We start from the raw sequence: 55,619 nt of genomic DNA on the forward strand, positions 1-55,619 counted from the left end.
ACAAGCCCCGCCCAGGTCGCGGTATAGCCCAGCTGGGTCTGGAGCCAGAGCGGCAGCAGCAGCGTGTTGGCGAAGAACACCGCATAGCCGAGGCAGAAGGCGAGCGTGCCGATGCTGAAATTGCGCCCCTTGAACAGCGACAGGTCGACCGCCGGATTGGCGTCGGTTAGCTCCCAGATCAGCCAGGCGACGAAGCCGACGATCGCCACCACGGTCATCACCACGATTCGGGGCGAATGGAACCAGTCGTCGTTCTTGCCCAGGTCCAGCATCATCTGGAGCGCGCCGACCCAGACGACCAGCATGATCAGGCCGACCTTGTCGATCGGCAGGTTGCGGGTCGGCGTCTCGCGGCTGGAAAGCCCGCGCCAGCACACGCCCGCGCAGAACAGCCCTACGGGGACGTTGATGAGGAAGATCCAGCTCCAGTGATAATTGTCGGAGATGTATCCGCCCAGGATCGGTCCCATGATCGGCGCGACGAGGGTGGTCATCGACCAGATGCCGAGTGCGGTCGACCGTTTCTGCGGCGGGAAGATCGAGATCAGCAGCGCCTGGCTGCCCGGGATCATCGGCCCCGACACCGCGCCCTGCAGGATGCGGAAACCGATCAGCGAGGACAGGTTCCACGCGATCCCGCACAGGAACGACGCGACGGTGAACAGGAAGACCGAGACGCAGAAGGTCCGCACCACCCCGAACTTGCCCATCAGCCACCCGGTCAGCGGCACCGCCACGCCGTTGGCGACGGCGAAGGCGGTGACGACCCAGGTCGAGTTGTCCGAACTGACGCCCAGATTCCCCGCGATGGTGGGCAGCGAAACATTGGCGATGGTCGAATCGAGCACCTGCATGAAGGTGCCCAGCGCCAGCGCAAAGGCGATCAGCGCGAGCGATGCGCCTTTCAGCGGCGCGGGGCCATCCCCCGCGCCGCCCCGTGCAGGGGCCCCGGCCATCAGCGGTTGGCCGCGATGATCTGAGCGATCCGGGCCTCGACCGCCGGGTCGTTGGCGTCGGTCGTGCTGGTCTTGTACGTCTGGTTCGCGGCGGTGCCGATGCGTGGGCCGTTCTGGTCGGTGGTGTCGACCGTCACGGTCGCGGACAGGCCGACGCGCAAGGGATTCCGGCGCAGTTCGTTGGCATCCAGCCCAATGCGCACGGGCACGCGCTGCACGATCTTGATCCAGTTACCGCTGGCATTTTGCGGCGGCAGCAGCGCAAAGGCATTGCCGCTGCCCGCACCCAGGCCGACGACCTTGCCGTGATAGACGATCTTGCCGCCATACATGTCGGCGGTGATCGTCGCGGGCTGGCCGATGCGTAGGTCGCGCAGCTGGGTTTCGCGGAAATTGGCGTCGATCCACAGCCGGTCGAGCGGGACGACCGCCATCAGCGGCGTTCCTGCGGCCACCTGCTGACCCACCTGCACCGTGCGCTGCGCGACGACGCCGTTGATCGGCGCGATGATGTGCATGTGGTTGCGGGTGATCGCGGCGCGACGATAGGCGGCGATCGCGGCCATGACGGCCGGATTGGTGTTCACGTCGGTGCCCTGCACGGCACTGCGGGTCTGGGCCGCCTGGGCGCGGGCGAGCGTCAGGCTGGCGGTCGCGACCTTTACCGCATCGGCGGCGTGCGACAGTTCCTCACCCGACACCGCGCCCTCGGCGGCGGCGCCCTGGCGGCGGGCGTAATCGGTCCGCGCGCGGGCCAGTTCGGCCTCGGCCTGGACGATCGCGGCACCGCTCTGGTTGACCTTGGTGAAGTCGGCGCGGGTCGAACGCACCGCGCGCGCCAGATCGGCGGCGGCGGCGGCCAGGCCGACATCGGCGGTCGCTGGGTCGAGGTCGAGCAGGGGCGCACCGGCCTTTACCGTCTGGGTATTGTCGGCATGGATGGCCAGCACCTGCCCAGGATCGCGGGCGGTGATCGCCACCACGTCCCCCGCGACATAGGCGTCGTCGGTCTCCTCCTCGGGCGTGGCGAGCAGGAAGTGGAACACTGCCCACACGATGGCGGCGATCACGACGACCGCCGCCAGGATGATCAGGCCGGTCTTGCGCGCCTTGGGCTTGCCGCCGGTCGGAGCCTGGGTGGTCGGTGCGGAGGGAGCCGGGGAGGGGGCGGCTTCGGTGTCGCTCATTGCGGGATACCTTGCGAAGAAGAAGAGAAACCGCCGCCCAGGGCGACGGCCAGCGCGATGCGCGCCTGGACCGCATCGGCGGCGAGGTTGGCGTCGGCCTGATCGGCCTCCAACTGGCGGATGTCGGGGTCGATCAGCCCGAGCTGCGATTGCAGGCCGCTCGATACGCGAATGGCGTTCAGGCGGCGGGTTTCGGCCAGGCCGCGGGTGACCTCGGCCTGGCGGGCGCGCTCGTTGGCGATGGTGCGGCTGCGCGTGACGGCATCGGCGGCCTCGCGCACAGCGCCGACGACGCGGTCGTTATAGTCGGCGGTGGCCAGGTCGAGCGCGGCGGTCGCGCCCGCCAGACCCGCGCGCAGCCGTCCGCTGTCGAAGATCGGCAGATGGATGGCGGGGCCCGCGCCCACCGTGCCCGCATCGGCGGTAAACAGATTGCCCAGCCCGACCGCCTGGAAACCGGCCAGCGCCGTCAGATTGACGTTGGGCAGGAACGCCTTGCGCGCGACCTCCTGTCCCTTGGCGGCGGCGTCGATCCGGGCAAGGGATGCGGCGATATCGGGACGCCGCGACAACAGGTCGGCGGGCACCGTGGCGGGGATGGGCAGGGCGCGGTCGAACGCGATCCGGGTCGGTGCGATCGTGGCGGGATAATCCAGTCCCCGCCCGGCCAGTGCGGCCAGCGCATTGCGTGACAATGCGGCCTGCGCTTCGGCGCGTGCCAGCGCGACCTGCGCCTGGGCGAGCAGCGTCCGTGCCCCCGTCGCGTCGATCTGGCTGGCCAGCTGGTGCCGGATCCGCGCCTGCACCAGGGTCAGCGAGCGGCCGCGCGTCGTGATCGTCTGGCGCGCGATCGCCGCTTGCCGCTCGGCGCGGGCCAGCTCGACATAGGTCTGTGCGACCGACCCGGCCAGCGCCAGTCGGGCGGCCGTGACGTCCAACACGGCCGCGCGGGTGGAAGCGCGCGCCGCGTCGATCGCCGCAGCCTGTCGCCCGAACAGGTCGATCGTCCAGTTCAGATTGGCCTGCGCTTGGCCCAGCCATTGCAACGTGCCCGCATAGGGCGGCGGGATGATGTAGCGGCCAGAGATGCGGTTATACTGTTCCTGCGCGTCGAGCGTCACCGACGGGCCATCCTCGGCACGACGCACGGCGAGCACCGACTGCGCCTGCCGAAGCCGCGCCATCGCGACATCGAGCGAGGGATTGCCGGTCAGCGCGTCGCCGATGATCCGGTCGAGCTGCGGATCGCCCAGCCCGCGCCACCATTCGGCGGCGACCAGCGGTGCCTGTGCATTGCCGAGCCCCAGCCTGTCGGGCGTGGTGGGGGTGACGACGGGGTGCGCCTGCGGCACCGAACAGCCTGCCAGCAACAGGCCGGTCAGCAGGGCAAAACGCTTCATGCGAAGGTCTCCAGAGTGTTGCGCAGGCGAAGCAGGTAGCCGACGAAGCGTGCGACATCCTCGCCCGGCCAGTCGGCCAGCCAGCCGTCCCAGCGGTCCATGACCTTTTCCTTGCACCGATCGGTCACGATCCGCCCCGCATCGGTCAGCGACAGGCGGACGACCCGGCGATCGGTGGTGCTGCGCGCTCGCTCGACCAGGCCGCGTTCCTCCAGCGTATCGAGAATACGGGTGGTCGCGCCGGTATCGTGGCAGAGGTGGCGCGCCAGTTCGGCCGCCGTACCGCCAAGCCCGTGATGGAGCGCCATCAGCGCGCTCCACTGGATATGCGTGACTTCCTCATCGGCAAACACCGGCTCCAGGCCGATCCGCGCCAGTTGGAAGACGCGTTTCGTCAGATAGCCGACCGAGCGTTCCGGATCGAAGCTGTCGTAAGTTGTGGATGACATATTGCTGCCTTGGCAATCATTGCCTGGGCAGTCAATTTGCTTTGCAAATATGACATGTTTTTCATGATCGGATCGGTGGGCCGCCGATCCGATCATGGGCAAACGCCGTCTTAAATGACGCCGATAAGCTGTTTGATCATGGAGATATTCGGAACCTCATCGGCCCGTCACCCACGATGCGCACAAAAAAGGCGCGGACCGCTCTCGCCGTCCGCGCCTCTCCGTCGCCTGATAGGATGAGTTATTGCTGAGCCTTGTATCGCGGCTGGGCGCGGCCCGCCTCGTCGGCGGCCTGACGGATCAACTGGACGTTGCGCTTGATCGAGGCGGCCAGCGCCGACCGAATGGCTTCATCCGCGTCGGACCCGGCAGGCACTTCGCGAAGAAGCTGGAGCCACTCGCCAATGGCCTGGTCATGCTGGCCCTTTAGGTCCTTTTCCATCGCGAAATAGAAGCGGGCACGCGGATCGCGCGGATCGAGTGCCACCGCCTTGCGGAAGGCCTCCGCCGCACCGGCGGGCAGGCCGACGCCCTCGCTATTGCTGGTCTGCATCAGCGCTTCGCCCAGCGCCGACCACGCCAGCGGCTGGTTGGGGTCGATGGCCAACGACGCGCGATAGGCGGTGGCGGCCTCGTCGAAACGACGCTTTGCCAGCATCGCATCGCCCAGTTTCTTCTGCGCGGCGGCATCGCCCGGCGCCTTGGCTGCGGCGGCCTGGGCCACGGCTGGATCGACGGCGGCGGTGGGGCGCTCGACGAAGACCGGCGGTGGCGTCGGACGATCGGCGGGGCGGCGCAGCAAGCCGCGCACGGTGACGGCGAGAATCAGAAGGACGAGCACGACGCCCAGAATGACGAGGAGCTTCTTGCGGCGTGTCATGGATCATCCCTGTTGATGGCTCGGGGCGTTCCTATCACCCCGCTGTCCTTGATATAAGGTAAATGCCCGGCGGCATGGCAATCACTATGTCTTGTCCTGAAACAGATTTTGGGAAGTCTTTGATCGGTAAAGGAATTGTCTCGCGCCGCCACGAATGCGATAGGACCGGGCAAATTGCATTGGCCCAGAGAAAGAACGACCCATGATCCGCTTCGATCGCCGCATGGCATCATGTCTCGCATCCGGACTTGCGGCGATCGCCATCATGGCGGCGGGCGCGACGACGGTGCAGGCCGCGCCGGGGACGTTCACGACCGAGGCCAATGACAGCTACACCAGGCAGCTGACGCCGCCCGCGGGATCGACGACGGTCGACTTCAACGCGGGCTTGCCCAATGGTTTCTCGCTGAACGGCGGGCTGGTCGCATCGTCATCGCAATGGGGGCTCTTCAACTGGAATTATCTCGCGCCCGCAGGTGATAACAGCAAGTTTCTGGTCACGATGCCCAACACCACGACGACCCTGAATGCCGATCCGAAGTTCGGCTATGGCGGCATCGCACTGAACTGGGGTTCGATCGACAGCGCCAACGTGCTGGATATCCTGGACATGGCAGGTCAGGTGATCGACCGGCTGACCGGGGCGGACGTATCGGGCGGGCTGCTGGCCAGCAACAACCGCTATGTCACCTATCGAATCGATCCCGCCAACGGGCAACTGATCGGCGGCCTGCGCTTTTCGTCGCCCAATATCCTTGGGCACGCCTTCGAGGTGGATGATGTCTCATTCTTCGGGGCGACGCCGGTTTCGGTGCCGGAACCCGCGTCGATCGCGCTGTTCGGCGCAGGGCTTGCCGGGCTGGCCAGCGTGGTCCGGCGGCGTCGCCGCGCCGCCTAAGCCGATGGCATCGCTGGAAATGCGCCGTATCGGGACGGTTGATCCGTATCGGGACGCTGATGGTGGGGATCGGGTGTGGCGATGACGCGTCTTATCGGCCATCACACTGTACATATTGATATTCGGTACAAAACAGGGAGGCTGGAGATGGCTCGTATTGCAAGGATGATCGCCGTGGCAGGTATCGCCACCGGCGTCGTGGTTTCGACCCCGGCGAGCGCCACCACCACCACCACCGCGCCGACCAAGGGCACGGTCACCTCGGCGACCGGCGATCAGACGGCGGTGCGCTACGGCACGGCGACCGTCGACTTCAACGGTGCGGGCACCGGCGCAAGCTACACGCAGAACGGCTTCTCGCTGAGCGGCGGTGGCGTTCTGCAGACGGGCAATGTCAACGGCACCAGCGCACCGCTGGGCGATACGACCCAGTATCTGTCGGTGAACGGTGGCAAGACCGCGACGCTGAAGGCAACCGACTCGACCAAGTCGGGCTTCGAGAGCGTCAGCCTGTATTGGGGGTCGATCGACTCCTACAATCTGCTGTCGATCCTCGATACTGCGGGCAACGTCATCGACAGCTTCTCGGGCAATTTCGTGGCGTCGCCGGGTTCGAACGTCGACGGCGGCAACGCCTATTCCGACCCCAAGTATAATCAGTATGTCACGTACACGCTGAACAGCCTGACCGGCCAGAAGATCGGTGGCCTGAAGTTCGCCAGCTCTTCCGATGCGTTCGAGCTGGACAACGTGACCTTCTTCAACAGCGCGCCGACCTCGGTGCCGGAACCCGCCACGCTGACCCTGTTCGGCGCCGGCATCGGTGGTCTGGTCGCTGCGTCGCGTCGTCGTCGCAAGAAGACCGCTTGATTTCAGGCATGGCCGAAAGGGCCAGTCGGCAACGACCGGTCCGTCGGACGAGAAGGGGTGGCCTCGGCCGCCCTTTTTTTGTGCGCGATCCCGAGGTTTCATGACCTGCCCCAGGCTGTCGACCCGCCGGGCCTGCATCTTGGCGCTTGCGAGCCAAACCGTAGCACCGTTCCGGTCGCCGCCCGGGTGGCAGGACCATATTTCAGATCAGGCGGATCAAACTATCGGGGGGCAGGGGCAACATCGATTGTTTGGGTTCGGACGGACGATTTTATAAGTCGACGGGGCTTCCACCGCTCCCCACAAACCCCGCTCTCGCCAAGGCGGGAGCAGGGTCTGCGGCAGATGGGCGGTTCACGCGGTCGCGCTGTTCTGGGTCTCCATCTCGCCCATCACCCGCGCCCTGCGGCCATAGACGAATTCGAACAGCGGGCTGGCCATCATGGTCGTCACGATCGCCATCAGCACGAGCATCGAGAACAGGGTGGGGCCGATAATGCCCTTTTGCAGCCCGATATTGATGATGATCAGCTCCATCAGGCCGCGCGAGTTCATCAGCGCGCCGATCCCCATGGCGGTGCGATTGTCCTCGCCACAAGCGCGTGCCGCGAAGTAGCAGGCCCCGAACTTGGCGGCGATCGAGGCGGCCAGGATGCCGAGCGCGATCAGCAGCAGCGGCAGCGAGTTGACCATGTCCATGCGCGTGTTCAGCCCCGAATAGGTGAAGAACATCGGCAGCAGCAGGACGACGGCCAGCGGCTCGACCTTCTTCTTGAGCTCCGCGACGAACAGGCCGCGCGGCATGAAGACGCCCAGGATGAAGCCGCCGAAGATGCCGTGCACCCCGATCGCATCCATGATGAAGGCCGACAGGCAAAAGGCCATGAGCGTGACCGCCAGCACATTGGTCGACATCTCCCCCCTGGCCTCGACCGCGCGGCCGAGCGGTGCGAGCAGGCGGTGGCCGAACAGGATCAGGAAGCCCACATAGATCACCGCCCCGCCGATCGCGAGGATGGCGACGCCGCTGCCGCCGCCAAAGGTCGCCAGCACGATGGCGAGCACGCACCAGGATGCGGCATCGTCGAACGCGCCCGCCGCCAGCGACAAGGTGCCGAGCGGGCTGTTGGCCAGCCCGCGCTCGTTGATGATCCGCGCCAGCATCGGAAAGGCGGTGAGCGCAATGCACGCACCCAGGAACAATGTCGCATTGGCCTGGCTGATCCCCGCCGCGAACAGCCCCGGCACGGTCAACAGCAACGGCGTGATCGCCACCGCGATCAGAAAGGGGGCGATGACACCCGAAGCGGATACGGCGATCGCGCTGCGCGCCTTGGACTGGAAATGATCGAGCCGCAGGGTCAGGCCGACCAGGAACATGTAGAGCGCCACACCGAGTTGTGCCCCCGCATACAGGACGTTGCGCGTCTCTTTCGGAAAGATCGCCCCCTGCAAATCGGGGAAGAACAGGCCGAGCAGCGAGGGGCCCAGCACGACGCCCGCGATCATCTCGCCCACCACCGGCGGCTGGGCCAGGAAACGCTGTCCCGCCCAGCCCACCACGCGACAGGCCAGCAGGATTACCGCCAGCTGAAGGAAGAAATGGATGCTGTAGTCGCCGGGAACATAGCTGGCCGCCGCCCCCGCGGTCGCGGGGCCGTGTGGCGACAACATGCCACCGGCCGTCTTCCAGAAACTGTCGATCGCGTCATTCATCGATGGCGTCCCCCCTCCGTGCCCGTCGTCTGAGCGAACGGTCGCTGGATAGCGAGGGCAAGCGGCATCGTCTTGCAATGGGAATTCTCCCGCGTTCGACCGATTTTCCCGGCCCCCTCGCTTAGTGTGTTTCGGATGCTACAAGGTAGGCACGTGCCTACATATCGGATGTGGGCCGCATCCGGTTTTGGGCGATATGAAGACGCTGACCAGTCGGGAATTCAACCAGGATGTCAGCCGAGCCAAGCGGCTGGCGCGAATCGAGCCGGTATTCATCACCGATCGCGGGCGGCCCACCCATGTGCTGCTGGGCATCGGGGCCTTTCGGCAACTGGCCGGGCAGACCGACAATATCGTCGACCTGCTTGCCATGCCCGAGGATGCGGCTCCGGCACCCGTCGGGCGGCGCGACTGGGACCGGACCCGCTAATGTATCTGCTGGATGCGGGAGTGGTGGCCGAATTGCGCGGGGCGCGGGGCGGCGGTGCCGATCCGGGGCTGGTCGATTGGGCGATGGGCGTGCCGCGTCACGAACTGTTCCTGTCCGCCGTTTCGCTGCTCGATCTACAGGAGGATTTACCCCCACCGCGCAAAGGCGGTGAGGCGGGGGACTGGATCGCTGATCGGGTGCTGCCTGCCTTTGAGGGGCGGATCCTGCCGGTCGATATGGCGGTCGTACGGCGCTCGGCGGGGCTGGGCTATGCGCAGACCCGCGATGCGCTGCTGGTGGCGACCGCACTCGTCCATGGCTTGACCCTCGTCACGCGGCACGTCGCGGCGTACAAGATCGGGCGGCCCAAGCTGTTCTGCCCCTGGGGTTTCGTGCCCGAGACCGTGGGTGAGGACTGGCGACAGGCCGCGCGCGGGGGATCGCCCTGGTTCCGCAACCTGTTCGTGAGGATGTAAGCGTGACGGAGGGAAAGGGAAAATCCATCCTGATCGTCGGCGGCGGCACCGCAGGATGGCTGACCGCCGCCTATCTGGCGCGCTTCCTGGGCGATCGGCCTGGCGTCATGATCACGCTGCTGGAAGCACCCGAGATCGGACCGATCGGGGTGGGCGAGGGCGCCTTTCCGACCATTCGCAATACGCTACGCTTCCTGGGGATCGACGAGGGGCGGTTCATTCGCGCGGCGGGGGCGACCTTCAAACAGGGTATCCGCTTCGATGACTGGGGTCACGCCCCGGCGGCGGAGTGGCGTCATCGGTATTGGCATCCGTTCGACCCGCCCTTTCAGGCTGATGGCGTCGACTTGGTCGCGCACTGGCTGGCGCAGGACCCCGCCACGCGCCGCCCCTTCGCCGAGGCGGTGACGATCCAGCACCGCGTGGCCACGGCCGGACGCGGACCCAAATCGGCGGGGGAGGGGGCGTTCGACGGGCCGCTCAGCTATGCCTATCATTTCGACGCGCACCGGCTGGTCGCGTTACTGGCCGATCATGCGGTCGCGCTGGGCGTTCGCCACCTGCATGGCCGGATGACCGGGGCGACGGTGGGCGAGGACGGCCGGATCGACCATGTCATGACCGATCGGCAGGGAGTGCTGACCGCCGATCTCTATGTCGATTGCACCGGCCAGCGGGCCGAACTGATCGAGGGCGTGCTGGGCGAGCGATTGGTGTCGGTGCGTGACCAGCTGTTCACCAATCGCGCGCTGGCGTGCCGGGTGCCGCATGACGAGGAGGGCGTTCCTGCGCTCCAGACCATGACGATCGCGACCGCTCACCCGGGGGGCTGGACCTGGGACATCGGCCTGGCCGAAGGGCGGGGGATCGGCACCGTCTATTCGGATGCGCATATGGGTGACGACGCGGCGCTGGCCACGTTGGCGTCATATCTGGGTCGTGATCCGGAGACGCTCGAGCCACGGCTTCTGAGCTTCGAACCCGGATACCGGCGGCGACCCTGGATCGGGAACTGCGTCGCGATCGGGCTGGCTGGCGGCTTTCTCGAGCCGCTGGAGTCGACCGGGATCGTGCTGATCGAGGCGGCGGTGGCGATGCTGGCTGAATTGTTTCCGCATCACGGCCCCGTCGCGGCCCCCGCCGCGCGGTTCAACATGCTGATGACCGCGCGGTATCAGACGATCGTGGATTTCTTGAAGCTGCATTACTGCCTCAGCCGCCGCGACGAGCCCTTCTGGCGGGACAATAGCGAGCCCGGCTCGATCTCGAAGCGGCTGCGCGACCTATTGGAGCAGTGGCGCTATCGTCCGCCGGGGCGGTTCGACTTCACGTTGGATGTCGAGAGCTTCGCCTATTTCAACTATCAGTATATTCTTTACGGCATGGGATTTGCCGATGGAGATCGCACGCCCGCCGGTTCGTCGGGCGAGGCGGAGCGGCTGTTCCGCAAGCTTCGGCTATTTGGGGACCGGGCGGTGGCGGACTTGCCCAGTCATGGCGATCTGGTGGCCGCGATGCGGGGTTAAACGCGGTTCGTTTTCCCTCTCAAACAGGGCCGCAGATCGGATGAGGGGTGTTCCGGCCGGCGGAACACCCCTTCACCATTCTCTCACGCACTCCCCGCCAAGTCAGGCGATCGCGGGCAACTTGTCCAGATGCTTCTCCAGCGTCAGCGGATAGTCGCGGATCCGCACGCCGGTGGCGTTATAGACCGCATTCGCCACCGCCGCGCCGACGCCGCACAGGCCCAGTTCGCCCACGCCTTTGGCCTTCATTGGATTGGCCTTGTCGTCGGCTTCTTCCAGGAAGACCACCTCCTGATGCGGAATGTCGGCATGGACCGGCACTTCGTAACCCGCCAGGTCGTGGTTCACGAAGAAGCCGAAGCGCTTGTCGACCGCCAACTCTTCCATCAGGGCCGAGCCGACGCCCATCGTCATCGCCCCGATCACCTGGCTACGCGCCGCCATCGGGTTCAGGATACGTCCCGCCGCACACACCGCGAGCATCCGCCGCAGTCGGGTGACGCCGGTATAGGCGTCGACCCCGACCTCGACGAAATGCGCGCCGAAGGTCGACAACTGCCAGGTCTTGTCGAGCGTGCCGAACTCGATCCGGTCCTCGGCGGTCAGTGCCCCGGCGGAGGCGGCATCGCGCAAGGCGACCGACCGGTTGCCGCCCGACACCTTGCCATCGGCAAAGGTCAGATCCGCCGAGTTGAAGCCCAGGCGCTGCGCCACCGCCTCGCGCAGCTTGACACAGGCGGCATAGACGCCCGCCGTCGCATTGGCCGCGCCGAACTGCCCGCCCGAGCCCGCCGACACCGGATAGTCGCTGTCGCCCAGCCGAACGTCGACCGCGTTCATCGGCACGCCCATCATCTCGGCGGCGGTCTGCGCGATGATCGTATAGCTGCCGGTGCCGATATCAGTCATGTCGGTCTCGACCAACACGCGCCCGTCCTTGCCCAGCGTGACGCGCGCGCCCGACTTCATGTTCATGTGATTGCGAAAGGCGGAGGCGACGCCCATGCCGACCAGCCAGCGTCCGTCACGGACCTGGGCGGGTTTGGCATTCCGCCGCGACCAGCCGAAACGCTGTGCGCCCTCTTCCAGGCAGCGGACGAGCTGACGCTGCGAAAAGCGACGTTCGGGCTTTTCCGGATCGACCTGGGTGTCGTTCTTCACGCGGAAGGCGACCGGGTCCATGCCGAGCTTTTCGGCCATTTCGTCCATCGCGATTTCGAGCGCCATCATGCCTGGTGCCTCGCCGGGCGCACGCATCGCATTGCCCTCCGGCAGGTTGAGCACCGCCAATCGCATCGAGGTCAGTCGATTGGGCCCGGCATAGAGCAGCTTGGTCTGGTTGACCGCCGTCTCGGGACCGCCGCCGGGCAGGTCGCCCGACCCGCTTTCGTGCGCGATCGCCTGGATCGCGCCGTCCTTGGTCGCGCCGATGCGGATACGCTGCGTCGTCGCGGGGCGGTGGGTGGAGTTGTTCGCCATCAGCGGTCGCTGCATCGCGACCTTGACCGGCCGCCCGACCGCCTTAGCGCCCAGCGCCGCCATCACGGCATCGGCACGTAGGAACAGCTTGCCGCCGAATCCGCCACCGACATAGGGCGAGATCAGCCGTACCTTTTCCTTGGGCAGGCCCAGCGTCTTGGCCAAGTCGCCACGCCCCCAGGCGATCATCTGGTTCGAGGTCCAGACGGTCAGCTCATCGCCCTGCCACGACGCGATGGAGGCGAAGGGCTCCATCATCGCATGGCTGTGGTCGGGGGTGGTATAGGTCGCATCGATCTGCACCGGCGCGGCCGAAAACGCCGACTCGAACGTGCCCGTCCGGTCTTCCTTGCCCGGCTTGCCTTCCTCGGCACCGGCCAGGGGAGCGGACTTCAGCGCGTCGTCCAGATCATATTGGCCCTTGGCCCGCTCATAGTCGATGCGGACCAGTCCGGCGGCGGCGCGGGCCTGTTCGAACGTCTCGGCGACGACGATGGCGACCGCCTGGTGATAATGGTCGACATCGGGTCCCGCGAGCAGCTTGACCGTGTTGAAATTGCCCTTACCCAGCGGCCCCGCCTCGTTGGCGGTAACGATGTTCAGCACGCCCGGCGCACCGCGCGCATCGTCCAGGTTCATCGACCGGATACGACCCTTGGCAATGGCCGCGCCGATGATCCAGCCATAGGCGGCATTGGGTGCCTCGGCATGATGTTCATAGGCATAGGGCGCCATGCCGGTCGTCTTGCGCGGGCCGTCGATGCGGTCATGCGCGCGCCCGACCACGGTCATGCGGTCGATGGGATTGGTGCCCGCGGGCTCGGTGAACTTCATGCGGTCCTCGCCTGGCTGATTGCGGCCGCCAGCGTCCGTTCGACGAGCGGCACCTTATATACATTGTCCGACGTGGGTCGGGCATCGGCCAACAGCCGGGCCGTCACCGCCTTTGCCCCCTGCGGCATGGCGGCTTCCGCCGCCTCCACCCGCCAGGGTTTGTGTGCGACGCCGCCGACCGCGACGCGGCCAGTGCCATCCTTCTGGATCACCACCGCCACCGATACGAGCGCGAAGGCGTATGAGGCACGGTCGCGTACCTTCTCATAGATATGCGTGCCGCCGATCGGGCGCGGCAGGGTGACCGCGGTGATCAGTTCGCCCGGTTGCAGCGCAGTTTCGATATGCGGCGTGTTGCCCGGCAGGCGGTGGAAGTCGGCGATCGGAATGGCGCGGGTCTGGCCTTCCGGGTTCACCGTCTCGACCACCGCGTCCAGCACCCGCAGGGCGACGTTCATGTCGCTGGGGTTGGTGGCGATGCAATCGCTGCTGGTGCCGACGACCGCCAGCTGGCGCGAATAGCCGCCGATCGCGCTGCATCCCGAACCCGGCTTGCGCTTGTTGCAGGCCATGTTGGTGTCGTAGAAATAGGGGCAGCGGGTCCGCTGGAGCAGATTGCCCGCCGTCGTCGCCTTGTTGCGCAGCTGCCCGCTCGCCCCGGCCACGATCGCGCGCGATAATACGCCGTAATCGCGGCGCACGCGCTCGTCTGCGGCCAGCGTCGTGTTGCTAACGAAGGCGCCGATGCGAAGGCCACCTTCCCTGGTCTTTTCGATCCGGTTCAGGCCGACATCCTGCACATCGATCAGATGGGTCGGCGTCTCGACCTCGATCTTCATCAGGTCGAGCAGGTTGGTGCCGCCCGCCAGGAACTTCGCGCCGGGCTTGGTCGCGGCGCGTGCCGCCGCCATCGCGTCGCGCGCCCGCTCATAGGTAAAGGGCTTCATGCCTTAGCTCCCGCGACATCCGCCATGGCGTCGGCGATGTTCGAATAGGCGCCGCATCGGCAGATATTGCCGCTCATCCGCTCGCGCATTTCCATGCCGGAGGCCTGGGGCCTCGCGGTCAGGTCGGCCTGGACATGGCTGGGCACGCCGCGCTTGATCTCGTCGAGCACCGCCACCGCCGAGCAGATCTGGCCCGGCGTGCAATAGCCGCACTGATAACCGTCGTGCCGGACGAAGGCGGCTTGCATCGGGTGCAGCTTCTCGGGCGTGCCGAGTCCCTCGATCGTGGTGATGCTGTCGCCTTCGTGCTGGAGCGCCAGGCTGAGGCAGCTGTTGATCCGCTCGCCGTTCACCAGCACCGTGCACGCGCCGCATTGGCCGTGGTCACAGCCCTTCTTGGTGCCGGTCAGGTGCAGATGTTCGCGCAGCGTATCGAGCAGGGTGGTGCGCGGGTCGATCGACAGGGTTCGGGACTGGCCGTTCACCTTCATCGTGACGGGCATGGCGGCGGGATCGGGCGGCATGGTGGTCTTTCGGCTCTGGGCATCGACGGCGGTGGCTGGCGCGGAGACGGCCATGGCGGTCGCGGCGCCACCGACGATCATACCCCGGCGCGACACCGAGAATTCACTGCATTCGGCCAAATCCCGGCTCCCTTTCACCTGTCTCGACCATCATCCAGAGAATGTGCCCTCGCAAGCGCATGGCGCTCGAGCGAAGGGGCCGTCATGGCGATGGTTTTGATGAAACGTCTGTAATGTCTTTTGGTGGCGGCAAAAATTATCCTGAGATAAATTTACTTCGGTCAGACCGATTCCGCGCGACGGAGCGGTGGTGACCTGATAGCGTCGTTCATCGCCGGATTGGGTTATGCAAGCGCTGGTGACTGAGAGACATTCGTGCTCCCGCTTGTCGCGCCGGAGCCGTCCCTATCGATACCGTCCCGCTGCCGCAGGTCCGCTGCGATACCCGCTCCCCGAATTCTCCGTCGATCAGGACGTCGTCGGTACGGGCCCCCACCGTACGGACATTGTCCATCAAGGGGCCGGTCATCATCACTCCGGGCGAGCGGCGCCGCGCCTATCGCGCGCTATTGGACGGGATACGCGTCGTCGAGGATCGGATCGCACCGCTATGGACCACACCCGCCGCCGCCTTGTCGGAGCGTCGGCGTACGGTTCGGGCACGGGTGACCGCCAACGGGTTTCGCGAACTCGACGTCCTGCTGGCGCACTGGGTGGGTATCGTGGCGATGCGCCCCGTCCGCATGGCCGAAATCGATTATTGGCGCGAAACCGATACGGTCGCCGATGCGGGCGGCATGACCTTTACGAAGGCCGAGATCCTGCGCATCGCGGACGAATATCGTCGCGCGGCACCACCTTCTTCGGATGCGGGTGGTTGCGATCTGGCGGCCTGATCCCCATATCCCTGTTGCTTTAGTCGCACATCGACGGTTTTTGGCGCCTGGCACGCCCTTCTTCCTTCTTTCCCTGCAGTCGAGGCCCCATTGGGTCCGCTGATCCCGGCCGACCCGTCATGCAAGGAAATAGGCTATGAGCCAGAACGGTACCGTCAAATTCTTCAATGCCGACAAGGGTTATGGTTTCATCACGCCGGACGCCGGTGGCACGGACGCCTTCGTTCATATCTCCGCCGTCGAGCGGGCCGGTATGATCACGCTCCAGCAGAACCAGCGCGTCGGCTATGAGCTGGAAGAAGACCGGCGCGGCAAGATGGCGGCGGTGAATCTCCAGCCCGTCGACTAATCTCGTGTCGCGGCGGGGCAATACCGGTTCAAACCGGCAAGGCCCCGCTGCCACCTGATCCTGCTGGCCTGTTTATCCGATGAAAGGCGTGATCATGCGCGACTCCGAAATCTTCGACCAACGGGCCACAGACTGTCGCGATCAGGCAGCGATCACCGACCTCGCCAATGTGCGTGAACGCTGTCTGCGTTCCGAGGCCGCCTGGGCGGCCATGGCGCAGCGTTCGCGCCGTACCGAGGCGGCACGCGATGCGCGTTCGCATACCGACACCCCGGCGCCGGTCGTGGCGGTGGCGGACACCGTACAAGCGGTCTGAATCGGGTCGGGGCGAATGATCGCTCCTGACCATTGCATCTGAGATCGTCGGTTGAAGAACGACGCTTGAGCATTGTCTTGCTGGGCGTTCCTGTTCGGCTGACATAGGTGACCTGGGCGCGCGTGGCGGGTCCGGCTTCCCCCCGATCTGCATACGCGCTGCTTCCTACCCCCGTTGCCGCCCGTCGCCATCGCGTGCACTAAGAGCCGAACGATGGAGGGGGAAGCGATGCGCCGGGCAATGACATGGGCGATGTTGGCATTGGGATGGGCGATGCCGTTATCGGCGCAGTCCACGCAGGTGCCGAGGATCGTCAGCAACGGCGGTCGCCATGCCCTGATGGTCGATGGACGCCCGTTCCTGATGCTGGGCGCACAGGTCAACAATTCCAGCAATTATGCCGCAGCGTTGCCGCAGGTCTGGCCGATGCTGGACCGTATCCATGCCAACACGATCGAAATCCCCGTCGCGTGGCAACAGATTGAGCCCGAAGAAGGCCGGTTCGACTTTTCCTTCGTCCAGACCCTGCTCGAACAGGCGCGCGCGCATGGCAAGCGGGTCGTGCTGCTCTGGTTCGCGACCTGGAAGAACACCTCGCCCGGTTATACTCCCGACTGGGTCAAGTTGGACAACCGGCGTTTCCCCCGGATGAAGACGCGCGACGGCAAGGATCATTATGCCCTGTCGCCGATGGCGCGCACCACCCTGGAGGCGGACAAACGCGCATTCGTCGCGCTGATGTCCTATCTGCGCGACCAGGACTCCCAAAACACCGTCATCATGGTCCAACCGGAGAATGAGGTCGGCAGCTATCGCAACCCGCGCGATTTTTCGGACATGGCGCAACGCCTGTTTGCGCAGGCCGTACCCGAGACACTGACCCGCAAGCTGGGCAAGACGCGCGGCGATTGGCGCACGGTGTTCGGGGCGCAGGCGGACCGGGCTTTCAACACCTGGTATACCGCGCGCTACATCAATGAGATCGTGGCCGCGGGGAAGGCGGTCAAGCCGCTGCCAATGTACGTCAATGCCGCGCTGGCGGGGCCCTCCAACGTCCCCGACCCCGACGGGGTGGCCAGCGGCGGACCGCAGCAGGACGTGCTCGACATCTGGAAGGCCGCGGCGCCCGCGATCGATGCCGAGGCACCCGATATCTACGACCGGGCCAGCGGCAATGTGGCCCTGTACCTCGACGCCTTTGCCCGCGCCGACAATCCGTTGCTGGTGCCCGAGATCGGCAATGGACGCGAGTTCGCGCGCTATTTCTATGACGCGCTGGGTCGTGGTGCGATCGGGTTCGCGCCGTTCGGCATGGATGACACCGGCTTCTTCAATTATCCGCTTGGTGCCCGGACGCTGGATGCCGCCAACCTCGACGCCTTTGCCGGCCCCTATGGCGCGGTCGCGGGCGTGATGCGCGATTGGGCGCAGGCGGCGTATGAGCATCCGACCTGGGGCGCGGCCAAGCCCGACGACGGCAGCGATCGTCAGACGGTGCTGGGCGACTGGCGCATCCGTGCCGAGTTCGGCCAGTGGCAGTTCGGCGAAAAGAGCTGGACCTGGCTGAAATCCGATCCCGCGCCGTGGAAGGCCGAGCCGGTCGGCGGTATGGCCGTCGTCCAACTGTCACGCGACGAATTCCTGATGGTGGGCGATCACGTCCGCGCCCGCTTCGAGCCCGCGACACCCGATCCCCGTGCGATGGTCGTCCGTGTCGAGGAAGGGCATTTCGCGCAAGGCCGCTGGGTCATGGACCGGGTCTGGAACGGCGACCAGACCGATTATGGCATCAACATCATCGACCGGCCGGTCGTGCTGAAGGTGGTGATGGGTCGTTATCGCTGAGCGGCGGGCAGGGTCAGGGCCATGACGGTTCCGCGATCCGCCTCACCCAGCGACAGCGTGCCGCCCGATCCCGCCAACAGCGCCCGCGCGATCGACAGGCCAAGCCCCGTTCCGCCACTGGTCCGACGCGAGGTGAAGAAGGGCTCGAAGATCCGCGCCCGGTCGCCAGGCGGGATACCGCCGCCATTGTCGATAACGGAAACGGTGACGGGATCGCCCGTCGCGATGCGGATCGTGATGGTATCGGCCCCCGCCTGAGCGGCGTTCTCGATCAGCGTGGTCAGCACGGCCTCCAGCGTGTCGGGCGCGATGGCGGCGGCGATGGCGGGCAAATCCGCGTCGACCATGATGGATAAAGTCGCGCGGCGGTGGGCGTCGGCCAGCTTCAACACGACCGCGACGACGTCGCTTTCCCCGTCTGCCGCGACCGTCATGTCCGCGCGCGCCAGATCGAGCAGCCGCGAGACCAGCAGGGTCAACCGCCCGGCATCGGCATCGGCATTGGCCAGGAACCGGCGGCGCTCGGCGTCGGACATCGTCGCCCCGTGATCTTGCAGCAATTCGATCGCACCCCGGATACCGGTCAGCGGCGTCTTGAACTCATGGCTGACCGCATAGGCGAAGTTGCGCAGGTAGAGCGAGCGGGCTTCGATCGCCTGCGCCATGGCGGCGAAGTCGCGGTAGAGGTCCTGGATCTCGATGGCGGCGGTTGCGGGAATGGCGGGTACGGCGCCGCGCCCGGCCGCCACGTCGCGTGCGGCACCCTGCAATTCCTCGATGGGGCGGGCGATGCCGCGCGACAACAGGCCCGACAGCAGGATCAGCACCCCCAGGATACTCAATATGCCGATGACGATCTTGCCCCAGTCCTGATACAGGCCGACGAACAGCGACCGCGCCGATCGCGAGAGCAGCAGGACGCCGACGACGTGGCCATCGACCAGTATCGGGCGTGCATGATGCACCCGCGTCGCGGCGGCGCGCGATAGCCAGTCGAAGCGATAGATCGCCCGGTAGCGGGCATCGCGGCGCAGGACGGTGCGGGGCAGCCCGGTCAGCGCGGCGGCCACCTCGGGCAGCGACCGATAGTCGCCGCGAAGCGCCGAGCCGGTGACGATGCGCCCATCGCGGTCAAGCAGGATGATCGACGCCAGCGTGGTCTGCCGCGTCGCCGCCATAACCGGCGCGAGGCGCGTGGCGGCGGCCAGTGCGTCCGGTGCTACCCCTATCGCGGGCTGTGGTCGCGGGCGTTCGGGCAGGATCGGCGTGGCGTTCAGGTCGACCGCCGTGGCGACCGCGCCGCCGTAAGGGCCGCCGCTATCCGCCACGACCCGCGTCACGGGCCGTCCCGGCGGCGCGGCGGGCCATAAGGCGGTGGCGCTGGCGGCGAGTGCTGCCCCTTGCGCCACGAGTTCCACCTCGGTCTGGCGGACCAGCGTATTCTCGTAGACGCGCAACGCCACCGCCCCGACACCGGGGAGGGCGGCGACCAGGAAGAAGCTGGCGAAGAGATAGGTGCGCAGCGACAGGCGCGGCCAGTGGCGCTTGGCCCAGGACTTGGCCCGTAATGCAGCGCTACCGATCACGCCGCCTCGCCGCTGCACGCCCCCAGCCGATACCCGATCCCGGCCCGCGTCTCGATCACATCGGTGCCGCCACGCTCGGCGAACTTGGCGCGCAGGTTGCGGATATGGCTGTCGATCGTCCGGTCGGTGACGGCGAAGCCGGGCCCGTGCAGCCGGTCGATGATCGCATCACGGCCGAACACCTTGGCGGGCATGACCGCCAGGGTACGCAGGATCGAGAATTCGGTCACGGTCAGGGTGATGTCGACCCCGGCCCAGCGCGCCTGCCACCCCTCTATGTCCAGTGTCAGGCGGCCATGCCGGATCAGCGCCCCGGCGCTCTCGACCGTCGGGGGATGGGCGTGGGTGCGGCGCAGGATCGCCATCACCCGCGCCACCACCTCACGCGGGGAAAAGGGCTTCACGACATAATCGTCCGCGCCCAGCTCGATCCCCAGCACCCGGTCGATCTCGTCATCGCGCGACGACAGGAACAGGATCGGCGTGTCGCCGTCGCTGCGCAGGCGGCGACACACCTCCAGCCCGTCCATGCGCGGCATGTTGATGTCCAGCACGACCAGATCGGGCCGGCGCGCGGCGACCTCGGCCAGCGCGGCCTCGCCGTCTGCGGCCTCGATCGTGTCGAGCCCCGCCTTGCCGAGCGCGAAGACGAGCAGTTGACGGATATTGGGATCGTCGTCGGCGACCAGGATCGTGCGGGGCATGGGGCACAGGATCACGGCCGGGGCCCGCTCGTCAACTTGGGCTGTTCTTCGGCCGGATCGACCGGCCACGGCTCGCCGCCGCACAGGCGCGGGGCGGGGGCCGGGCGCAGGCCGATCCGTTTCTCCGCCACCGCCATCCGCCGGGCGTTGCGCCAGGTCCAGCTATGCCAGTTCGCCTGCTGGGCCCGCGTTTCCGACATGATCCGTGCGATGATGTAACCGGTGCGGTCGCGCAGGATCGGCCCCGCCGCCCGCCGTTCGAGGGCGATCAGCGGCAGCAGCGCCGAGGTGCCCAGGCCATCGAGATAGCAAAGGTCGATATCCTTCGCGCTCCGGGCATGGGCGACGTTCCAGCGTGCGGCGATCGCCCCCAGGTCGCTGGCGCATCCGGCGGTCAGCACGACGCCGGCGGCCAGCGCATTGGCGTTGACCAGCCACCGCGCCGATCGCCCGCGCAACATCCGCCAGACGATCAGGACTAGCCCGAAGGCGACCAGGCCCATCCAGGCAAGCGCTGCGATCCGCCACCCGCTGAGCGAAAAGGCGGCGATATAGTCGATGGTCCGCAGGATGCTGGAGGCGACGAGCAGCAGGTTCTGCGCGATCCATAGCAGGATCAGGCGGCGGACCAGCCGATCCCGCGACCGCCCGGCCAGCAGCACGAACCCGCCCGCGAGCAAGGCGGTGACGATCAGGGGATAGGCGCCGCGATGCGCATAATCGGCCAGCGTCACGCCGCGGGGCAGGGGCGCGCCGCTCCATAGAAAGGCAAGGTCGAGCGCGTTCTGAACCGCGAAGATCAGGTTGAAGGTGACGAGTGACAGGACCAGGGTCGCACGCCCGATCTGTGGCACAATCGCCCCGCTGTTCCATGTCACCAAGCCCGGCGGCAACAGCGTCCGGCGCGGGCGCAGGCTCGACCAGACCATCACCAGGAAGACCAGCGAAAACAATGCGCGGGCCAACATATCGGAGAGATCGGGGAAACGGATCGCGGCAAAGGCCTGTTCGATCAGGGGATTGGCCTGCGCGAACAGGGTCAGGAACAGCGCGCTGCCCAGCGCGGGCACGACCAGCATCGCCGCCAGCGCGACGGCGCTCCGTCCGGGGCGGCGGCGGACGCGCATGATGCGGGCAGCGTCGCAGAACGGGACAGCGATGCTGCCGATGCCGTGGACGAACAACCGTCCGGCCCATTGGAGCGCGTCGTCGAACCGCCGGAGCGGCAACAGCGTCGCCATGCCGATCGAAACCCCGAACAACAGCCATTTCAGCGGCCCGGGATCATCGACCAACATCAGGCCGAACATCACCGCCACCGCGACCGCGCCCCGCGCGGCGCGGCTGGCCCGGACATCGGCGCGCAGCAACACCAGCATGATCGTCCAGGCGAGCGCGAAGCCGCCCCGCGTCCAGCCCGGCTCCTCGCCATAGAAAAACAGATGCGCCAGCCCGATCAGCGCGGCGGCGCCGATCAGCTTTGCATGGAAGGTGAAGCGTCTCGATGTCGTGACGGTCATGCCGAACTCCCTTTTCGGGGTACGCCATGCGGGGGCGCGGTCCAGAGCGGGTGGTGCGCGCCCTGTGCATTTCATCCGCTATCGATGCAGAAACGATGCAGGGCTTGCCGCCGACCGGCGCGGATTATTAGCTTTGCTTCGGAGGATCAGCAGCTTAGCCTTTGATCCAACACCAATGTCACGGGTAAGACTTCATGCAGCGTCGCCAGTTTCTCGCTTCCGCCAGTCTTGTCGCCGCGACCACCGCGCTGCCGCGTTTCGCACAGGCCGCAAGCGGAGCGCGTGATGCCGAATTGCGGGCGATGCTGGACCGTTTCTTCTATGCCCGGCTGGACGATAGTCCGGAACAGGCGACCTCGCTTGGGCTGGACACGGGGCCGCGCGCCGCGCTGAAATCCCGGCTGGGCGATGCTTCGCGCGCGGGTGAGGCGCGCCAGTTCGCCCGCGCCAGGCAGGAACGCGCCGCGCTGCGCACGATCCCGCGCGACACGCTGGGCGAGGCGGCACGGCTCGATTACGACATTGTCGGCTATGGCCTGGACCGGGTGATCGCGGGCGAGCGATTCGCTTATGGCGCCAGCGCGGGGCGGTATGCGCCCTATGTGCTCAGCCAGTTGTCCGGGGCGTATCGCGACGTGCCCGATTTCCTGGCGAGCCAGCACCGCGTCACCAACGCCGCCGATGCCGACGCCTATGTCGCGCGGGTCGAGGCTTTCGCGACCGCGATCGATGCGGAGACGGAGCGCCAGCGGCAGGATGCGGGCAAGGGCGTCTTTGCCCCCGACTACATCCTCGACACCACGCTCAAGCAACTCGCCGCCGTGCGTGACAAGGCACCCGAGGCGACCGGTCCCGCGACCGATCTGGCCGCCAAGCTGAAGGCCGCCAAGCTACCGCCGGAGCGCGCCCAGGCGGTCGCCCGGCTGATGGCGGACAAGGTCTTCCCCGCGCTCGACCGGCAACGCGGCCTCGTGACCGAGTTGCGCGGTCGGGCGGTGCATGATGCGGGCGTCTGGCGGCTGCCCGATGGCGAGGCCTATTATACCGCCGCCGCGGCCGCCGCGACGACCACCGAAATGTCGGGTGACGATATCCATCGGCTCGGCCTGGCGCAGGTCGCCGAGATCGGCGGCCGGATCGATGCGATCCTGAAGGCGCAGGGCATGGGCCAGGGCAGCGTGGGCGAACGGCTGGTCGCGCTCAACCAGCGCCCGGATCAGCTTTATCCCAACACCGATCCCGGTCGCGAGGCCTTGCTGGAGCAGTTGCGTGCGCAGGTCACCGCCATGACCCGCCGCCTGCCCGAACAATTCGCCGTCCTGCCCAAGGCGCCGGTCGAAATCCGCCGCGTGCCCGAGGCGATCCAGGCGGGCGCGCCGGGCGGCTATTACCAGTCGGCCTCGCTCGACGGTTCGCGACCCGCCATCTATTTCATCAACCTGCGCGACACGTTCGACCGGCCCAAATTCGGCCTGGCGACGCTGACCTATCACGAGGCGGTGCCCGGCCATCACCTGCAGGTCATGTCGGCGTTGGAGAGCCAGGATATTCCGCTGATCCGCAGGCGTGGTTTCTATTCGGGCTATTCGGAAGGGTGGGCGCTCTATTCCGAGCAACTGGCCGACGAGATGGGGATGTACGAGGGTAATCCGCTAGGCCAGGTGGGGTATCTGCAATCGCTGCTGTTCCGTGCCACGCGACTGGTCGTCGATTCGGGCATGCACGCCAAGCGGTGGAGCCGCGAGAAGGCGACCGACTATCTGATCGCCACCACCGGCATCGCGCGCGGTCGCAGCCAGGGCGAGATCGACCGCTACACCGTTTGGCCGGGGCAGGCGTGCAGCTACAAGATCGGGCATACCGTCTGGACGCGGCTGCGCGACGAAGCGAAAGCCAAGGCGGGGGCGAAGTGGGATCCGAAGGTTTTCCACCGCGTCCTGACGCTAGGGGCGATGCCGCTCGACGTGCTGGAGCGGGTGGTGCGCGAGCGAATGGTCTGAGGACCGCGACGGGCGCGGGGCTTGGCCAAGACCCTCATGCCTCGCTAGGGTCGAGGCGGAGGATCGAACAGCATGACCATCAACCGTTCCCATCTAGCTGCCCTTGTCCTGTCGCTGGCGACCTTGTCGGCTGGCGCCCCGGTGGTCGCCGCCGATGTGCCGGGGAAAGCCCTGGGCGATTGGACATTGGCGCCCAGCGAGGATGGGCAGGGGTGTTTCCTGACCCGCATCTATGACCGGCCGGGCGACACGACGCTGCTGCTGGGGCTGGACCGCGACGGGTCGAACCATCTGACTGTCCTGAACGACAACTGGTCGATCAAGCCCAGGGAAAAGCTGTCGCTCGACTTCCGGCTGACGAGCGGCGGCTATCCCCGTCATTTCGCGGTGGGACTGGAGGCGGACGGCAAGCGGGGCTTCGTCTCCAGTTTCGAGACGGCCTTCCCGACCTATCTGGCGAAGTCGCAGCGGCTGGACATTGCGCGCGGCGACGTACCGGTCGAACGACTGTCGCTGGATGGCAGCGGCGCGGCGATCGCGGCCCTGCGCCAGTGCGTGGCGGCGCGCAAGCTTGCCCCCGCCAAGACATCGCGCATGACGCAAGCCGCCGACGATATCCCCCGCGATCCGTTTGCGAAACGAGGCGGCCGCGACCGCTAATAGATGAACCTCATCTTAACAGATCTAAGATGAAAAGATGGCAAGATGAACAAATCGACAGTAATCATTTGGTCGAATAACTGGCACGGTCGAACAGATTGGGGATTGTCGAACTTTTCCCGCTCCGCTTCGTTGTTGCGGTTGGTTAACGATTGAAAGAACTGTTATGACTGCTTTTGCATCCAAATCCGTGCTCGCGCTCGTGACGCTCGCAGGGGCTGTCAGCCTTGGTGGCTGCGCGACGAAGTCCTTCGTGCGTGAACAGATCGCGCCGGTCAGCCAGCGTGTCGATGGACTCGAACAGCGGCTCCAGCAGACCGACGGCACTGCCAAGGCCGCACTGGCCGAGGCGCAGGCCGCATCGGGCCAGGCCCAGGCCAATGGCCAGCGTCTCGACCAACTGGGCGGCCGGGTCGACGGCGTCGAGCAGCGGCTGACCGTGCAGGAGCAGAAGCCCGCGCGTCGCCCGCGCCACTGATAACGCAGGTCCGGGCGACCCCGGTCGCCGAACGCCATGCCGGTCCCTCCCCCTCGTTTGGGGGAGGGGCTGGCCTTTTGCCTGAGTATGCCGTCTCGATGATATTCCCGCCCCGATGAAATCCCTGCTCCTGTCGCTGGCGGGCCTGACCCTGCTGGCCCCCTCGGTTGTCGAGGCGCGCCCCGTCGAACCGGCCAAGGCCACTGCGCGCAAGGTCGCCTCGAAGCCCAAGGTAAAGCCGAAGCCGAAGCCCGCGCCGGTCGTGGCGGCCGATCCGGTTCTGACCCCGTCACCGGTGGCGCAGCGGGTGATCGACTGGGTATCGGGGTCGCAGGACAATCGCGGCCTCCCCTGGGCGGTGGTCGACAAGGTGAACGCCACGCTGTTCCTGTTCGCTGCCAATGGCACCCAGCAGGCGGCGGTCCCCGTCCTGATCGGCATCATGCCGGGCGACGAGGCGAGCCCCGGCGTCGGCACCAAGACGCTGGCCTCGCTCGGTCCGGCCGAGAAGACGACTCCCGCCGGACGCTATCTGGCGAAGTTCGGCCTGCCGGTGGCGGGTCAGCGGGTGTTGTGGGTCGACTATGCGACATCGGTCGCGCTGCATCCGATCCCGAAGGATGCGGGCGCGCGGGAGAAGCGGCGCGAGCGGATGCTGTCGCCGACGCCCGACGACAACCGCATCACCTTTGGCTGCATCAATATCCCCCAGGCGTTTTACGCCCGGCAGTTGCGGCCGGCGTTCCGCAAGAAGGGCGGCTATGTCTATATCCTGCCCGACACTCGGCCGATCGAGGATGTCTTCCCCCGCCTGAGGGCGCAGGTCGGCGGCTAAAGCGGCTTGCCCATGCGGATGAGGGGCACCTGCACCCCATGGACGGGGGCTGAGCGGATCGATTCGATCGGCGTATAGCCGCAGGCGCGGTAGAGCGGCTCTCCCGCCAGCGTTGCCATCATCTCGGCCGCGGCAAAGCCCGCCTCGCGCGCTGCCGCCTCGCACCGCTCGAGGATGGCGCGGCCCAGTCCCTGCCGGGCGAAGTCGGGATCGACATACATCGCCCGTATGCGCGCGGGGGCGATCGCCGGATCGAGCATCGCGGCATCGCGCAGGCCATGGCTATGATCACCGCCATAGAGCGTCGCCCGCGCGCTCCATCCGCCACAGGCGGCCAATCGCCCGTCCCGTTCGGCCAGCAGATACGTGCCGTCGGCGATCAACTGCGTATCCAGTCCCATGACGGAGCGGCTGGCGACGATTTCTTCCGGCGACAGGAAATCCTGCTGCAGCACCGAAATGGCACGGTCCATCAACAGGGCTATGGCGGGAATGTCGGCGGCGTCGGCCCAGCGGAAACGAAGCATCGCATCTTTTCGGGGCAATTTTCCGCCATCGTCAATGACGAAGACGTGAACAGTTACAATCGACACCACCGATTTGCTGGGATAAGCCGGTCGGATGGCAGACATTCCTCAGACCCCGCTGCTCGACACGGTTCACACGCCCGACGACCTGCGTCGGCTCGCCCCCGAACAGCTGCGGCAGCTCGCCGACGAATTGCGGACCGAGACGATCTCGGCGGTCGGCACCACTGGCGGCCATCTCGGCTCGGGGCTGGGGGTCGTCGAACTGACGGTCGCCCTCCATTATGTCTTCAACACGCCCGACGACCGGTTGATCTGGGACGTCGGCCATCAATGCTATCCGCACAAGATCCTGACCGGGCGGCGCGAGCGGATTCGTACCATCCGCCAGGGCGGCGGCCTGTCGGGCTTCACGAAGCGATCGGAAAGCGAATACGACCCGTTCGGCGCGGCGCACAGCTCGACCTCGATCTCGGCCGCGCTCGGCTTTGCCATCGCCAACAAGCTGGCGGGCACGCCGGGCAAGGGCATCGCGGTGATCGGCGACGGTGCGATGTCGGCGGGCATGGCCTATGAGGCGATGAACAATGCCGAACAGGCGGGCAATCGCCTGGTCGTGATCCTGAACGACAATGACATGTCGATCGCCCCGCCGGTGGGCGGCCTGTCGGCGTACCTGTCGCGCATGGTGTCGAGCCGCGAGTTCCTGGGCGTGCGCGACGTGCTCAAGAAGCTCGCCAAGCGCTTCCCGCGTCCGATCCAGAAGGCGGCGCAGAAGACCGACGAGTTCGCACGCGGCATGACCATGGGCGGCACGCTGTTCGAGGAGCTGGGCTTTTATTATGTCGGCCCGATCGACGGCCACAATCTCGACCATCTGATCCCGGTGCTCGAGAATGTCCGCGATGCCGAGCAGGGCCCGATCCTGATCCATGTCGTCACCAAGAAGGGCAAGGGCTATGCCCCGGCCGAGGCGGCGGCGGACAAGTATCACGGCGTGCAGAAGTTCGACGTGATCACCGGCACCCAGGCCAAGGCGCCGCCGGGACCGCCCGCCTACCAGAATGTCTTCGGCGAGGCGCTGGCCAAGGAAGCCGACAGCGATCCGCGCATCTGCGCGATCACCGCCGCCATGCCTTCGGGCACCGGCCTGGACCGCTTCGCGCAGACACATCCCGAGCGCTTCTTCGACGTCGGCATTGCCGAGCAGCATGCGGTGACCTTCGCGGCGGGGCTGGCGGCGCAGGGCATGCGGCCCTTCTGCGCCATCTATTCGACCTTCCTCCAGCGCGCCTATGACCAGGTGGTTCATGACGTCGCGATCCAGAACCTGCCGGTCCGCTTCGCGATCGACCGCGCCGGGCTGGTCGGCGCGGACGGCGCGACCCATGCGGGTTCGTTCGACGTCACCTATCTCGCCAGCCTGCCCAACATGGTGGTGATGGCCGCCGCCGACGAGGCGGAGCTGGTCCACATGGTCCATACTTGCGTCAACCACGACTCCGGCCCGATCGCAGTGCGGTATCCGCGCGGCAACGGTGTCGGCGTGACGCTGCCCGAGACGGCGCAGCTGCTGGAGATCGGCAAGGGCCGCGTCGTGCGCGAGGGCAAGAAGGTCGCGATCCTGTCGCTCGGCACCCGCCTGGCCGAGGCGTTGCGGGCCGCCGACACGCTGGAGGCCAAGGGGCTGTCGACTTCGGTCGCGGACCTCCGCTTCGCCAAGCCGCTCGACGAGGCGCTGATCCGCCGGATGTTGACCACGCATGAAGTCGCGGTGACGATCGAGGAGAATGCGATCGGTGGCCTGGGCGCGCATGTCCTGACCATGGCGTCGGACGAAGGGCTGATCGACGGCGGGCTGAAGCTGCGCACCATGCGCCTGCCGGATGTCTTTCAGGATCAGGACAAGCCCGAGGTGCAATATGCCCAGGCCGGTCTGGACGCCGATGCCATCGTCGAGACGGTGCTGAAGGCGCTGCGCCACAACAGCGCGAGCGTCACCGAAGGCGCGCGCGCGTGATCCGCGGCTGGACCGCCGTCATCGTCTTCACGACGCTGGCGGTGGTCATGATGGTCGGCGTGAACGTGCGGATGTGGCGGCGGATGAAGGCCGCGACGATGGCGGCGAAGGCGGAAGCGGAGCGGGAAGCTGTCGAGGCGGAGCGGACCGAAGACCTCCGTTCCGCCTGAGCGAAGTCGAAGGCCATGCGCTTACCCTTAACAAAATCTGTTCCCCGGCGAAGGCCGGGGCCCAGTTTCCGCACGTTGGCGATGGCGTTGTGAATTGGCGTGGGAAGCTATAGCCACCCATTGTGATAGCTTCCCACTCAGCGCCACTATCCTCTCTCAGCTTCGGCGAAACTGGGCCCCGGCCTCCGCCGGGGAACGCGGATTCATGAGGCTTTCCCTTGGCCTTCGACTTCGCTCGTGCAGAGCGGGGAGAGTGGGCTTTCTTCACCTCCGTTCACGCTGAGCGAAGTTGAAGCGGACGCCTCGACCATTGCCACAAACCTCACCGCCCCAGATAATGGGCCTGCGCCGCGTCCGTCGCATTCACCGCCAGCACCGCGCGCGCTTCGCTGGGCGGCAATGGCCCCGAGGGCGTCGGCCGGTCCATCCCGCTCGCCGCGATGACCCGGCCGAGCAGTTCCTGGCCCTCCTGCCACCAGCCCAGACCGCTGGCGGCATTGATATGCCCCTGCTGCCCGGCATCGACGAAATGGCTGCCCCAGTCGACCGCCAGGCTGTGTGCGCGTTCGATCGAGATCCACGGATCGTCCTGGCTGGCGACCAGGATCGAGGGGAAGGGCAGCGGCGTGCGCGGGCTGGGCGCAAAGCCCTTTAGCGCGTCCGGCGCATCGGGCCGATCGACATCGGCCGGCGCGACCAGCAACGCGCCCGCGACCGGCCAGCCATAGGGCTGCGGCGACAATTCGGCCCACCACGCCACCGCCAGACAGCCCAGCGAATGGGCCGCCAGGATGACGGGCGCCTGTGCCTGCCGGATCGCCTGGTCCAGCCGCGTGACCCAGGCGTTGCGATGCGGGGTCGACCACATGCCGAGTTCGACACGGATCGTGTCGGGTCGAGCCTCTTCCCACAGGCTTTGCCAGTGCGAGCGGCCCGAGCCGCCCAGCCCGGGCACGGTGAGGACCGTGGGTTTGCGGGCCTCATAGGATGCGAACGAACCCATATGGCATCTCCTCGAATGGGGTCGGGACGACTCCCGATCCTCACACACAAGATATTCCTACTAAAAAGATAGGCAATAGGGATCGCGTCCAGCGGAACACCGCTTGCGACGGACGGAGCCGGGGGGTAGGGGCGGGGCATGGCCAAGCTGCGTGTCGACCAGATGCTCGTGGACCGCGGACTCGTGGAATCCCGTTCGCGCGCGCAGGCGCTGATCATGGCGGGGCTCGTCTTTTCCGGTGAGACCAAGATCGCCAAGCCCGGCCAGCAACTGGCCGAGGATGCCGCGCTCGATGTGCGTGGGCGCGATCATCCCTGGGTCTCGCGTGGCGGCATCAAGCTGGCGCATGGGCTCGACCATTTCGGTTGGGACGTGACCGGCGCGGTCGCCATCGACGTGGGCAGCTCGACCGGCGGTTTCACCGACGTGCTGCTGCAAAAAGGCGCGGCGCGCGTCTATGCGGTGGACAGCGGCACCAATCAGCTCGCCTGGTCGCTGCGCCAGGACCCGCGCGTGATCGTGCACGAACAGACCAGCGCGCGCATCCTGACCGAGGCGCATATTCCCGAACCGGTCGATATCATCGTCTGCGATGCCAGCTTCATCGGCCTGGCCAAGGTGCTGGAGCGGCCGCTGACCTTTGCCGGGCCGGGCGCGCGTCTGCTGGCGCTGATCAAGCCGCAGTTCGAGGCGGGGCGTGAAGAAGTCGGCAAGGGCGGGGTCGTCCGCGACGCGGCGGTGCATCAGCGGGTCTGCGATCAGGTCGTCGCATGGCTGACGGGCAGCGGCTGGACCGTCGCCGGGGTCGTGCCGAGCCCGATCACCGGCCCGGAGGGCAATATCGAGTTTCTGGTGGCCGCATCCCGAAATTGAACGGGACGAGTAGGATAACGTTCACCTTGTCCGTTTACGGCAACCCGTCACTCGGGCAGACCGGCGGGCATCATGGCGAAAGAGAGACGAGTGGGTACGATCGCGTCGAAGGGGCAGTTGCGCATGTCTTTCCTGCGCTGGGCGATCGTCATCGTGCCGCTGATCCTGCTGCTGGGCTTCGCGTCCGGACGGGTGGTGCCGGCGGGCAGCGAGAATAGCTGGTATGTCGCCCTCACCAAGCCCGAGCTGAACCCCCCGGGCTGGATCTTCCCCGTCGTCTGGACGACGCTCTACATCCTCATCGGGCTGGCGCTGGCGATGATCGTTCATGCGCGGGGCGCTCGCGGGCGGGGCGTTGCGATCGGCCTGTTCGTGGTCCAGTTCGCGCTCAATCTGGCATGGACGCCGCTGTTCTTCGGTGCGCATCGGGTGAGTGCGGCGCTGTTCGTCATCGTCGCGATCCTGATCCTGTCGATCGTGACCACCATCGCCTTTTCGCGCATCCGCAAGGGCGCGGCCTGGTTGATGGTGCCCTATCTGGTCTGGCTGTCCTTTGCGGGTGTGCTCAACTGGCGGATCGACCAGCTCAATCCGGATGCGGAAAGGCTTGTGCCGGGCGCGCAGACCTCCCAAATGCTGTGAAACGATTTTCGGGAATTTGATATGCAGGCCGACAACAAGCTGTTCGACGATTTCGCCAAGGTGATGAACGGCCTGGCGGGCACCGTGGCGGGCATGGGCCGCGAGGCGGAGTCGAGCGCCCGCACCCGCGCGCGCGAATGGATCGGCGGGCTCGATTTCGTCAGCCGTGAGGAATTCGAAGTCGCCAAGGCGATGGCCGTCGCCGCGCGCGATGAGGCCGATGCGCTGAAGGCCCGCCTGGACGCGCTGGAAGGGCGTCTGGGCGCGTCGACGGTCGGGTCCGAATCCTGATCACTGATCCTGTGTCGGGAGGGCTGCCTGCGTCGGTGACGGGGGCAGCTATCCACAGAAATCGGCCTGCTGCTGCTTGCGGCGGAACCCGGAGCGGTGCAACCTGCATCGGTCTGGGTTTGTTCGCAAAGGCCGGTTATGCTTGAATCGACCGATCATGAAGCCGATGACTCGGCCCCCATCGATATGCTGGAGGCGTATTTCGCCGCGCATGGATGGGAGCATGAGCGTCACGACGAGGAAATCGTCGCGACCGTCAAGGGCAGCTGGGCCAGCTACGAGTTGCGCGCGCTGTGGCGCGACGACGACAGCGTCCTGCAATTCCTGGCCTTTCCCGACATCAAGGTCACCGACGATCGCCGCTCCAGCATCTATGAGGCGCTGGCGCTGGTGAACGAACAGCTGTGGATCGGCCATTTCGAGCTGTGGTCCAACAGCGGCATCCTGCTGTACCGCCACGCCGCGATGGTCGATGGCGGCGAGGAAGGCACCATCTCGCTCTCCGCGACCGAGTTGCTGGTCGAGTCGGCGATCGAGGAATGCGAGCGTTTCTACCCCGTGTTCCAGTTCGTCCTGTGGGGCGGCAAGACCCCCCGCGAGGCACTGGCCGCCGCATTGATCGAGACGCAGGGCGAGGCCTAGCATGAACGATACGCGTTTCCCCGAGGGGCCGATCTGGCTCGTCGGGTGCGGCAACATGGCGGGCGCGATGCTGCGTCGCTGGTTGGCCGAAGGGCTCGACCCCGCGCAGGTCACCGTCATCACGCGCAGCGGGACGCGCGCGCCGGAGGGAGTCCGCTCGCTGACCGCGCTGCCGGTCGACGAGACGCCGGCTGTCCTGATGCTTGGGTTCAAGCCGCAACAGCTCGACGACATTGCGCCGACGCTGGCGCATCTGAACCCCGCGCTGCTCCTGTCGATCCTGGCGGGTGTCGAGGAACAGGTGCTGGCCGACCGGATTCCGGCGGGGGCGGTGGTGCGGATGATGCCCAACCTGCCGGTCGCGATCGGGCAGGGGGTCACCGCACTCTACACCCGTTCGGCCGATCCCGCCGTTCGGGCGGCCGCCGATGCGCTTGCCCGGCCGCTGGGCCTAGCACCCTGGGTCGAGGATGAAGCACGGTTCGATGCGGTCACCGCACTGGCGGGATGCGGCCCGGCCTTCGTATTCCGCTTTATCGATGCCCTCGCCCAGGCGGGTATAGCTTTGGGGTTGGACTCCGCGCTGGCCCAGCAACTCGCACTTGCAACGGTCGACGGGGCAGGGGCCATGGCGATCGGAGCCGACGCACCGCCTGCCGTCCTGGCGGACCGCGTGGCCAGCCCGGGCGGCTCGACCCGCGAAGGGCTGAACGTGCTTGACGCCGGAGATGCGCTCAAGCGGCTCATGGCCGACACGGTTGCCGCCTCCGAGCGGCGTAATCGAGAAATGGCGCAAGCGGCCCGGCGCTGATCGGACAAGAGGACGGAATTGCGGCTCTGCGCAGTTGGTCCCCTTGCACGGCAGGCATCAAGCCCAAAGGGACAGTGGGCGAAGTTCGGCAAGTCCATGATCGGCATCATGTCCGATATCAATCGATCGCCCGGCGCAGCCGAATGAGGCTGCGCAGGCCATATCGTCTCTGCGTCCTCCGCGCCTCTGCGCGAACCTCATTCTTCGCTTCGCGACCTCGCGGCTCCGCGCGAAAAACCTCAGCCGTCGTTCGACCGCAAATCCTCAATCCGCGCCCGCTCGTTTTCGGGAATGAACCCTTCCAGCACGGTCCAGAAGCCGGTCACCGCCTGTTGACCTGCCCTCGCATAGGCCTTTGACAGCTTTTCGCGCAGCGCGTCGAACAGCTCGGCCTCCATCGCGGCACCCGTCGGGGTGAGCCGCAACAGCCGCTGGCGCCGATCGCGATCGCCCGGCCGCGTCTCGACCAGATCGCGCATCGCCAGTTCGTTGAGCACCCGGCCGAGGGATTGCTTGGTGATCGCCAGAAGCGAGAGCAGCTCGCTGACCGTCATGTCGGGCTTGCGGGCCATGAAATAGAGCGCACGATGATGGGCACGGCCCAACCCCTGCGCGGCGAGGCCGCGATCGATTGAGCGTACAAGGTGACTATTGCCGAAATACAGCAACTCCATTCCTCTGCGAAGTTCGGGCTCGCGGAGAAATTGTGCCGATGCGGACTGGTTCGAGGCAGCCATGTTGACCCGTCTACTCACACGCCCTAGGCCACGGCAACCCAAAACAGAGAGATGATCATGGAAGCGCATCAGTCCCTTACGTTTCGGTTCGATCCCAGCCAGACCCCGGTCGAGGCGAGCGAGCGGTCCGCGCGTCTGGTCGACCCCGGTTTCGGGCGCGTCTTCACTGATCATATGGCCCTGATCCGCTATAGCGACGAGCAGGGCTGGCACGATGCGCAGATTACCGCACGCGCACCGCTGCAGCTCGATCCGGCCGCGTCGGTCCTGCATTATGCGCAGGAAATCTTCGAGGGGATGAAGGCTTACCGGCTGGCCGATGGCGGTACGGCACTGTTCCGCCCCGAGGCGAATGCCCGCCGTTTCCAGGATTCGGCGCGGCGCATGGCGATGCCCGAGCTGCCCGAGAACCTGTTCCTGGAATCGGTCGAGCGGCTGGTCGAAATCGAGCGGAACTGGATTCCCGAACAGGATGGCGGCGCGCTGTACCTGCGCCCCTTCATGTTCGCCAGCGAGGTGTTCCTGGGTGTGAAGCCTTCCGCCGAGTATCTCTACATGGTCATCGCCTCGTCGGTCGGCGCCTATTTCAAGGGCGGCGCGCCTGCGGTGTCGATCTGGGTCAGCCAGGGCTATACCCGCGCGGCCCCCGGCGGCACCGGGGCGGCCAAGTGCGGCGGCAACTATGCCGCCAGCCTGCTGGCGCAGAAGGAAGCCATCGCCAACGGGTGCGACCAGGTGGTCTTCCTCGACGCGGTCGAGCGCCGCTGGGTCGAGGAGCTGGGCGGCATGAACGTGTTCTTCGTGTTCGATGACGGCAGCCTTGTGACGCCGCCGCTGACCGGCACGATCCTGCCCGGCATCACCCGCGATTCGATCCTGACCATCGCCCGCGCGCAAGGCCTGACCGTGCGCGAGGAGCCCTATGCCATCGACCAGTGGCGCGCCGACGCCGCCAGCGGCCGCCTGGTCGAGGCGTTCGCCTGCGGCACGGCCGCCGTCGTCACCCCGATCGGCAGCGTCGCCGAGCCGGCGGGCCGCTTCACCATCGGCAGCGGCGGTCCCGGCCAACTGACCACCAGCCTGCGCGAACAACTGGTCGCCATCCAGCGCGGCCAGGCCCCCGACCCGCACGGCTGGATGCGTCGCCTGGGTTGATCTTTTCGAAGGAATAAGGGCTTTTCAAGAGCAGCGCGCCGGGTATAAGGCGCGCCTCTCCACTGGGGCGTCGCCAAGCGGTAAGGCAACGGTTTTTGGTACCGTCATACGCAGGTTCGAATCCTGCCGCCCCAGCCAATCACTGATTGCCCCAGCTAAGCGGACGGGAAACTTTGGTTTTCCGAGGCTTGGCCGGGATTCAACCATCGCAGTGGGGTCAACTGACGCCAGTCGATGGAGCCAGTCCCTGATGCCAGCGATCGAGAACGTCACCCGCCGCAGTGCGGTCTATTGGTGGCGGCGAAGACTGCGTTTGGCGCCAGCGAGCGCAAAACCTATAACCGTAGTAACGATGGTCAGCCTTCTAACGAAGGACCAGCCGGTCGCGCGTCGACGCGCGGTCGCCATGACCGGGCGGAGCGAGACGGTGCGGATGAGCCTGTACGAGAAGATTGAGCGAGACGGCCTTACCGCCGACCAGGCCAGTGCCATATTTCAGGAGGAGATGATCCGCTACCGGAATATGCTGGCCTATCAGCACCAGTCGATCCAGCAGGACGGCGAAGGCCATGTCGCGGAACGCTTCGCGCAGATGCGGGCCACCTATGGCGCGGTGAACCGCGATTTTGCCGACAATGGCTTCACTGATTTTCTTGGTATCGATTATGTTGGCGGCTTCGACAGCCGCTTTGCCGACTTGGACGACGACGCACGCGGGCATCTCTATGCGATGCTCGGCCGAACCCCCGAATTGCCCGAGCATCTGCTGAAGGAAGCGCGAGACTTATTGCGCCGCGTGGGTATCGACGACTCCGGCGACCGGAGTGAGGCCGCCCGTCAGATCATGTGTCAGGCGCGAGCGGCGGCCGCGGCGTCGTACGCCGATCCGGCGTTGCAGGACATGGCCAATCGAATGGCCGTCGCGGCGACCATTATGCGACCCCTCGGCGCGGCGGCTCCTTCGCCTGCACAAATCGTAGCTCCGACGCCAGCCCCCATGTTCGCGCAGACGGCGGCGAATGTCGCGGCCGATCCCGAGCAATGGGATGAGGAGGACGAGAAAGCGGAAAGGCAGCGTTACGCGCGCATGAGCCCGTTGGAGGTAGTTGAGGCGTATATGAGCCTCAAGCCAAAAGCCCGAGGGCGTGCCACCACAACTCAAGCGGCCGCTAACAAGCCTAAGTCGCAGGCCAAGACTTGGGCCGACAGTCAGCGGCGTCAGTTTAAGGCGGCGGCCTTCTTGTTCGGCAAGTCGAATGGCGGCAAGCCCTTGGCGCGAACGAGGCAGGAGGATCTCAACCGGTTCTACGACCAGCTCAACCGCATGCCTTCCACGCATCACAAATCCGTGCGGCACGAGCCGATGAACATCGAAGACATCTGCCTTGAGGCTGCCGACCGGGTGGAGGAGGCGGAGAAGCGCGCAGAAGCCATTAATTTCACGATCGGATTGGATGTCGGTACGATCAACAGGCACTTCGCCAACCTGAAAAAGCTGTCCACATGGCTTGCCAGCAAGACAAAAATGCGGGTGCTCGATTTCTCCGACTACATTCTCGTGGAAGAGGAGCGCGACGAACGGACGGAGCGTGATCCCTACACCATCCAGCAGGGGCAAGAGCTGTTCGCACTCGGAATCTGGACCGGCAGCCCAACGCTGGACGGCCGGTTCACGAAGGGAAGTGACGGCCGGATTTGGCATGATGCGGCTTATTGGATCATGCCGATTGTCTGGTACTCGGGTATGCGGCGTGAGGAAGCATGCAAGCTGCTCGTCGAGGACATCGGCGAGGAAGATGGCGTCCCGTATTTCGATATCCGCAACACCCGCGCCGGACGGGTCAAAACGGCCAAGAGCACTCGAAAGGTTCCCATCTGCGCGGAACTTCGCCGGCTCGGCCTGCTGGACTACGTTGCCGCGATGCGGGCGGCGGGCGAAGAATATCTCTTTCCGGAAATCGTGCCCGGCAAGGGCGGCCGACCGTTGGGCGATGTGTTCTTCAACACCATCTGGCTGAAGATCAAGCCGTTGCTGTTGCTCATCAAGCCGGGCCAGGCGGTGCATAGCGGTCGACACATGGTCAGCACCGAGCTGAAGGCTTTGCAGACCTTCGAATAGACGCGGGCCGACCTCCTCGGGCAGCAGATCGGCGGCGAAAATGCCGTTCGCTATGCGGGAGCGACGCGGCTGGAGATCCTGGCGGATGTCGTGGACCGCCTGCCCATCGTCACCGGCCATCTGCCGTCGCCTGAAACCATTAATCTTCTTCCTAAGCATCTGCGCTGTGCGCGCCCGACGCGTCAGTCGGCGAGCCGGAGGACGCGAGGCTGACCGGCGCGGTTACAGCACGGAGATCAGCGCAGCCCCATCCGGTCCATCTTCTTGAGCAGGCCGACGCGCGACAGACCCAGTCCGCGCGTCGTATGGGTGTGGTTGTGCCCGGTCCGCTGAAGCGCCTCGACGATGCGGCGGCGTTCCAGAGCGGCGATTTCCTCTTCAAGACTTTGGGGGGCGATGGTGGCGACGCTCCCTACCGGTAACGGAGCGTCGCCGACCGCGAAGGCGAGGTCGGCGGACGTGACGATGGTGCCCGCCGCGCCCAGGATCGCCAGCGCTGGGGCGCATTCGACGGCGGCGCGCAATTTGCGGACGTTGCCGGGCCTTCCCCGGCCCGGCCAACCAATTCAGCGCGTCCGGCAAGAAGTTGGCCCGACCTTCGGCCGCCCGCCGCAGGAACAATCTGGCGAGCAGCGGTACATCGGTCGCCCGTTCGGCCAGCGACGGCGTGCGTAACACGACGCCCTTCTGCCGATAGAACAGGTCACCGACCTGGCCGTCGATCGTGAGAAGCGATCAGCTATGTCCCAACATATGGATGATCACGAGCCCGACGAGTTCGACGCGCTGTGCACCATGATCCTCGGTGGCATGGAGCGCGCCGCATAGCGTCGCTGGCGCACGGCTACCTGTCATTGGTATAAGGTCCGTTATGCCTGACCTCGGATCACCAAGAATTCTCACCTACCTTGCCTATCTCGAGGAGATGGCGACGATGTACCCGGACACCGCGGTCGAGGCGCCCGGGCTGGGCGTGCTGCGACCGCGTCCGACTCTTCTCGCAGGCAAGTTCGTGCGGGCCCGCTTCAGCGGCATCCGCGCGTCCTTGTTCGACGAGATGAAGGAGATCGTTGGCCTGTCACCTAACGGTATCCGCTCGGCCGACCAGCGCAGGCAGCGCCGTGCCGCGCTCCGGGACGCCTTCAAGCGCTTCCCCGTGCCGGTCATTGACCTGTTCTGGTCGGGTGACGATCCCGCGGCGCGAAGCCGGCGCAAACGGACCATGCGCCTCCATCACTAGTTCCAGCTCGACCTTTCAGCCGGCGACGTCCTCGATGCCCGGGAACCGGTGTTTATCGGAGAGCCCGACGTCGGGCGTCCGCCGGAGCCCGAGTTCGAATCTGGTCGACTCCTTGGCCTCAGAGCCTTGTCACAGCACGAGGAAGAACCGCTGCGCGACATCTTCTCGCTGGCGCACGTTCCGGACGCTAATCTCGACGAGGGGCCTGAGGGCCCCACGGGCGCGCCGCCTCCGGATGACGACGATGACGGCCCCGATTCGACCGGCGTCGCGACCGTCACGTCCGAGGAGCAGGAAGAGCAGCTTACCCAGTCGGAGCTTGAACGAGTCCGGGCGACCAATACCGTTCGCCCCGCCACGCAGCGCCGCGAGCAGCAACATGTGACAATCAGCCGGTGAGCGGGAAGCTCGAGCGCGCGCGCATCGGCGGCGCCGATGTCGCCCACATCAAGGCACCGCTGGCCGTTGCTAGGGCGCGGGCGATCATCGGCGCCCGAATCTACGATGTTGGCCAGGGTGATGCGATAGCGATCCTTAACGAGGCCGGCGAGACCATCCTGCAACTCGACTATGGCGGCAGGCAGGACAACCCCTTCGAGGGCAAAAGCCGAGTGGAAGTTGATCGGATGTTACCCGTGTCTACCGACGCGCTCGTCATGGTGACCCACTGGGACGAGGACCATTGGTCGACCGGCCCGAAAGGCGAGGCCGCAAAAGCCGTGGACTGGCTGGTGCCCCGGCAGGTGACGTCTCCGCGCGCGGTGCGGTTCGCGGCCGACCTCGCGAAGGTGCGGTGCATCCCCGAGCCGCTGGTTGGGAGGGTCTTTGAATACCGCGCACAGAACGGTGACGCCATTCTCTGGCAGAAGATCGCAAAGTCCTCACCATCACCGTCCGTCCACGAGAACTGCAACCGGACAGGCGTGGCGGTCGCACTCCTGCGTCGGTCGGACGGGGCTGGTCAGGTCATTCTTCTTCCCGGCGATGCGCCGTTCGACGAGGTCCCGCTCTTCGACGCCCTTCGCACCTCCGGAACAACGCTCACCGGGCTTGTCGCCTACCATCACGGTTCGAAATACCCTCTGAGGAACGGCACACGGTCCCTGTTGCGGGACTGGCCAGTGACGCCCGGCGGACCTTGCGACGTCGTCTTCTCCTACGGCGCGGGGAACAGCTACGGCCATCCGCACCTGGACCGATACGACACGCTTACAACACGGCGGGAGGTTGCCACGCCAGCATTGCGGACGACTAAGGCTGCATACCACGATATCCTCTTCCGTTGAGCCGCGTCGCGAGCGGCGACCGTCTCGGGCCTAGAAGCAGTCCATCGGGCGCGTTGGCCGCGCAGCGTGCTCATCGACGCGCGATCGGCGAGGAGGTTTGTAGAAAGCGCAGGTGTTATCAGTGGCAAACCCAAGATCGTCTTCGGGGAGCTTGACGCACTGGGGCGGTTTGCCCCGCAGGATCAGCTGCACCAAAGTGGATATCGAGCCTCTCGGTTACGACGCGCTGGGTACCGTGCGGCTGAACGAAGGACAGCTTTTGGGATCGCCCCGGGCGGGCCTGAACGACGGCTGTTAGGGCGCAGAGCCGACCGGCTGTTTTGCGAGACATGGATGGCGAGTTTCGGCAAGAGCCGCCGCTCGCAGCAACGCCGCCGAATTTTGCAGTCTGGTCGGTCGCCGACAGTTCAGAATTCGACGGCCCTTGGGACTTTTCGGCCGTTCACCGGCGACGCGGCGAACGCCGGGTCTTATCAAATGCCGACATTCAGCGATCGCACCCCTGTTCTCGTGGGCCGACTGAAATTGAGCCGCAAGCCAACTGGCGGCTTCTGATCGACAACGTAAGAATGAAGACTCCACCGCGACCTCAACGCGAGGTATGGTGATGTTACTTGTAGGCAGCTAAACGAAGTTCACCCAACTGTTTTCTGACCATTGCCGCCGATGCCGAGCTTGTTATCAGTGCCTATCGTCGTGGAGGCTTTCCAATCGCACCCGTCTAGTCGCAGCCAATGATCCGCGGTGCCCGATCTTCGGACTCTGGCATGTCCGCCTCCGCGACTTCTGTCTCAACCGCACCGCGCAAGGCCCAGCCGCGATCAAGCCAAGCCAACCTGCGCGCGCAACAGCACGATGTCGTGCGGCGGATTGGCCGCCAGCCACGCGTTATAGTTAGCCTGAAATGAGGTCGCCTGCATCGAGCCGGATCGCCCAGCGTGCCGCCCCGTTATAGATGGGCACGCTCGCGTTATCCGCAGCCACTAAGTCACTCAATTTCACCCGAAATGATTGGTGCGGCCAAGATCAGCCTGGCAACGCGGCAATGTTTTTGTTATGTTCCACCTGATGCCGAAACGTCACCACTACGTCCCGGTCACCTACCTGAAGAATTTCTGTGATGCCGCAGGGCAGCTGCAGGTCTTCCGCAAGGACGATCCTGCTCGGCCCTTCCGGCAGCGCCCGGAGTCGACCGGGTTCGAGCGTTATTATTATTCGCAGTTCGACGATGAGGGTATGCGCGACGACGATCGACTCGAGGCGATCTTCAGCGAGATCGAGACGAAGTGGCCGACAATCGTCACAGCCCTCGCCAACCGCGAGGCGATGTTTGAAGCCGCGCCTCATATCATCGCCTTCCTCGGCCTCATGCGCGTGCGGGTGCCGGCGTTCCGCGATCCCGCCGAGCTGTACCTCGGCCACTCGGTGCACACACAGGCGCTGCTCATGCACGCCGCCGGGAAGCTGCCGCCGCTTCCCGAGGGCTTCCCGGACCTGATGGAGAAAATCCAGGTCACCATCGACCCGCAAAAATCGCTCGAGATGATGGCGCACGCGCTCAACGACATGGGCAAGCTGTTCGCCACGCTCAGCTTCGATGTGCTGCACAACGCGTCCGATCACGCGTTCCTCACCAGCGACAATCCGGTGATCTATTATGACCCGCGGGTCCCGACGCCGGCGATGCGCCCCTATAATATTGCGCAGGACGCCGGCCGGATCGAGCTGCTGTTTCCGGTGACGACCCGGATGGTCCTGCGTGGTCGCAGCCGTCCGCGCCGGCCGGACATCGGCCACCGCACGATCACCAACCGCAAGGCGATCGCCAGGATCAATCGGCTGATCTGCCGCTTTGGATACCACACGATCTTCGCGTCCGATACGCGAGAAGCGTCGCTGATCGCGGGCACCGCTGCGCTGTCGCCGGTGGCACAGCTCGACCGCGTGCCGGCGCCCGAAGGCGGCTATTATGCGTTCGGTCAGTTCATTTTCGGGCCGCGTCCCGACAAGCCGAAGTGGAACGGACCACGTGAGCGCGACCGGAAGTCGGCGTCGCCGGAAGCCCCTGCCGATGAACCGGAGGCGATGCCATGACGGTCTCGAAGCGGCACCATTATACGCCGCGCTATTATCTCAAGCGGTTCGAGACCGAGGCCGGCGCGCTGTGGCGGCTCGACAGCGAGACGGGGAAGATCACCAAGGGCAATAATGAGCGCTTCGGGTTCAAGAAGCGCTGAAACAGCTTGCGCAATCCAGCGCCCGGCTATGCGCCGGACTGGGCGGAGAAGCAGACCGCGGTGATCGATGGTATGGCGTCGAAGGTCATCACGGAAATTCTCGAGGGTCAGTTCCCGGCCGATATCCGCAAGCTCGCCATGGCGATTTCGTTCATGCACCATAACCAGCCGCGATTGCGGCGCGAGCTGGAGACGGTCCATCCCGACAAGGTCGGCCACTGGAGCGAGGATTATTGGCTTATGGTCCGGCTGAAGACCGCACTCGACAATTGGGAGAGCTATGTTCCGCTCTATTATGCGCTCAACGTGATCCCGCCGGGCAGCGACCGACGATTCCTGACCTCCAGCAATCCGTTGATCGACTTCGCCAACAAGCCGACGATGCTGCTGCCGCTGTCGAGCCGCCATTGCCTGTTTCTGTCGAACGACCCCGCGCACCGGAATTTCGGAGCGGTGACTCGCACGCCGGACGCGGACGAGATCGCCGGCATCAATCGCATGACGATCAAGAACGCCTGGCAGTATCTCTATTCATCCATTGAAAGCTTCGCCAAATAGCGACGCCCAGCTCCGACCATTTCGCAGCACCGCACATCATTCCTCGCTCAGATCGAAGCCGTCGGGCGCGGGTTCGAGATAGACATCGCGTGGCTGGTCCTGGCCGAACAATTTGCCGTCGCGCTTTTTCTTCCACGCTTCGATGCGGCGTTCGATCGGCCGGTTGGGCGAATAGCCGAACCGGTCGAGCAGCGGGCCTTCCACATAGTCTCCGGTCCACAACACCATGCGGGCATCGGCGATCTTGGCGAGCAAGGTGCCATAGCGCCAGAAGTCGACGCGGTCGCCGGTTTCGGCGAGGTGCTGATACCAGATGCGTGACCAGCGGTTGCGATCATAGGCGAACCGCGCTGCCTTGGCGGCCCGCCCGACCATTCCGCGATGATTGTCGAACCGCGCGATCGTCGCGCCGGCGGTCTCGCTCTCATCGGCGAAGCCAAGGATCGTCAGCGCCCGAGCGATGGCGACGGGATGGCCGGTCGCGATCTCGCGCGTCGCATAATTCTCCAGCCAGGATTGCCGTCCGGCATGGCAGGCGGCAAGCACTTCACTTGCCAGCGCGTGGTCATTCGAACAGCGCGCGAGCCGGTCGCGACGCAACGCCTCCATCGCGCCGGAATCCTCGCTGTGCCAGATATCCCAAGTCATCAGCGGGATCGAACCCGCCGAACGCGTGATGCGGACAAAGGCCTCGTGGCCAGCGCAACGGCGGAACAGCGCGACGGCGAGATCCGGGTCTGCGGTGGACAGCGCCCGCGCGATGCGAGAGGCGAGATTAGCGATGCGCGGCAACCGGCTGGTCGGGACATCGAGCAATTGCCTGGCAATGGCCTGAAGCGCGGCGAGGTCGGTTTCGGCGATCGCGCGCATCGCATTCGAGCCGATATCGCGCAGGATCAGCTCGGCACCGCTTTTGGTGAGCGTAGCCTCGAACGCCTGGAATCGATCCCACCCGGCCTTCTGGCGCGCGGCGAACGCCTCGTCGCTTTCGTCGATCCGGGCGAAGCGCTGGTCATCCGGCAAATCGGCGTCGTCATCCTCGAGCGAGAAGCGGGGGACGGCGTCAGCATCGGCAGTGTCACTCAACGAAACGCGCGGTGGCCGGAACGGCATCACCGCTTCGAGCACGCGCGCGGTGGCCTGACCGATCAGGCTGGCGAGCGGCGTACCGACTGCGGCCGCACCAAGCTTTTCCGCTGCCGCGCCATAGCGATCGGTGCTGATACGCGCGACGGCTTCGGCTCCGCTCAACAGGCCCCGCTTCGCCGCGGCGATCATCATCGACGAGCCATGCCAGCGTTCGTAAAAATGCTCGCGCGGGTGATAGGTCGCGGCACTCCAGCCGCTCGCCACGAAGGCGGTGAGCTGTGCGTCGTCGAGATGCTCCGCCGATATCTGGAGCGCGAGACCGCGCACTGACGCTTTGGGATGATCGGTCAACAACCGGATTTTCGCGAGTGTCTCCGGGCTGATCGGTGAGTCCGACCCGCCCACGAACGCCAGCGCCATCAGCAGCCGATGCTCCTCGCTCGAGGCAGTCCCGTGGTCGACCAGCCGATCGACCATATCGGCGCTCGCCGGATGAAACACGCTGTCGAGCTGGACCAGCGGCGGTCCGTGTTCGGGCAGATCGATGAGCACCTGGACCTGGGCGTCGCCGTCGAGATGGGCGAAGGCGGTGACCAAAAGATATTGCGAAACGACCCAATCCTTGGTGTCGGCGTCCCCGATCGGCTCTTTGGGATGGGACAGCGCGGCGGCACGCGCGGCCATTGCCTCGACTGTATCCGGCTCGATCAGCACGGTGGCACTGCCGAGCAACGGAATGCCGAGCGTCGCGATACTGCTGGGCCGCTCGAGCATGTCGCTGACCACGGCCCGGTTGATCGCGACGACGTTATGGCAGCACGCTTGGCGAGCGTGAAGGATTGATGATCGAGCGGATGGGCATGGCGACCAACATCTTCCGCGTGTCGGTGGAGGACAGCGCACTCCGGTTGGACCTGATTGGCTTCCGGTTCCTGGGCGTCCCGCTGCCTTCTGCCCTCCGCCCGCATTGTCACGCCCGCGAATATGGAAACGACGGGCGTTACGTCTTCGACGTGCCCGTCGACCTCTGGCCCTTCGGCCGGATCATCCGCTACACCGGCCGCATGGAGCGCCACGATGACTGACGGCCCGATCATCCTGTTCGACGCACGATGCGTCCTGTGCTCCGCCAACGCCCAGTTCATTCTCCGCCACGATCGCCAGCACCGTTTCCGGCTGGCCGCGATGCAGAGCGCCACCGGTGCGACATTCTTCCGTCGGCACGGGATTGACCCGACCGATCCCGACACGATTCTTGTCGTCGATGGCGATCGGGTCTGGCGCGACAGTGACGCGGTGATCGCAATCTACACCGACCTGGGCTGGCCGTGGCGCATTGCGGGTGCGGCCCGCCTGTTGCCGCACTGGTTGCGCGACCGGGCCTACCGATGGATCGCCCGCAACCGCTATCGCCTGTTCGGCAGGCGGTCGACTTGCTGGCTTCCAGCGCCGAAGGATGTCGGCCGGGTTCTACCTTAGCCGCATAATGCAAGTCGCTTCGCAGAGGGAGCGGCCGGGCAATCTATCCTGACCGCACGACAGCAACTTGAGCGAAACCGGGAGGGGTGTTTCGTTCGTGTTACTCCGAACCGAAGCGAAGGCGACCGGCTTGGGACAAAGCCGACGTTCGCGAGTCGCGCCGGGAATGGCAGGTCGCCATCCACACCTGCTATTCCTGAAGCACTGATGATCGTTCCCGGAATGCGCAGGACTGGACCGTTCGTTTCATCAACCGCTCAAGCCTTTATGGCCGCGAACAAACGCGCGCCATAGCGGGTAGGGTAGTTAGAGCTGACGCTCGCTCATCTACTACACATCGTATCCGGCCCGATGCCCGATGCGCTAATGAGCGTGCAATATGGCATCTTTCCACCGCCGGAGCGAACAACGTTGTCCGTCGCGCCACGCTTGATCAACCTCGACAGCGGATCGCTCTCAAGAATTTTAGTTCAAGTCGGATCGAAGGCGCCGCCGGCCCTCGACGCGGGACCAACTGTCCCGCAGTATGGCCCAGGAGCGGTTGGACAAACAGGGGAGCGATGGCTGGTCAAGGTGTAGGCAAGACTAGGATCGAGACGGCAGCGATCATCCGATCGGTGTCGAGCGTCACGTTCGAGATCGGCGGCAGCGAACCGTTCGAGCGCGCCTTGCGGATGGCATCCGCGTGGATGCGCGCGCGCAATAAGGCGGTGCCGAGCGACGCGGAGACCGGCGCCCCCTTCGACGTCGGCGGCGGCGGCGCGCCGGTCGCTCGCGCCGCTGCGCTCGACATTGACAACGGAAGGATTTGGTCGGCTGCGATCGACGATCCGGACGCGAGCCATGTCGGCCGGACCTGGATTACCGAGATCACGATCGTCGAGCAGCAGGGCGCGGTGCACTTCGGCACGCGGCTGCTGAACTTCACGCGGGGCGAGGACCGTCCGTTCTCGCCATCGATCCCGCGCCTCGTCCGGGACCTGATTGCTGACTTGCCGTGCCTCGCCGACGGCGAGATGCTGCGGGATGATACGAAGGTGGTCGCTTCGCCCGACGACCTCGACGCGATGTGCGAGCTTCTCGAACGGCCTGGGCGGCGGCTGCCAGATCGCCACCTCGTCGAGTACGGCGTCGGTCACCGTCGAGATCAGATCGGGCGACATAGCCTGCCCCGGCGAAGGCCGGGGTCGATGCCGTACAGATCGTGCAGGTGAACGGCCCAGTCTTCGCTCCAGTCAAACTGAAAGGCTTCGCCGGGCATGAACACCAGCGGCACGAACGTACCCCGGCCCGTTGTCTGCTCCTGGACCTGACGGTTCGCTTTCCACGCCCGGATGAAAGCCGCTACCCGACTGTAGGACCCGTCATAGCCCAACGCGACCAGATCGGCGTGGATCTGCTTGCCCGTGCGCCGTTGCTTGCGCGATTTGGCCGTCTCTGTCTTTAGCCAGCCCGACAGCCGCTCGGCATACGGGTCCAACCTGCTCGGCCGGTCGGCCACCTGGAACTTGGGCTCCAACGCATCCGACCGCAGGTATTTGCGGATCGTGTTACGCGACAGTCCCGTGCGGCGGGTTATCTCCCGGATCGACATTCCATCCCGGAATGCCCAGCGCCGGATGACGCTCAGTAACGCCATGTCTATCACTCCTTGACCCCCAGGCAGCCAGCCGGGGTGAGGTTGAGACACGGGTCACTTCTCGGTGGAAATTTATACCTTCGCCGGGTCAGCTCTCAGTGGAAATCAACACACCGCCTGTCGACATGCCCCGTACCGTATAGCCGACGCCGCCCTGCACGGTCGCCGCATTGACCGTGACGCCGCCCGCATTGCGCAGCGCATCGGGCAGGCTCTGTGCCTGTTGTTCCGCCAGCAGCTTGGCGGACAGGACCTGGACGTTGCGCGGCTGGTTCCGCAGCGATTCGCCGGTGCGCGTCGAGGTGGTCGTGCTACGCACCATGACATTGGTTTCCGCCTCGTCGCGATGCGCGACGACGACGATGTCGTTGAGGACTCGGATATTGCCCTCGGCACCCCGGCTGACCGTGACCCTGAGGCCACGCGTCGCCTGCCGGACGGCCGCCATCGCATCGCGCGCTGCTGCGACCGGCCTGGCGGCCAGCCCGCGGATCGCATCGGGATCGGCTTCGATCGTCGAACCGGTCTGCTGCCGGATCTGCGCCAGCGCCTCATCCAGCGGCATGGCGGGAAGCGAGATACGCTGGCCTTGCGCGAACGCCGCCTGTGGCGCCCCCAAAGCGAGCATGGGCATCAATGCCATCGCGGCACCCCGGATACCCAATTCTGCACGACGACGGACCATGTAATACCCCCCTCTTGCGGCACCACGGCTACGCGCTCCCATGCCCATGCGGACACCGTGTCGGATGCGCGTCACACATGCGACGCATCACAGCCATGACTAAAAGTCCCGCCACCCGGCGGAACGGTCGATCGTCGTCGGCCCTGGTCCGTCGACGGTTCACTCTGCGGTGTCGAAGCCGGCCGCTGATTGTCGCGGAGCTTGGCTCCGCTGCGATCCTGTTCCTCGACGGAACGAAACTTGCGCCCACCCCGGAGCGTCATCAAATTGTAATTGGTTATGCCCCTATAACGCCACGTCGATCGGCTGGCCGATCCCGGTTGCCCCGCGTTTCAGTTCGGCGACCAGCCAGCGGATGACGGGTTCCTTATCGCGATAGGGCTGCCATTGGGCGACAAGGCCGCTAGACGGACGCGCAAAATCCAGGTCGGGGATGACCACCGGCAAAATCGCCGCCTGATGTTGGGCGAACCAGTTGCTGGTCGTGACGATGAGGTCCGAGCCAAGTGCCAGCCCGGGCAGCATCGAATGAAGCCCGGTGCGTATCGCGACGCGTCGCTGCGCGAATGGACTGTCGGCGGCGAAGTCGCCGAAGATCGCGCGCTCCATCTCCTCATGGACCGCCGCATGGGAAGCGGCCAGGAACTCCTCCCTGCTGATGCGGCGGTTGGCGAGCGGATGCGACGCACAAACGAGAGCGGCCGGTGCGTGGTCGATCAGCGGCAGGGCACACAGACCGGGATCGGCCATCGACTCCGGAACGATCGCGACATCGACCCCCCGGTCGAAGAGACGCCGTGCTGAGCCGTGGACAAAGGGGGTCATCTTCAATGTGATATCCGGGGCCACCGCTCGCAGTCGCGGAACGATGCGGCTGAAGAACATCAGCTCGACGACTTCGGGCGCGGTTACCGTCACGGTCTGACGCGCGGTCGCCGGATCGAACGCCAGCGTGAGGTTGAACGTGTCATCCACCTCCAGCAGCAACCGCCCGACGCGCTGCTGCAGCGCCTCGCCGAGTGCCGTCAGCTGCCGCCGCTCGCCAAACAGGACCAGTTCATCCCCGAAATGCTCGCGTAGCTGGCGCAGCTTTGCGCTCATCGCCGGCTGGCTGATCGCGATCGAATGTGCCGCCGCCGTCAGCGATGGCGTATGCAGCAGCGCGTCCAGTGCATAGAGCAGATTGATGTTCAGGCGCCGCAGCCGACTGCGCCCTTCCGTCAACGACGATGGATCACTCAAATCCCCACCTCACATTCGCGCCCACGAAACCTCGGCCACCTTATGGCTGCCCCATATCTTGCCTGCCGACCCACGGCGCTCAGCAGCCTGACACCCCGATAACATATCGGCAATATCTGAGCGGCTGCCGGTTTCGCGAACCGCAGATTGTCGGCCGAACGTCCCGGTGTGGATCCAATATTAGCGCAGGGCCCATCCGCGCTGCCGACCTTTGATAGGATAAGCGACGCGGAATCCAATGTGGGAAGTCGGAAGGTCGTGTTCCTGTGCCTGGTAGGCGGCCGGTCGAAAATTGGCGCAGTAATTCATCGCGCAAAGGTAGCTGCCGCCCTTGATCAAGCCGACATTCTGATCGCCTGCGACCCATTCCCAGACATTGCCGACCATGTCGTAAAGCCCCAGGTCGTTCGCCTCGAAGCATCCCACCGGCGCGATCCCGGCATAGCCGTCTTCGGCCGTGTCGCGCATGGGGAAGACGCCTTCCCAGACATTGGCACGTGGCTTGTCGTGATCGAACGCCCAGTCGACCGGGTCGCGGGTGGCATTCTGATTGCCGCGCGCGGCACGCTCCCACTGTTCGGTTGTGGGCAGGGTCCCTCCAGCCCAGCGGGCATAGGCTGCGGCGTCGTCGCGATCGATATGGACGACCGGCTCGTCCGCGCGGCCGGTCAGGTCACTGCCGGGCCCCTTGGGATGACGCCAATCCGCGCCTTTCGTCCACCGCCACCAGCGCGCGGCATCGTCGAGGGAAACCGGCTCGGTCGGGGCGACGAACAGGGCCGATGCGCCCTGGCGTTCGGCCTGTGTCCGATATCCCGTTGCCGCCACGAAGGCCCCGAACTGGCGGTTTGTCACCTCATGCGCGTCGATCCGGAATGCCGCCACGCGGACCGGTCGCCCTGGTCGATCCGTGCCATCCTCGCCGAGCAGCACGACGCCCTCGGCGATGGTGACGATGGCATCCTTGGCAAGACAGCGATGCCCGAGCTGCGGCGCTCGCGCGCCCAGCGCGCCGGACGCGGCCAGCGCCAAGAGCAGCGCCATCCTGATCCTCATGGTCGGGCCGCCGGAGCAGGCGCGGCCTCTGCGTCGGCGGGTAGCGGAACGACCCCCTTGGCCTTGGCATACAGGTCGTAGGCCTTGATCAGGTCGGCAAGTCGCTTCGGTTCGACGGCGGCCAGATCATGGGTTTCACCCGGATCGCGAGCAACGTTGAAAAGTTGCCAACGCCCGGTGCTGACCCCGCCGCGCGTGTAGCGATTGGTCGGCTTGGGCAGGAAGACGGCTTTCCAATCCCCCTGGCGAAGCGCCCGACGGAAGAACAATTCGTAGCCCAGCGTTTCGTCGGCGGATCGGATGCCGTCAGCACTGGCGGCCAGCACGGGGCGCAGGCTGTGCCCTTCATGGGGCAGGATGGCATGGCCTGCGAACCGGCTCGGCTGACGCAGGCCCGCATAGTCGAGCAGGGTCGGCGCGACATCACGCACATCCAGATTGGCATTGGCGATCCGTCCGCCGCCTTTCACCCCGCGTCCCGCCGCGAAGGCGCTCACCCGTATGCCCCCCTCGGTCGTATAGCCCTTCACCAGCCAGGACGGCACCGAATTGGCCTGGGCCCAGCCCGGTCCATAGCCGACATAGCTCGTCGGCTTGCCGATATTGTCCAGGCTGTTGTCGATGCCGAGCGCCTGTGCCGGGGGCAGGGCGGCATCGGGCGAGCCGACCTTGAAGCGGGGGCTGGGCGCTTCGATCACATTCCCCTCCGGGCCGTTATCGGCAAAGAACAGGATGATCGTGTTGTCATAGCGGCCTTGCGCCTTCAGCGCGGCGATCACCCGGCCGACATTCTGGTCCATGCGATCCACCATGGCGGCATAGACCTCCATCTTGCGCGCCTCGACAGCCCGTTCATCCGCGCTGAGCGAAGCCCAGGGCCTTGCCAGCTCGACGCTGTGCGGCACGGCGTCGTCCGGTACCAGGCCCAGTGCCTTTTGCCGGGCCAGTCGCTCGGCACGCAGCGCATCATAGCCTGCGTCATAGCGTCCTTTATACTTGGCGATCGTCTCCGCTGGCGCCTGGAGCGGCCAGTGCGGCGTCGTGAAGGGCAGATAGGCGAAGAAGGGGCGGCGATCGCCGGCCTTGGCTGACGCGTCGAGATAACCGATCAGGCGGCTGGCGAAATAATCCGCCGAATACTGACCCTTGGGCAATGTGGCGGGTTTGCCGTCGTCGCGGTAACTCGGCGCCAGCCCAGCCTTGGTCCAGGCCTCGTCCTGATCCGCGCCGAAATGGTTCGACAGGCCTTGGAGAAGGGCGAAGCTGTGTTCGAACCCCCGTGCGGCGGGCTCGCGCTCGGGCGTCAGGCCAAGATGCCACTTGCCCGCCATCAATGTCGCATAGCCGCCCGCGCGCAGCAGCTCGGCGATGGAGGCGACCCGGTCGTTCAGATACCCCTCATAGCCCGGCTGCCCCCGCGTCGCAGGACCGAGCAGCTCGGCCATCGTACCCAGACCCGCTTCATGATTGTCCACGCCGCTCATCAGCATCGAGCGGGTGGGCGAACAGGTCGGTGCGGTGTGGAAACCGGTGAAGCGCACCCCCGACAGGGCGAGCGCGTCGAGATTGGGTGTCGCGATCTCGCCCCCGAAGGCACCCAGATCCGACCAACCGAGATCGTCGGCGACGATGATCAGGAAATTCGGCGCATCCCTCGGTGCCTTTTGCGCTTCGCCCGCAGCCGAGGTTGATGCTGGCGGAGCGGCCAGAGCGGGAGTGGCCGCGATCAGGGCCGACGCGGCCACCGTCAGAAATCTCACACCGATCATGTCTGTTCCCATTGTCGGCGACCATGCGCGCGGTCGCACGCTCGGGATAAAGGTTGGCGCTGCGGCGACAATGATAATTTGCCTACTAGATCGATAGGAATTACTTCGTTCGTTTCGTGAACGTCCTTTCATAGCCCTAGGCGGGCGGTCTCTGCCGCATGTCCGTCCCCGCCATGAGAGAATGTCCATGCCGATTTCGAGAGCCCATCGCCGCCGCGCCCTATTGCTCGTCGGTGCGGTCGTGCTGGCCACGCCCGCCGCCGCACAGGACATGCTGGCCGCCAACGGGGAGGGCAGGGCAACGGCCGCTGCGGTGCCGGATAGCGGTGCGAGCGAGGATGTCCTGGTCACCGCACGCCGCCGGACGGAAAGAAGCCAGGACGTACCGATCGCCATCAACGCCTTCGGAGCGGCCCAGATCGAGTCGACCCGCACCTTCAACCTGCGCGACCTGCAGCAACTGACCCCCAGCCTGGTCGTCACCAACACCAATCCCCGCAACACCAGCATCAATATTCGCGGCCTGGGCAACAATGTTGCGGTCTATAATGACGGACTGGAGCCGGCAGTGGGCGTCTATCTTGACGGCGTCTATCTTGCACGACCGGGCCAGACCGTGTTCGACCTCGCCGATCTCGAGCGGATCGAGGTGCTGCGCGGGCCGCAGGGCACGCTGTTCGGCAAGAACACCTCAGCCGGTGCGGTGGTGGTGACGACCAGGCAGCCGACGTTCGACTGGCAAGCGGGCGGCGATGCCAGTCTGGGCAATTACGATTTCCGCCAGCTCCATGCCTATGTCTCGGGGCCGTTGTCGCAGCATCTGGCGGCGCGGCTGTTCGTGTCGAAGACCGATCGCGACGGCTTTACCCTGAACCGGTTCGACGGACGCTTTGGTCAGGACTTTCACGACCTGAACCTGCGTGGCCAACTGCTCTACAAACCCACTGACACGCTGACCCTGCGGATTGTCGGCGATTGGGGACGGCAGAGCAGCTTCACGGCCGGGAGCATCCTGCTGGGAGCCATTCGGAATTACGACAACGGCGCCCTGTTCGCGAACAACTATTACGACCGATCCGCGCGGCTGGGCTATACGCCGGTCGCTGCGAACCCGGAGTTGCGGACGACCGATACCGACGCCAATCCGCGCTACCGGATGAACCAGCACGGGGTGAACGTCACCACGGACTGGGATATCGGCCCTGCCACGCTGACGTCGGTCACCGCCTACCGCGCCTGGAACTGGTATCCCCATAATGACGGCGACGGCACCAGCATCGACGCAGGGGCGGATTTCCATCAGAGTAACGAGCAGCGTCAGGTCAGCCAGGAACTGCGCATCGCCTCCAATGGCGCGCGGCGCGTCGATTATGTGGCAGGCCTCTATTACCTCTATCAGTCGATCGAGGCGGAGGCCGTCAACCGATATGGCAGCCGCGCGGCCGACTGGTTTCTACCTCCGACCACCAATACGGCCGTCGGCGCGGCCGCGTTGAACGGCTACGACGTCGTCAGCCATTCACGCCCCGTCACCGACAGCTATGCCGCCTTCGCCCAGACGATATGGCACATCACCGATGCCGTCGATCTGACGACCGGCCTGCGCTATACTTACGAAACCAAGTCCGGTTACTTCGATCAGGACGCGACCGGCGCATCGCTCGCTGGGCTGACGGCGGCGCAACAGGCCGCGGCCCAGGCGATCCGCGCCCGCTATGGCGTGCGGAATTTCTACACCGCGCGGACCGAAGCCGGGCGACTATCGGGCCAGGCGACCTTGTCTTGGAAGGTCGCCGCACCGGTTCTTGCCTATGCAACCTATGCGCGGGGCAACAAATTCGGTGGGCTCAACCTTGCCAACATCACCACCACCGGCCAGTTCGCCGCCAATCCCGTCATTCGTCCAGAGACGATCGACAGTTACGAAGTCGGCGCGAAGACGACCTGGGTGGACGGTCGGGTCACCGCGAACGTCGCGGCCTTCTGGACCGACGTCAAAGATTATCAGACGACGATCGTCGACGTGGAGCGCAACGGCGTGAGCTTCTTCACCAACGCCGCCAAGGTACGGACCCGCGGCATCGAGGCGGACCTGCGCGCCACGCCGACGCGCTGGCTGACGCTCTACGGATCGGGCACCTATGACGATGCCCGCTACATCTCCTATGCCAACGCACCGTGCCCGATCGAGATCACGGGGCGGACAGTATGCGATTTGAGTGGGCAGCGCCTGCCCGGCGTCTCCCGCTGGGCCGCCTCGGCCGGGGGCGAGGTCCGCGCGCCCCTCGGCATCAATTTCGGGCACAGCGCCGAAGTCTATGCAGGCTCGGATTACAGCTACCGCTCTGCGACGAATAGCACTGCCAGCCTGAGCCGCTATTCGGATATTCCGGCCTATGCGCTGGTCAACCTGCGGTTCGGGATCAGAGCGGGCGATGGCCAATATGACATGCAGTTCTGGGGACGGAACATTACGAACTCAACCTATTATCTGTCTCTGTCGGCCAATAACACAGGCGCCGTTACCGCCACATTAGGAGACCCTCGCACCTACGGTCTTACACTCCGAACCAAATGGTAGTAAATCTCAATTACAACGTACCTCTATCGCAATAAAATCCACGTTTATTTGAATTTAACAAAATTATAGCCAGTATTCGTTGATTAATACCAGAATATGACGGTGGGGCTAGGGTAATGGCGGTAGGGCAGTGACCGTAGCGGGTTGTGACGCGGCGTCAGTCTTTCAGGCAGCTGAACAGGATCTCGATGCGGCTTGGTCTTTGATAACACCGCTTGTCGTATCTAACCGGCTCGTTGCGTGATCGCCGGCCTGGGATGCAGGGCTGGATGCCTTTGGCTTGCAGAGCATCCCTGAACCAGTCAGCGTCGTAGCCGCGATCGCCAAGTTGCCACGGCGCGTCGGGCACGTCGTCGAGCAGCGCTGCCGCTCCGGCTCAACGCATGCGGACCGCCTCGACCGAACGGGCCGGTTCGGCCCAGCGCTGCTGCGCGGCGTACAGCGCCGCGTCGAGCGTGGCGGCCAGCGCCAGCACCGGGGCGCCGCGCACCATCGTGATGTGATCGCCCGGCGTCCGCTCGATCAGCAGGGTGCCGTCGACAATGGCGCCCCAACCGGCATCGCCGATGCTGTCCGCCGGGCGCAGCAGCAGCACATCGCCCGGATAACGGGCGGGGCGATAGCCGTGCGTCGCCAGTTCGACCCGCTGGCTGAAACTCGTCGCTTCATCGGGCACATGGCGGCGCAGCAGGCGCGCGACGCGGGTGCGCAGGCCGGGGCGGGGCCGGTGGTCGGGCCGCTCGGCATCCAGCAGGACCAACAGCGCGACGCTCTCGCCCGCCGCGATCAGTTGCGCGGCGAGTTCGAGCGCGACGATCCCCCAGCGGCACCAGCCGCCGATATAATAAGGGCCAACCGGTTGCTCGGCTATCAGCCGCCGCTTCAGCCGCGTGGCGATCGCCGGGATCGAGAGCTCGCCCGTGCCCAGCGCCGCCTCGTCCGCCGCATCGGTGTTGAGCGCGAAGCAGGGCTGGTCGGCGGACAGGCCACGCGCCATCGTCCGCATGAGGGGCCCGGCGTCCAGCCAGAACAGCGGCGGGCGCGATCCGCCGGCGTTGAGCAGCATCGTCGCCGCCCCAGGGGCCTCGCTTTGCACGATGCGCGCGGCCATCGCCGCCAGCGTGGCATGGCGCAACAGCTCGATCGGCGCGAGCCGTACGCCGAAGTCCGCCTCGATCCGCCGGGCCAGCCGCACCGTCATCAGCGAATAGCCGCCAAGGTCGAAGAAATCGTCATCGTCGGCAATATCGGGGATGCCGAGCAATTCGCTCCAGATCGCAGCAAGGCGGGCGGTGACGCTGTCCGCGACCGGCGTCGCGGCGGCGGCCGTGGTAAAGGGATTGGCCAAGGCGGCGCGATCGACCTTGCCGTTCGGGGTCAGCGGCATCGCTGCCGCGCTGACGATCCGGTCGGGGATCATATAGGCGGCAAGGCGGCTGGCGAGGAACGCCTTCACCGTGCGCGTATCGAGAACCGTGCCTGCGCGAGGCACGACATAGCCGACCAGCGTCGGTTCGCCCGACGGATCGGTCCAGACGCGCACCGCGCTCCACGCGATGCCGGGATGGAGTGCCAGCGCCGCCTCGACATCGCCCAGTTCGATGCGAAACCCGCGAACCTTGACCTGATCGTCCAGCCGTCCGAGGCAAAAGAGCGCGCCGGTGGCATCGACGCGGCCGAGGTCGCCGGTGCGATAGGCACGGCTGCCGTCGGCCAGGCGGACGAACCGCTCTGCGGTCAGGTCGGGCCGGTGGCGATAGCCGCGCGCGACGCCTGCGCCGCCGATCACGATCTCCCCCACCACGCCATCGGCGACCGGCGCGAGCATGTCGTCGGTGACCTGCACCGCGATGCCGGTCAGCGGCCAGCCAATGGGTATGGCGCCAGTGCCGGGCTCGACACGGCAGGCGGTCGACCAGACGGTGGTTTCGGTGGGCCCATAGATATTCCACAGCGCGTCGCAGCAGGGGAGCAACCGGTCAGCAAGCGCGCGGGTCATCGTCTCAC

Annotated in this window: 54 protein-coding genes, 1 tRNA gene and 2 pseudogenes (2 of these 57 cut by a window edge); 33 read left to right on the top strand and 24 right to left on the bottom strand. The window is 65.8% G+C overall.

What is annotated here, in order from left to right:
• From SOM26_RS00240 to SOM26_RS00260, 5 genes are all read right to left on the bottom strand, one after another.
• Positions 1 to 956 carry the 5' portion of a DHA2 family efflux MFS transporter permease subunit gene (locus SOM26_RS00240; protein WP_320450725.1) on the bottom strand. 604 nt of this gene lie to the left of the window's left edge, so the window shows 956 of its 1,560 coding nt (coding positions 1-956); it begins with the start codon at positions 954 to 956; its stop codon lies beyond the left edge, outside the window.
• Positions 956 to 2,143, bottom strand: coding sequence for an HlyD family secretion protein (locus SOM26_RS00245; RefSeq protein ID WP_320450726.1), 1,188 nt, complete (start codon positions 2,141 to 2,143; stop codon positions 956 to 958). The genes SOM26_RS00240 and SOM26_RS00245 overlap by 1 nt, the downstream gene beginning before the upstream one ends.
• Positions 2,140 to 3,543, bottom strand: a complete 1,404-nt coding sequence (locus tag SOM26_RS00250; RefSeq protein ID WP_320450727.1) for an efflux transporter outer membrane subunit — start codon at positions 3,541 to 3,543, stop codon at positions 2,140 to 2,142. The genes SOM26_RS00245 and SOM26_RS00250 overlap by 4 nt, the downstream gene beginning before the upstream one ends.
• On the bottom strand, positions 3,540 to 3,992 hold the full coding sequence (locus SOM26_RS00255; RefSeq protein ID WP_320450728.1) for a MarR family winged helix-turn-helix transcriptional regulator: 453 nt from the start codon (positions 3,990 to 3,992) through the stop codon (positions 3,540 to 3,542). Before SOM26_RS00255 ends, SOM26_RS00250 begins: the two co-directional genes overlap by 4 nt.
• A 241-nt stretch (positions 3,993 to 4,233) precedes the next feature.
• Positions 4,234 to 4,872: a tetratricopeptide repeat protein gene (locus tag SOM26_RS00260; RefSeq protein ID WP_320450729.1), complete on the bottom strand. Its 639-nt coding sequence runs from the start codon at positions 4,870 to 4,872 to the stop codon at positions 4,234 to 4,236.
• Between the two features lie 202 nt (positions 4,873 to 5,074).
• Here SOM26_RS00260 and SOM26_RS00265 point away from each other — a divergent pair, with 202 nt between their 5' ends.
• Together SOM26_RS00265 and SOM26_RS00270 are read left to right on the top strand one after the other, a co-directional pair.
• Positions 5,075 to 5,770, top strand: a complete 696-nt coding sequence (locus tag SOM26_RS00265; RefSeq protein WP_320450730.1) for an Npun_F0296 family exosortase-dependent surface protein — start codon at positions 5,075 to 5,077, stop codon at positions 5,768 to 5,770.
• A 147-nt stretch (positions 5,771 to 5,917) separates the two neighbouring features.
• Positions 5,918 to 6,640 carry an Npun_F0296 family exosortase-dependent surface protein gene (locus tag SOM26_RS00270; RefSeq protein WP_320450731.1) on the top strand — a complete coding sequence of 241 codons (723 nt, stop codon included), beginning with the start codon at positions 5,918 to 5,920 and terminating at the stop codon, positions 6,638 to 6,640.
• Between the two features lie 354 nt (positions 6,641 to 6,994).
• Here SOM26_RS00270 and SOM26_RS00275 read toward each other — a convergent pair whose 3' ends face one another.
• Positions 6,995 to 8,356, bottom strand: coding sequence for a cation:proton antiporter (locus SOM26_RS00275; RefSeq protein ID WP_320450732.1), 1,362 nt, complete (start codon positions 8,354 to 8,356; stop codon positions 6,995 to 6,997).
• A 196-nt stretch (positions 8,357 to 8,552) separates the two neighbouring features.
• Between SOM26_RS00275 and SOM26_RS00280 the strand changes: the two genes are divergently transcribed.
• Genes SOM26_RS00280 through SOM26_RS00290 form a run of 3 tightly spaced genes read left to right on the top strand, consistent with a single transcriptional unit; the run spans position 8,553 to position 10,788 of the window.
• Complete coding sequence (locus tag SOM26_RS00280; protein WP_320450733.1) at positions 8,553 to 8,786, top strand: type II toxin-antitoxin system Phd/YefM family antitoxin; 234 nt, start codon at positions 8,553 to 8,555, stop codon at positions 8,784 to 8,786.
• Positions 8,786 to 9,262 carry a PIN domain-containing protein gene (locus SOM26_RS00285; protein ID WP_320450734.1) on the top strand — a complete coding sequence of 159 codons (477 nt, stop codon included), beginning with the start codon at positions 8,786 to 8,788 and terminating at the stop codon, positions 9,260 to 9,262. Before SOM26_RS00280 ends, SOM26_RS00285 begins: the two co-directional genes overlap by 1 nt.
• A 2-nt stretch (positions 9,263 to 9,264) precedes the next feature.
• A complete protein-coding gene (locus tag SOM26_RS00290) occupies positions 9,265 to 10,788 on the top strand; it encodes a tryptophan halogenase family protein (protein WP_320450735.1) in 1,524 nt (507 codons plus the stop codon).
• A 102-nt stretch (positions 10,789 to 10,890) separates the two neighbouring features.
• Here the strand turns inward: SOM26_RS00290 and paoC are convergent, their stop codons facing one another.
• From paoC to paoA, 3 genes are read right to left on the bottom strand one after another with little or no spacing between them, the layout of a single operon-like run.
• Positions 10,891 to 13,101: an aldehyde oxidoreductase molybdenum-binding subunit PaoC gene (gene paoC / locus SOM26_RS00295; RefSeq protein ID WP_320450736.1), complete on the bottom strand. Its 2,211-nt coding sequence runs from the start codon at positions 13,099 to 13,101 to the stop codon at positions 10,891 to 10,893.
• Positions 13,098 to 14,048, bottom strand: coding sequence for an FAD binding domain-containing protein (locus tag SOM26_RS00300; protein WP_320450737.1), 951 nt, complete (start codon positions 14,046 to 14,048; stop codon positions 13,098 to 13,100). The genes paoC and SOM26_RS00300 overlap by 4 nt, the downstream gene beginning before the upstream one ends.
• Positions 14,045 to 14,692: an aldehyde dehydrogenase iron-sulfur subunit PaoA gene (paoA, locus tag SOM26_RS00305; protein ID WP_320450738.1), complete on the bottom strand. Its 648-nt coding sequence runs from the start codon at positions 14,690 to 14,692 to the stop codon at positions 14,045 to 14,047. The genes SOM26_RS00300 and paoA overlap by 4 nt, the downstream gene beginning before the upstream one ends.
• Before the next feature lie 386 nt (positions 14,693 to 15,078).
• On the opposite strand from paoA, the gene SOM26_RS00310 reads away from it, so the two are divergent.
• From SOM26_RS00310 to SOM26_RS00325, 4 genes are all read left to right on the top strand, one after another.
• Entirely contained in the window at positions 15,079 to 15,468 is a 390-nt protein-coding gene (locus tag SOM26_RS00310) for a hypothetical protein (RefSeq protein WP_320450739.1), read from the top strand.
• Between the two features lie 136 nt (positions 15,469 to 15,604).
• Positions 15,605 to 15,817, top strand: coding sequence for a cold-shock protein (locus SOM26_RS00315; RefSeq protein WP_320450740.1), 213 nt, complete (start codon positions 15,605 to 15,607; stop codon positions 15,815 to 15,817).
• Positions 15,818 to 15,911: 94 nt separating this feature from the next.
• A complete protein-coding gene (locus SOM26_RS00320) occupies positions 15,912 to 16,133 on the top strand; it encodes a hypothetical protein (RefSeq protein WP_320450741.1) in 222 nt (73 codons plus the stop codon).
• A 252-nt stretch (positions 16,134 to 16,385) separates the two neighbouring features.
• Positions 16,386 to 17,978, top strand: coding sequence for a DUF5597 domain-containing protein (locus SOM26_RS00325; RefSeq protein ID WP_320450742.1), 1,593 nt, complete (start codon positions 16,386 to 16,388; stop codon positions 17,976 to 17,978).
• Here the strand turns inward: SOM26_RS00325 and SOM26_RS00330 are convergent.
• The 3 genes from SOM26_RS00330 to SOM26_RS00340 are packed head-to-tail and all read right to left on the bottom strand — an operon-like array spanning position 17,969 to position 21,788.
• Positions 17,969 to 19,564 carry a sensor histidine kinase gene (locus SOM26_RS00330; protein ID WP_320450743.1) on the bottom strand — a complete coding sequence of 532 codons (1,596 nt, stop codon included), beginning with the start codon at positions 19,562 to 19,564 and terminating at the stop codon, positions 17,969 to 17,971. The two genes, SOM26_RS00325 and SOM26_RS00330, sit on opposite strands and share 10 nt — an antisense overlap.
• Entirely contained in the window at positions 19,561 to 20,268 is a 708-nt protein-coding gene (locus tag SOM26_RS00335; RefSeq protein WP_320450744.1) for a response regulator transcription factor, read from the bottom strand. Before SOM26_RS00335 ends, SOM26_RS00330 begins: the two co-directional genes overlap by 4 nt.
• Positions 20,269 to 20,279: 11 nt before the next feature.
• On the bottom strand, positions 20,280 to 21,788 hold the full coding sequence (locus tag SOM26_RS00340) for a DUF4153 domain-containing protein (protein ID WP_320450745.1): 1,509 nt from the start codon (positions 21,786 to 21,788) through the stop codon (positions 20,280 to 20,282).
• A gap of 194 nt (positions 21,789 to 21,982) precedes the next feature.
• On the opposite strand from SOM26_RS00340, the gene SOM26_RS00345 reads away from it, so the two are divergent.
• The 4 genes from SOM26_RS00345 (at position 21,983) to SOM26_RS00360 (ending at position 25,761) form a co-directional block, all read left to right on the top strand.
• Complete coding sequence (locus tag SOM26_RS00345; RefSeq protein WP_320450746.1) at positions 21,983 to 23,788, top strand: DUF885 domain-containing protein; 1,806 nt, start codon at positions 21,983 to 21,985, stop codon at positions 23,786 to 23,788.
• A gap of 72 nt (positions 23,789 to 23,860) precedes the next feature.
• Entirely contained in the window at positions 23,861 to 24,448 is a 588-nt protein-coding gene (locus SOM26_RS00350; RefSeq protein WP_320450747.1) for a hypothetical protein, read from the top strand.
• Between the two features lie 166 nt (positions 24,449 to 24,614).
• Positions 24,615 to 24,926, top strand: a complete 312-nt coding sequence (locus SOM26_RS00355) for a hypothetical protein (RefSeq protein WP_320450748.1) — start codon at positions 24,615 to 24,617, stop codon at positions 24,924 to 24,926.
• Positions 24,927 to 25,041: 115 nt separating this feature from the next.
• Positions 25,042 to 25,761, top strand: a complete 720-nt coding sequence (locus tag SOM26_RS00360) for a hypothetical protein (RefSeq protein WP_320450749.1) — start codon at positions 25,042 to 25,044, stop codon at positions 25,759 to 25,761.
• Here the strand turns inward: SOM26_RS00360 and SOM26_RS00365 are convergent.
• Positions 25,758 to 26,288: a GNAT family N-acetyltransferase gene (locus SOM26_RS00365; RefSeq protein ID WP_320450750.1), complete on the bottom strand. Its 531-nt coding sequence runs from the start codon at positions 26,286 to 26,288 to the stop codon at positions 25,758 to 25,760. The genes SOM26_RS00360 and SOM26_RS00365 overlap by 4 nt on opposite strands.
• A 94-nt stretch (positions 26,289 to 26,382) precedes the next feature.
• Between SOM26_RS00365 and dxs the strand changes: the two genes are divergently transcribed.
• Both dxs and SOM26_RS00375 read left to right on the top strand, forming a co-directional pair.
• Complete coding sequence (dxs, locus tag SOM26_RS00370; RefSeq protein ID WP_320450751.1) at positions 26,383 to 28,308, top strand: 1-deoxy-D-xylulose-5-phosphate synthase; 1,926 nt, start codon at positions 26,383 to 26,385, stop codon at positions 28,306 to 28,308.
• Positions 28,305 to 28,478: a hypothetical protein gene (locus SOM26_RS00375; RefSeq protein ID WP_320450752.1), complete on the top strand. Its 174-nt coding sequence runs from the start codon at positions 28,305 to 28,307 to the stop codon at positions 28,476 to 28,478. The genes dxs and SOM26_RS00375 overlap by 4 nt, the downstream gene beginning before the upstream one ends.
• 322 nt (positions 28,479 to 28,800) lie before the next feature.
• Here SOM26_RS00375 and SOM26_RS00380 read toward each other — a convergent pair whose 3' ends face one another.
• Positions 28,801 to 29,481, bottom strand: coding sequence for an RBBP9/YdeN family alpha/beta hydrolase (locus SOM26_RS00380; RefSeq protein ID WP_320450753.1), 681 nt, complete (start codon positions 29,479 to 29,481; stop codon positions 28,801 to 28,803).
• A 138-nt stretch (positions 29,482 to 29,619) separates the two neighbouring features.
• Between SOM26_RS00380 and SOM26_RS00385 the strand changes: the two genes are divergently transcribed.
• The 5 genes from SOM26_RS00385 to proC all read left to right on the top strand — a co-directional run bounded on the left by SOM26_RS00385 (position 29,620) and on the right by proC (position 32,740).
• Positions 29,620 to 30,354 (top strand): TlyA family RNA methyltransferase, encoded by a 735-nt coding sequence (locus SOM26_RS00385; RefSeq protein ID WP_320450754.1) that lies wholly within the window; start codon positions 29,620 to 29,622, stop codon positions 30,352 to 30,354.
• Between the two features lie 72 nt (positions 30,355 to 30,426).
• Positions 30,427 to 30,996 carry a TspO/MBR family protein gene (locus SOM26_RS00390; protein ID WP_320450755.1) on the top strand — a complete coding sequence of 190 codons (570 nt, stop codon included), beginning with the start codon at positions 30,427 to 30,429 and terminating at the stop codon, positions 30,994 to 30,996.
• Between the two features lie 21 nt (positions 30,997 to 31,017).
• The gene (locus SOM26_RS00395) at positions 31,018 to 31,287 is read left to right on the top strand and encodes an accessory factor UbiK family protein (protein WP_320450756.1); all 270 of its coding nucleotides are present in this window, start codon (positions 31,018 to 31,020) and stop codon (positions 31,285 to 31,287) included.
• A gap of 138 nt (positions 31,288 to 31,425) precedes the next feature.
• The gene (locus SOM26_RS00400; protein ID WP_320450757.1) at positions 31,426 to 31,929 is read left to right on the top strand and encodes a type III secretion system chaperone family protein; all 504 of its coding nucleotides are present in this window, start codon (positions 31,426 to 31,428) and stop codon (positions 31,927 to 31,929) included.
• A gap of 1 nt (position 31,930) precedes the next feature.
• Entirely contained in the window at positions 31,931 to 32,740 is an 810-nt protein-coding gene (gene proC / locus SOM26_RS00405) for a pyrroline-5-carboxylate reductase (RefSeq protein WP_320450758.1), read from the top strand.
• Positions 32,741 to 32,979: 239 nt separating this feature from the next.
• On the opposite strand, the gene SOM26_RS00410 is transcribed toward proC, so the two are convergent.
• Positions 32,980 to 33,477: a MarR family transcriptional regulator gene (locus tag SOM26_RS00410; RefSeq protein ID WP_320450759.1), complete on the bottom strand. Its 498-nt coding sequence runs from the start codon at positions 33,475 to 33,477 to the stop codon at positions 32,980 to 32,982.
• Positions 33,478 to 33,534: 57 nt separating this feature from the next.
• Between SOM26_RS00410 and SOM26_RS00415 the strand changes: the two genes are divergently transcribed.
• From SOM26_RS00415 to SOM26_RS00425, 3 genes are all read left to right on the top strand, one after another.
• Positions 33,535 to 34,632, top strand: a complete 1,098-nt coding sequence (locus tag SOM26_RS00415) for a branched-chain amino acid aminotransferase (RefSeq protein ID WP_320450760.1) — start codon at positions 33,535 to 33,537, stop codon at positions 34,630 to 34,632.
• A gap of 63 nt (positions 34,633 to 34,695) precedes the next feature.
• A tRNA-Gln gene (locus SOM26_RS00420) sits at positions 34,696 to 34,770 on the top strand.
• 112 nt (positions 34,771 to 34,882) lie between these two features.
• Entirely contained in the window at positions 34,883 to 36,751 is a 1,869-nt protein-coding gene (locus SOM26_RS00425) for a site-specific integrase (protein ID WP_320450761.1), read from the top strand.
• 236 nt (positions 36,752 to 36,987) lie between these two features.
• On the opposite strand, the gene SOM26_RS00430 is transcribed toward SOM26_RS00425, so the two are convergent.
• Positions 36,988 to 37,275 (bottom strand): helix-turn-helix domain-containing protein, encoded by a 288-nt coding sequence (locus SOM26_RS00430; protein WP_320450762.1) that lies wholly within the window; start codon positions 37,273 to 37,275, stop codon positions 36,988 to 36,990.
• Positions 37,276 to 37,676: 401 nt separating this feature from the next.
• Here SOM26_RS00430 and SOM26_RS00435 point away from each other — a divergent pair, with 401 nt between their 5' ends.
• The 6 genes from SOM26_RS00435 to SOM26_RS00460 all read left to right on the top strand — a co-directional run bounded on the left by SOM26_RS00435 (position 37,677) and on the right by SOM26_RS00460 (position 42,072).
• A complete protein-coding gene (locus tag SOM26_RS00435; protein WP_320450763.1) occupies positions 37,677 to 37,991 on the top strand; it encodes a hypothetical protein in 315 nt (104 codons plus the stop codon).
• A 126-nt stretch (positions 37,992 to 38,117) separates the two neighbouring features.
• Positions 38,118 to 38,390 (top strand): hypothetical protein, encoded by a 273-nt coding sequence (locus SOM26_RS00440; protein ID WP_320450764.1) that lies wholly within the window; start codon positions 38,118 to 38,120, stop codon positions 38,388 to 38,390.
• Positions 38,387 to 39,277, top strand: coding sequence for a ComEC/Rec2 family competence protein (locus tag SOM26_RS00445; RefSeq protein WP_320450765.1), 891 nt, complete (start codon positions 38,387 to 38,389; stop codon positions 39,275 to 39,277). The genes SOM26_RS00440 and SOM26_RS00445 overlap by 4 nt, the downstream gene beginning before the upstream one ends.
• 1,056 nt (positions 39,278 to 40,333) lie before the next feature.
• A complete protein-coding gene (locus SOM26_RS00450) occupies positions 40,334 to 41,371 on the top strand; it encodes a DUF4238 domain-containing protein (protein WP_320450766.1) in 1,038 nt (345 codons plus the stop codon).
• Positions 41,368 to 41,514 carry a hypothetical protein gene (locus SOM26_RS00455; protein WP_320450767.1) on the top strand — a complete coding sequence of 49 codons (147 nt, stop codon included), beginning with the start codon at positions 41,368 to 41,370 and terminating at the stop codon, positions 41,512 to 41,514. The genes SOM26_RS00450 and SOM26_RS00455 overlap by 4 nt, the downstream gene beginning before the upstream one ends.
• Before the next feature lie 6 nt (positions 41,515 to 41,520).
• Positions 41,521 to 42,072 carry a DUF4238 domain-containing protein gene (locus tag SOM26_RS00460; protein ID WP_320450768.1) on the top strand — a complete coding sequence of 184 codons (552 nt, stop codon included), beginning with the start codon at positions 41,521 to 41,523 and terminating at the stop codon, positions 42,070 to 42,072.
• A 36-nt stretch (positions 42,073 to 42,108) separates the two neighbouring features.
• Here the strand turns inward: SOM26_RS00460 and SOM26_RS00465 are convergent, their stop codons facing one another.
• Positions 42,109 to 43,935 carry a hypothetical protein gene (locus SOM26_RS00465; protein ID WP_320450769.1) on the bottom strand — a complete coding sequence of 609 codons (1,827 nt, stop codon included), beginning with the start codon at positions 43,933 to 43,935 and terminating at the stop codon, positions 42,109 to 42,111.
• A 68-nt stretch (positions 43,936 to 44,003) separates the two neighbouring features.
• Between SOM26_RS00465 and SOM26_RS00470 the strand changes: the two genes are divergently transcribed.
• The 3 genes from SOM26_RS00470 to SOM26_RS00480 all read left to right on the top strand — a co-directional run bounded on the left by SOM26_RS00470 (position 44,004) and on the right by SOM26_RS00480 (position 45,854).
• Positions 44,004 to 44,246: a DUF4166 domain-containing protein gene (locus SOM26_RS00470; protein WP_414711992.1), complete on the top strand. Its 243-nt coding sequence runs from the start codon at positions 44,004 to 44,006 to the stop codon at positions 44,244 to 44,246.
• Complete coding sequence (locus SOM26_RS00475; RefSeq protein WP_320450770.1) at positions 44,239 to 44,640, top strand: thiol-disulfide oxidoreductase DCC family protein; 402 nt, start codon at positions 44,239 to 44,241, stop codon at positions 44,638 to 44,640. Before SOM26_RS00470 ends, SOM26_RS00475 begins: the two co-directional genes overlap by 8 nt.
• 560 nt (positions 44,641 to 45,200) lie before the next feature.
• Positions 45,201 to 45,854 (top strand): hypothetical protein, encoded by a 654-nt coding sequence (locus SOM26_RS00480; protein WP_320451285.1) that lies wholly within the window; start codon positions 45,201 to 45,203, stop codon positions 45,852 to 45,854.
• On the opposite strand, the pseudogene SOM26_RS00485 reads toward SOM26_RS00480, so the two are convergent.
• From SOM26_RS00485 to SOM26_RS00505, 5 genes and pseudogenes are all read right to left on the bottom strand, one after another.
• Positions 45,854 to 46,279: pseudogene (locus SOM26_RS00485) on the bottom strand (IS21 family transposase); the annotation flags it as partial. The gene SOM26_RS00480 and the pseudogene SOM26_RS00485 sit on opposite strands and share 1 nt — an antisense overlap.
• Before the next feature lie 88 nt (positions 46,280 to 46,367).
• Positions 46,368 to 46,964 carry a TonB-dependent receptor plug domain-containing protein gene (locus SOM26_RS00490; protein ID WP_320450771.1) on the bottom strand — a complete coding sequence of 199 codons (597 nt, stop codon included), beginning with the start codon at positions 46,962 to 46,964 and terminating at the stop codon, positions 46,368 to 46,370.
• Positions 46,965 to 47,249: 285 nt separating this feature from the next.
• Positions 47,250 to 48,188, bottom strand: coding sequence for a LysR family transcriptional regulator (locus SOM26_RS00495; RefSeq protein ID WP_320450772.1), 939 nt, complete (start codon positions 48,186 to 48,188; stop codon positions 47,250 to 47,252).
• 198 nt (positions 48,189 to 48,386) lie between these two features.
• On the bottom strand, positions 48,387 to 49,250 hold the full coding sequence (locus tag SOM26_RS00500) for an SUMF1/EgtB/PvdO family nonheme iron enzyme (protein WP_320450773.1): 864 nt from the start codon (positions 49,248 to 49,250) through the stop codon (positions 48,387 to 48,389).
• A gap of 8 nt (positions 49,251 to 49,258) precedes the next feature.
• Entirely contained in the window at positions 49,259 to 51,031 is a 1,773-nt protein-coding gene (locus SOM26_RS00505; RefSeq protein ID WP_320450774.1) for an arylsulfatase, read from the bottom strand.
• A 187-nt stretch (positions 51,032 to 51,218) separates the two neighbouring features.
• On the opposite strand from SOM26_RS00505, the gene SOM26_RS00510 reads away from it, so the two are divergent.
• Positions 51,219 to 53,612, top strand: coding sequence for a TonB-dependent receptor (locus SOM26_RS00510; protein ID WP_320450775.1), 2,394 nt, complete (start codon positions 51,219 to 51,221; stop codon positions 53,610 to 53,612).
• Positions 53,613 to 53,695: 83 nt separating this feature from the next.
• Here SOM26_RS00510 and SOM26_RS00515 read toward each other — a convergent pair.
• Both SOM26_RS00515 and SOM26_RS00520 read right to left on the bottom strand, forming a co-directional pair.
• A pseudogene (locus tag SOM26_RS00515) lies at positions 53,696 to 53,985 on the bottom strand (transposase); the annotation flags it as partial.
• A 3-nt stretch (positions 53,986 to 53,988) separates the two neighbouring features.
• Positions 53,989 to 55,619 carry the 3' portion of an amino acid adenylation domain-containing protein gene (locus SOM26_RS00520; protein WP_320450776.1) on the bottom strand. 823 nt of this gene lie beyond the right edge of the window, so 1,631 of the gene's 2,454 nt are visible here — the last part of the coding sequence; its start codon lies off the right edge, out of view — the gene reads right to left on this strand; its stop codon occupies positions 53,989 to 53,991.

It is taken from the genome of Sphingomonas sp. CFBP8993 (assembly GCF_034044895.1).
Lineage (GTDB): Bacteria > Pseudomonadota > Alphaproteobacteria > Sphingomonadales > Sphingomonadaceae > Sphingomonas.

What these genes read in the sequence shown, in the direction of transcription:
- SOM26_RS00245 (WP_320450726.1), bottom strand. Translation starts at nt 2,143, where the DNA reads ATGAGCGACACCGAAGCCGCCCCCTCCCCGGCTCCCTCCGCACCGACC.
- SOM26_RS00250 (WP_320450727.1), bottom strand. Translation starts at nt 3,543, where the DNA reads ATGAAGCGTTTTGCCCTGCTGACCGGCCTGTTGCTGGCAGGCTGTTCG.
- SOM26_RS00255 (WP_320450728.1), bottom strand. Translation starts at nt 3,992, where the DNA reads ATGTCATCCACAACTTACGACAGCTTCGATCCGGAACGCTCGGTCGGC.
- SOM26_RS00260 (WP_320450729.1), bottom strand. Translation starts at nt 4,872, where the DNA reads ATGACACGCCGCAAGAAGCTCCTCGTCATTCTGGGCGTCGTGCTCGTC.
- SOM26_RS00265 (WP_320450730.1), top strand. Translation starts at nt 5,075, where the DNA reads ATGATCCGCTTCGATCGCCGCATGGCATCATGTCTCGCATCCGGACTT.
- SOM26_RS00270 (WP_320450731.1), top strand. Translation starts at nt 5,918, where the DNA reads ATGGCTCGTATTGCAAGGATGATCGCCGTGGCAGGTATCGCCACCGGC.
- SOM26_RS00275 (WP_320450732.1), bottom strand. Translation starts at nt 8,356, where the DNA reads ATGAATGACGCGATCGACAGTTTCTGGAAGACGGCCGGTGGCATGTTG.
- SOM26_RS00280 (WP_320450733.1), top strand. Translation starts at nt 8,553, where the DNA reads ATGAAGACGCTGACCAGTCGGGAATTCAACCAGGATGTCAGCCGAGCC.
- SOM26_RS00285 (WP_320450734.1), top strand. Translation starts at nt 8,786, where the DNA reads ATGTATCTGCTGGATGCGGGAGTGGTGGCCGAATTGCGCGGGGCGCGG.
- paoC (WP_320450736.1), bottom strand. Translation starts at nt 13,101, where the DNA reads ATGAAGTTCACCGAGCCCGCGGGCACCAATCCCATCGACCGCATGACC.
- SOM26_RS00300 (WP_320450737.1), bottom strand. Translation starts at nt 14,048, where the DNA reads ATGAAGCCCTTTACCTATGAGCGGGCGCGCGACGCGATGGCGGCGGCA.
- SOM26_RS00315 (WP_320450740.1), top strand. Translation starts at nt 15,605, where the DNA reads ATGAGCCAGAACGGTACCGTCAAATTCTTCAATGCCGACAAGGGTTAT.
- SOM26_RS00320 (WP_320450741.1), top strand. Translation starts at nt 15,912, where the DNA reads ATGCGCGACTCCGAAATCTTCGACCAACGGGCCACAGACTGTCGCGAT.
- SOM26_RS00325 (WP_320450742.1), top strand. Translation starts at nt 16,386, where the DNA reads ATGTTGGCATTGGGATGGGCGATGCCGTTATCGGCGCAGTCCACGCAG.
- SOM26_RS00335 (WP_320450744.1), bottom strand. Translation starts at nt 20,268, where the DNA reads ATGCCCCGCACGATCCTGGTCGCCGACGACGATCCCAATATCCGTCAA.
- SOM26_RS00340 (WP_320450745.1), bottom strand. Translation starts at nt 21,788, where the DNA reads ATGACCGTCACGACATCGAGACGCTTCACCTTCCATGCAAAGCTGATC.
- SOM26_RS00345 (WP_320450746.1), top strand. Translation starts at nt 21,983, where the DNA reads ATGCAGCGTCGCCAGTTTCTCGCTTCCGCCAGTCTTGTCGCCGCGACC.
- SOM26_RS00350 (WP_320450747.1), top strand. Translation starts at nt 23,861, where the DNA reads ATGACCATCAACCGTTCCCATCTAGCTGCCCTTGTCCTGTCGCTGGCG.
- SOM26_RS00355 (WP_320450748.1), top strand. Translation starts at nt 24,615, where the DNA reads ATGACTGCTTTTGCATCCAAATCCGTGCTCGCGCTCGTGACGCTCGCA.
- SOM26_RS00360 (WP_320450749.1), top strand. Translation starts at nt 25,042, where the DNA reads ATGAAATCCCTGCTCCTGTCGCTGGCGGGCCTGACCCTGCTGGCCCCC.
- SOM26_RS00365 (WP_320450750.1), bottom strand. Translation starts at nt 26,288, where the DNA reads ATGCTTCGTTTCCGCTGGGCCGACGCCGCCGACATTCCCGCCATAGCC.
- dxs (WP_320450751.1), top strand. Translation starts at nt 26,383, where the DNA reads ATGGCAGACATTCCTCAGACCCCGCTGCTCGACACGGTTCACACGCCC.
- SOM26_RS00380 (WP_320450753.1), bottom strand. Translation starts at nt 29,481, where the DNA reads ATGGGTTCGTTCGCATCCTATGAGGCCCGCAAACCCACGGTCCTCACC.
- SOM26_RS00385 (WP_320450754.1), top strand. Translation starts at nt 29,620, where the DNA reads ATGGCCAAGCTGCGTGTCGACCAGATGCTCGTGGACCGCGGACTCGTG.
- SOM26_RS00390 (WP_320450755.1), top strand. Translation starts at nt 30,427, where the DNA reads ATGGCGAAAGAGAGACGAGTGGGTACGATCGCGTCGAAGGGGCAGTTG.
- SOM26_RS00395 (WP_320450756.1), top strand. Translation starts at nt 31,018, where the DNA reads ATGCAGGCCGACAACAAGCTGTTCGACGATTTCGCCAAGGTGATGAAC.
- SOM26_RS00400 (WP_320450757.1), top strand. Translation starts at nt 31,426, where the DNA reads ATGCTTGAATCGACCGATCATGAAGCCGATGACTCGGCCCCCATCGAT.
- proC (WP_320450758.1), top strand. Translation starts at nt 31,931, where the DNA reads ATGAACGATACGCGTTTCCCCGAGGGGCCGATCTGGCTCGTCGGGTGC.
- SOM26_RS00410 (WP_320450759.1), bottom strand. Translation starts at nt 33,477, where the DNA reads ATGGCTGCCTCGAACCAGTCCGCATCGGCACAATTTCTCCGCGAGCCC.
- SOM26_RS00415 (WP_320450760.1), top strand. Translation starts at nt 33,535, where the DNA reads ATGGAAGCGCATCAGTCCCTTACGTTTCGGTTCGATCCCAGCCAGACC.
- SOM26_RS00425 (WP_320450761.1), top strand. Translation starts at nt 34,883, where the DNA reads ATGCCAGCGATCGAGAACGTCACCCGCCGCAGTGCGGTCTATTGGTGG.
- SOM26_RS00435 (WP_320450763.1), top strand. Translation starts at nt 37,677, where the DNA reads ATGGCGACGATGTACCCGGACACCGCGGTCGAGGCGCCCGGGCTGGGC.
- SOM26_RS00450 (WP_320450766.1), top strand. Translation starts at nt 40,334, where the DNA reads ATGTTCCACCTGATGCCGAAACGTCACCACTACGTCCCGGTCACCTAC.
- SOM26_RS00455 (WP_320450767.1), top strand. Translation starts at nt 41,368, where the DNA reads ATGACGGTCTCGAAGCGGCACCATTATACGCCGCGCTATTATCTCAAG.
- SOM26_RS00465 (WP_320450769.1), bottom strand. Translation starts at nt 43,935, where the DNA reads ATGCTCGAGCGGCCCAGCAGTATCGCGACGCTCGGCATTCCGTTGCTC.
- SOM26_RS00470 (WP_414711992.1), top strand. Translation starts at nt 44,004, where the DNA reads ATGATCGAGCGGATGGGCATGGCGACCAACATCTTCCGCGTGTCGGTG.
- SOM26_RS00475 (WP_320450770.1), top strand. Translation starts at nt 44,239, where the DNA reads ATGACTGACGGCCCGATCATCCTGTTCGACGCACGATGCGTCCTGTGC.
- SOM26_RS00480 (WP_320451285.1), top strand. Translation starts at nt 45,201, where the DNA reads ATGGCTGGTCAAGGTGTAGGCAAGACTAGGATCGAGACGGCAGCGATC.
- SOM26_RS00490 (WP_320450771.1), bottom strand. Translation starts at nt 46,964, where the DNA reads ATGGTCCGTCGTCGTGCAGAATTGGGTATCCGGGGTGCCGCGATGGCA.
- SOM26_RS00500 (WP_320450773.1), bottom strand. Translation starts at nt 49,250, where the DNA reads ATGGCGCTGCTCTTGGCGCTGGCCGCGTCCGGCGCGCTGGGCGCGCGA.
- SOM26_RS00505 (WP_320450774.1), bottom strand. Translation starts at nt 51,031, where the DNA reads ATGATCGGTGTGAGATTTCTGACGGTGGCCGCGTCGGCCCTGATCGCG.
- SOM26_RS00510 (WP_320450775.1), top strand. Translation starts at nt 51,219, where the DNA reads ATGCCGATTTCGAGAGCCCATCGCCGCCGCGCCCTATTGCTCGTCGGT.